The sequence below is a fragment of the Plasticicumulans acidivorans genome, from assembly GCF_003182095.1.
Lineage (GTDB): Bacteria > Pseudomonadota > Gammaproteobacteria > Competibacterales > Competibacteraceae > Plasticicumulans > Plasticicumulans acidivorans.
Window position 1 is genome coordinate 402,910 of record NZ_QGTJ01000001.1, and the last position, 55,372, is coordinate 458,281.

At 68.1% G+C, this 55,372-nt stretch carries 39 protein-coding genes and 1 tRNA gene (1 of these 40 cut by a window edge); 21 read left to right on the forward strand and 19 right to left on the reverse strand.

Features of this window, described 5'->3' with window-relative positions:
• Positions 1 to 295, reverse strand: partial view of an NUDIX hydrolase gene (locus tag C7443_RS01655; protein ID WP_110016837.1) — the 5' portion only. 269 nt of this gene lie to the left of the window's left edge; only the first 295 of its 564 coding nucleotides appear in the window; it begins with the start codon at positions 293 to 295; its stop codon lies off the left edge, out of view.
• Between the two features lie 438 nt (positions 296 to 733).
• Here C7443_RS01655 and C7443_RS01660 point away from each other — a divergent pair, with 438 nt between their 5' ends.
• Positions 734 to 1,651 carry a DMT family transporter gene (locus tag C7443_RS01660; RefSeq protein ID WP_110016838.1) on the forward strand — a complete coding sequence of 306 codons (918 nt, stop codon included), beginning with the start codon at positions 734 to 736 and terminating at the stop codon, positions 1,649 to 1,651.
• Here the strand turns inward: C7443_RS01660 and C7443_RS01665 are convergent.
• From C7443_RS01665 to C7443_RS01675, 3 genes are all read right to left on the reverse strand, one after another.
• Positions 1,648 to 1,950 carry a DUF1244 domain-containing protein gene (locus C7443_RS01665; RefSeq protein ID WP_110017018.1) on the reverse strand — a complete coding sequence of 101 codons (303 nt, stop codon included), beginning with the start codon at positions 1,948 to 1,950 and terminating at the stop codon, positions 1,648 to 1,650. The two genes, C7443_RS01660 and C7443_RS01665, sit on opposite strands and share 4 nt — an antisense overlap.
• Positions 1,951 to 2,026: 76 nt before the next feature.
• Positions 2,027 to 3,016: a M14 family metallopeptidase gene (locus tag C7443_RS01670; RefSeq protein ID WP_146213206.1), complete on the reverse strand. Its 990-nt coding sequence runs from the start codon at positions 3,014 to 3,016 to the stop codon at positions 2,027 to 2,029.
• Between the two features lie 19 nt (positions 3,017 to 3,035).
• Positions 3,036 to 3,986 (reverse strand): M14 family metallopeptidase, encoded by a 951-nt coding sequence (locus tag C7443_RS01675; RefSeq protein ID WP_110016840.1) that lies wholly within the window; start codon positions 3,984 to 3,986, stop codon positions 3,036 to 3,038.
• A 235-nt stretch (positions 3,987 to 4,221) separates the two neighbouring features.
• Between C7443_RS01675 and C7443_RS01680 the strand changes: the two genes are divergently transcribed.
• Both C7443_RS01680 and C7443_RS01685 read left to right on the forward strand, forming a co-directional pair.
• The gene (locus tag C7443_RS01680) at positions 4,222 to 4,620 is read left to right on the forward strand and encodes a phasin family protein (protein WP_170123444.1); all 399 of its coding nucleotides are present in this window, start codon (positions 4,222 to 4,224) and stop codon (positions 4,618 to 4,620) included.
• Positions 4,621 to 4,739: 119 nt separating this feature from the next.
• The gene (locus C7443_RS01685; RefSeq protein ID WP_110016842.1) at positions 4,740 to 5,513 is read left to right on the forward strand and encodes a class I SAM-dependent methyltransferase; all 774 of its coding nucleotides are present in this window, start codon (positions 4,740 to 4,742) and stop codon (positions 5,511 to 5,513) included.
• Here C7443_RS01685 and C7443_RS01690 read toward each other — a convergent pair.
• Both C7443_RS01690 and C7443_RS01695 read right to left on the reverse strand, forming a co-directional pair.
• The gene (locus C7443_RS01690; protein WP_246004496.1) at positions 5,495 to 6,166 is read right to left on the reverse strand and encodes a lysophospholipid acyltransferase family protein; all 672 of its coding nucleotides are present in this window, start codon (positions 6,164 to 6,166) and stop codon (positions 5,495 to 5,497) included. The genes C7443_RS01685 and C7443_RS01690 overlap by 19 nt on opposite strands.
• 110 nt (positions 6,167 to 6,276) lie before the next feature.
• Positions 6,277 to 7,041 carry a GNAT family N-acetyltransferase gene (locus C7443_RS01695; RefSeq protein WP_110016844.1) on the reverse strand — a complete coding sequence of 255 codons (765 nt, stop codon included), beginning with the start codon at positions 7,039 to 7,041 and terminating at the stop codon, positions 6,277 to 6,279.
• Between the two features lie 160 nt (positions 7,042 to 7,201).
• Here C7443_RS01695 and gspG point away from each other — a divergent pair, with 160 nt between their 5' ends.
• Positions 7,202 to 7,654 (forward strand): type II secretion system major pseudopilin GspG, encoded by a 453-nt coding sequence (gene gspG, locus C7443_RS01700; RefSeq protein WP_110017019.1) that lies wholly within the window; start codon positions 7,202 to 7,204, stop codon positions 7,652 to 7,654.
• Positions 7,655 to 7,789: 135 nt separating this feature from the next.
• Positions 7,790 to 9,064, forward strand: coding sequence for a lytic transglycosylase domain-containing protein (locus C7443_RS01705; protein WP_170123445.1), 1,275 nt, complete (start codon positions 7,790 to 7,792; stop codon positions 9,062 to 9,064).
• A 67-nt stretch (positions 9,065 to 9,131) separates the two neighbouring features.
• On the opposite strand, the gene yrfG is transcribed toward C7443_RS01705, so the two are convergent.
• Positions 9,132 to 9,809, reverse strand: a complete 678-nt coding sequence (gene yrfG, locus C7443_RS01710; protein WP_110016846.1) for a GMP/IMP nucleotidase — start codon at positions 9,807 to 9,809, stop codon at positions 9,132 to 9,134.
• 101 nt (positions 9,810 to 9,910) lie between these two features.
• On the opposite strand from yrfG, the gene nudE reads away from it, so the two are divergent.
• From nudE to C7443_RS01730, 4 genes are all read left to right on the forward strand, one after another.
• A complete protein-coding gene (gene nudE, locus C7443_RS01715) occupies positions 9,911 to 10,462 on the forward strand; it encodes an ADP compounds hydrolase NudE (protein WP_110016847.1) in 552 nt (183 codons plus the stop codon).
• Positions 10,459 to 11,277, forward strand: coding sequence for a 3'(2'),5'-bisphosphate nucleotidase CysQ (gene cysQ, locus C7443_RS01720; protein ID WP_110016848.1), 819 nt, complete (start codon positions 10,459 to 10,461; stop codon positions 11,275 to 11,277). Before nudE ends, cysQ begins: the two co-directional genes overlap by 4 nt.
• A 78-nt stretch (positions 11,278 to 11,355) precedes the next feature.
• The gene (gene zapE, locus C7443_RS01725) at positions 11,356 to 12,477 is read left to right on the forward strand and encodes a cell division protein ZapE (RefSeq protein WP_110016849.1); all 1,122 of its coding nucleotides are present in this window, start codon (positions 11,356 to 11,358) and stop codon (positions 12,475 to 12,477) included.
• Positions 12,478 to 12,601: 124 nt separating this feature from the next.
• The gene (locus C7443_RS01730; protein WP_110016850.1) at positions 12,602 to 13,273 is read left to right on the forward strand and encodes a Bax inhibitor-1/YccA family protein; all 672 of its coding nucleotides are present in this window, start codon (positions 12,602 to 12,604) and stop codon (positions 13,271 to 13,273) included.
• A 320-nt stretch (positions 13,274 to 13,593) separates the two neighbouring features.
• Here C7443_RS01730 and C7443_RS01735 read toward each other — a convergent pair whose 3' ends face one another.
• Both C7443_RS01735 and C7443_RS01740 read right to left on the reverse strand, forming a co-directional pair.
• Positions 13,594 to 14,946 carry an alanine/glycine:cation symporter family protein gene (locus C7443_RS01735; protein ID WP_110016851.1) on the reverse strand — a complete coding sequence of 451 codons (1,353 nt, stop codon included), beginning with the start codon at positions 14,944 to 14,946 and terminating at the stop codon, positions 13,594 to 13,596.
• A 284-nt stretch (positions 14,947 to 15,230) separates the two neighbouring features.
• Positions 15,231 to 15,626 carry a Rieske (2Fe-2S) protein gene (locus C7443_RS01740; protein WP_170123446.1) on the reverse strand — a complete coding sequence of 132 codons (396 nt, stop codon included), beginning with the start codon at positions 15,624 to 15,626 and terminating at the stop codon, positions 15,231 to 15,233.
• A 223-nt stretch (positions 15,627 to 15,849) separates the two neighbouring features.
• Between C7443_RS01740 and C7443_RS01745 the strand changes: the two genes are divergently transcribed.
• Positions 15,850 to 17,268, forward strand: a complete 1,419-nt coding sequence (locus tag C7443_RS01745) for an alanine/glycine:cation symporter family protein (protein WP_110016853.1) — start codon at positions 15,850 to 15,852, stop codon at positions 17,266 to 17,268.
• 186 nt (positions 17,269 to 17,454) lie between these two features.
• Here the strand turns inward: C7443_RS01745 and C7443_RS01750 are convergent.
• Positions 17,455 to 17,538 (reverse strand) — tRNA-Leu (locus tag C7443_RS01750).
• A 218-nt stretch (positions 17,539 to 17,756) separates the two neighbouring features.
• Between C7443_RS01750 and C7443_RS01755 the strand changes: the two genes are divergently transcribed.
• Positions 17,757 to 19,529 carry a phosphoenolpyruvate carboxykinase (GTP) gene (locus C7443_RS01755; protein ID WP_425467064.1) on the forward strand — a complete coding sequence of 591 codons (1,773 nt, stop codon included), beginning with the start codon at positions 17,757 to 17,759 and terminating at the stop codon, positions 19,527 to 19,529.
• A gap of 70 nt (positions 19,530 to 19,599) precedes the next feature.
• Here the strand turns inward: C7443_RS01755 and pyk are convergent, their stop codons facing one another.
• A complete protein-coding gene (pyk, locus tag C7443_RS01760) occupies positions 19,600 to 21,033 on the reverse strand; it encodes a pyruvate kinase (RefSeq protein WP_110016855.1) in 1,434 nt (477 codons plus the stop codon).
• Between the two features lie 239 nt (positions 21,034 to 21,272).
• Here pyk and C7443_RS01765 point away from each other — a divergent pair, with 239 nt between their 5' ends.
• Genes C7443_RS01765 through C7443_RS01780 form a run of 4 tightly spaced genes read left to right on the forward strand, consistent with a single transcriptional unit; the run spans position 21,273 to position 25,728 of the window.
• Positions 21,273 to 22,280 (forward strand): extracellular solute-binding protein, encoded by a 1,008-nt coding sequence (locus tag C7443_RS01765; protein ID WP_110016856.1) that lies wholly within the window; start codon positions 21,273 to 21,275, stop codon positions 22,278 to 22,280.
• A gap of 31 nt (positions 22,281 to 22,311) precedes the next feature.
• The gene (locus C7443_RS01770; RefSeq protein WP_110016857.1) at positions 22,312 to 23,967 is read left to right on the forward strand and encodes an ABC transporter permease; all 1,656 of its coding nucleotides are present in this window, start codon (positions 22,312 to 22,314) and stop codon (positions 23,965 to 23,967) included.
• Positions 23,968 to 23,978: 11 nt separating this feature from the next.
• Positions 23,979 to 25,034 carry an ABC transporter ATP-binding protein gene (locus tag C7443_RS01775; RefSeq protein ID WP_110017020.1) on the forward strand — a complete coding sequence of 352 codons (1,056 nt, stop codon included), beginning with the start codon at positions 23,979 to 23,981 and terminating at the stop codon, positions 25,032 to 25,034.
• A 58-nt stretch (positions 25,035 to 25,092) separates the two neighbouring features.
• Positions 25,093 to 25,728 carry a M50 family metallopeptidase gene (locus C7443_RS01780; RefSeq protein WP_110016858.1) on the forward strand — a complete coding sequence of 212 codons (636 nt, stop codon included), beginning with the start codon at positions 25,093 to 25,095 and terminating at the stop codon, positions 25,726 to 25,728.
• Positions 25,729 to 25,746: 18 nt separating this feature from the next.
• Here C7443_RS01780 and cueR read toward each other — a convergent pair whose 3' ends face one another.
• Both cueR and C7443_RS01790 read right to left on the reverse strand, forming a co-directional pair.
• Entirely contained in the window at positions 25,747 to 26,160 is a 414-nt protein-coding gene (gene cueR, locus C7443_RS01785; RefSeq protein WP_110016859.1) for a Cu(I)-responsive transcriptional regulator, read from the reverse strand.
• Positions 26,157 to 28,529 carry a heavy metal translocating P-type ATPase gene (locus C7443_RS01790; protein ID WP_110016860.1) on the reverse strand — a complete coding sequence of 791 codons (2,373 nt, stop codon included), beginning with the start codon at positions 28,527 to 28,529 and terminating at the stop codon, positions 26,157 to 26,159. Before C7443_RS01790 ends, cueR begins: the two co-directional genes overlap by 4 nt.
• A gap of 140 nt (positions 28,530 to 28,669) precedes the next feature.
• On the opposite strand from C7443_RS01790, the gene C7443_RS20235 reads away from it, so the two are divergent.
• Positions 28,670 to 31,390, forward strand: a complete 2,721-nt coding sequence (locus tag C7443_RS20235) for a patatin-like phospholipase family protein (protein WP_211346133.1) — start codon at positions 28,670 to 28,672, stop codon at positions 31,388 to 31,390.
• A gap of 22 nt (positions 31,391 to 31,412) precedes the next feature.
• On the opposite strand, the gene C7443_RS01800 is transcribed toward C7443_RS20235, so the two are convergent.
• Both C7443_RS01800 and C7443_RS01805 read right to left on the reverse strand, forming a co-directional pair.
• Positions 31,413 to 32,411, reverse strand: coding sequence for a response regulator (locus C7443_RS01800; protein WP_110016861.1), 999 nt, complete (start codon positions 32,409 to 32,411; stop codon positions 31,413 to 31,415).
• A 3-nt stretch (positions 32,412 to 32,414) separates the two neighbouring features.
• On the reverse strand, positions 32,415 to 36,110 hold the full coding sequence (locus C7443_RS01805) for a PAS domain S-box protein (RefSeq protein WP_110016862.1): 3,696 nt from the start codon (positions 36,108 to 36,110) through the stop codon (positions 32,415 to 32,417).
• 262 nt (positions 36,111 to 36,372) lie between these two features.
• Between C7443_RS01805 and C7443_RS01810 the strand changes: the two genes are divergently transcribed.
• Positions 36,373 to 37,659 carry a chloride channel protein gene (locus C7443_RS01810; protein ID WP_110016863.1) on the forward strand — a complete coding sequence of 429 codons (1,287 nt, stop codon included), beginning with the start codon at positions 36,373 to 36,375 and terminating at the stop codon, positions 37,657 to 37,659.
• Here C7443_RS01810 and C7443_RS01815 read toward each other — a convergent pair.
• Positions 37,635 to 37,988, reverse strand: coding sequence for a hypothetical protein (locus C7443_RS01815; protein ID WP_110016864.1), 354 nt, complete (start codon positions 37,986 to 37,988; stop codon positions 37,635 to 37,637). The two genes, C7443_RS01810 and C7443_RS01815, sit on opposite strands and share 25 nt — an antisense overlap.
• 445 nt (positions 37,989 to 38,433) lie before the next feature.
• Between C7443_RS01815 and C7443_RS01820 the strand changes: the two genes are divergently transcribed.
• On the forward strand, positions 38,434 to 39,036 hold the full coding sequence (locus C7443_RS01820) for a GNAT family N-acetyltransferase (RefSeq protein ID WP_110016865.1): 603 nt from the start codon (positions 38,434 to 38,436) through the stop codon (positions 39,034 to 39,036).
• On the opposite strand, the gene C7443_RS01825 is transcribed toward C7443_RS01820, so the two are convergent.
• The 3 genes from C7443_RS01825 to C7443_RS01835 are packed head-to-tail and all read right to left on the reverse strand — an operon-like array spanning position 38,958 to position 42,067.
• Complete coding sequence (locus tag C7443_RS01825; protein ID WP_110016866.1) at positions 38,958 to 39,932, reverse strand: amino acid ABC transporter permease; 975 nt, start codon at positions 39,930 to 39,932, stop codon at positions 38,958 to 38,960. The genes C7443_RS01820 and C7443_RS01825 overlap by 79 nt on opposite strands.
• Entirely contained in the window at positions 39,929 to 41,056 is a 1,128-nt protein-coding gene (locus C7443_RS01830) for an amino acid ABC transporter permease (RefSeq protein WP_110016867.1), read from the reverse strand. Before C7443_RS01830 ends, C7443_RS01825 begins: the two co-directional genes overlap by 4 nt.
• A 3-nt stretch (positions 41,057 to 41,059) precedes the next feature.
• A complete protein-coding gene (locus tag C7443_RS01835) occupies positions 41,060 to 42,067 on the reverse strand; it encodes an amino acid ABC transporter substrate-binding protein (RefSeq protein ID WP_110016868.1) in 1,008 nt (335 codons plus the stop codon).
• Positions 42,068 to 42,216: 149 nt separating this feature from the next.
• On the opposite strand from C7443_RS01835, the gene C7443_RS01840 reads away from it, so the two are divergent.
• The 3 genes from C7443_RS01840 to C7443_RS01850 all read left to right on the forward strand — a co-directional run.
• Positions 42,217 to 44,325, forward strand: a complete 2,109-nt coding sequence (locus C7443_RS01840) for a GNAT family N-acetyltransferase (protein ID WP_110016869.1) — start codon at positions 42,217 to 42,219, stop codon at positions 44,323 to 44,325.
• 208 nt (positions 44,326 to 44,533) lie between these two features.
• Complete coding sequence (locus C7443_RS01845; protein ID WP_110016870.1) at positions 44,534 to 46,591, forward strand: TonB-dependent copper receptor; 2,058 nt, start codon at positions 44,534 to 44,536, stop codon at positions 46,589 to 46,591.
• Between the two features lie 250 nt (positions 46,592 to 46,841).
• Positions 46,842 to 55,372 (forward strand): cadherin-like domain-containing protein (locus tag C7443_RS01850; RefSeq protein ID WP_170123447.1); only part of this gene is annotated, 8,531 nt, incomplete at its 3' end.

Below are 55,372 nucleotides of genomic sequence, written 5' to 3' on the forward strand. Positions count from 1 at the left end.
GGTCGATGATCTCGACACGGGCGTTGGCTTCTTCCAGCGTTTCTCGCATTGCCGCTTCGGTCGTGCTCTCGCCGTTTTCCATGAAGCCGGCCGGCAGCGTCCAGTGACCGCGGCGCGGTTCGATGGCCCTGCGGCAGAGCAGAACCCGCCCTTCCCACTCCGGAATGCAGCCGGCGACGATACGCGGATTCTGGTAATGGATCGTTCCACAGGCATCGCAGATGTGGCGCGGCAGATGGTCGCCGGGGGGCACGCGAAAGCTGAGCGGACCACCACACCGGCTACAAAATTTCATCACGACCTCCTCGAACCGCGTGCATTTGCATTATCCACAAACCCTGTGGAAAACAATGTGGATAAGTTTGCCGACAAGCGCCGGAAGCCGCGCCAATGCTGGGCTCGTGACGCTTTGGTGACATTTCCGCCAATTCCATATGTTGATAAAAATCAATAACTTATTGTAAGCCATTGATTCCATGTAGCAGTCCGACGCAGCATCAAACACTTAGCCGGTGTGAAATCAGGCTTGTGCATAAGTCAAGCCCCGCAGCTCTTTCGCTGCGCCATAGCTCAGCCTGACGCGGCCTGGCAAGCCTGTTTTCCCCTTCAGGAAGTCAAGCCGACGATACACCGGCATGCCAGGAATGACTTGGCACCCTCTGCAGACTCCTGCAGAATTGCTGCCCCTTTTTTTCGGGCCTCGCCCGCCTGCCCTCCGCGCCGACCTGCCACCATGCCCTCCCGAGTCCTCCGTGCCGACCTGTTGCTGCTGTTGACCGCAGCGATCTGGGGATCTGCCTTCGTTGCGCAGCGGCTCGGCATGGATGCCGTCGGTCCGATGCTCTACAACGGCCTGCGCTTCCTGCTGGGTGCACTGGTGGTACTGCCCCTCGCCCTGCGGCCTGAGCGTGGCGTTCCTCATGCCCATCCCCTGTCGGGTCGCCGCCTGGCGCTGCTGGCCACCGCTGCCGGCAGCGTGCTGTTCATCGGCGCCTCGCTGCAGCAGCTCGGCCTGCTCTACACCTCGGTCGCCAACGCCGGTTTCATCACCGGCCTGTATGTGATCCTGGTGCCGGTCTTCGGCTGGCTGCTGCTGCGCCACCGGATCATGGCCGGCACCTGGGGCGGCGCGGCGCTGGCGGTCGGCGGCATGTACCTGCTCAGCGTGCAGTCCGATTTCACCGTCGCCCCCGGCGACTGGCTGCAGCTGCTCGGCGCCTGCTTCTGGGCTGCCCACGTGCTGCTGATCGATGCCATCGCCCCACGCACACATGCCGTGCGCCTGGCCTGTATCCAGTTCTTCGTCTGCGCGGCGCTGAGTCTGCTGGCCGCGGTGATGTTCGAGCCGATCCGCTGGGCCGACATCGTCGCCGCAGCGCCGGCGGTCGCCTACGGCGGCGTGTGCTCGGTCGGCATCGCCTACACGCTGCAGGTGATTGCGCAGAAGGACGCCCCCGCAGCCCATGCCGCGATCCTGATGAGCCTGGAAGCCCTGTTCGCCGCGCTGACCGGCTGGTGGATTCTCGACGAAGGACTGACACCGCGCGCCATCGGCGGCTGCGCGCTGATGCTCGTCGGCACCCTCGTCGCCCAGCTCTCCCCGCTGCTACAGCGGCGGACGACGGTCGAGTGCCTCGGCACGCCGCGCTAATCGCGCTGCCCGGCCACCGCCTGCGTAAACGCCGCCTGCTGCTCGGCAGACGCTTCCTGCTGGTAGTTCGCTTTCCACTGCGCATAGGGCATGCCGTAGATGATTTCGCGGGCGCCCTCGTAGTCGAGCTCGACGCCACGCGCCTCGGCCGCGGCCCGGTACCATTTCGACAGGCAGTTGCGGCAGAAACCCGCGAGATTCATCAGATCGATGTTCTGCACGTCGTTGCGCTCGCGCAGATGCGCGACCAGCTGCCGGAAGGCAGCCGCTTCGATCTCGGTGCGGGTGCTTTCATCTATGTCGATCATGGCGTGATCTCCGATCCGAAAACGGCCACGACGGCAGCGCCGTGGCACCACGGGCAGCGCGCGGTCTTCACTGTCCCTGAGCGTGCAGCAGCGCCTCGGCATCGTTGCCGGAATCGTCCGGCGTCTGGATGCGCATCAGCAGATCGCCCTCGAACAGCAGCGGCTGACGCCGCACGCAGCTGATCAACCCGGGCACCGGCGAGATGACGTCGCATTTCAGGTCACCGCTGAAGCCATCATATATATGACCGACCAGATCGCCGGCCTGCACCCAGCGGCCGACCTCGACGCGGCAGACGAAGAATCCAGCCTGATTGGTCAGCAGCGCATAGGTCTGGCGCAAGCCGAAGTAGTGCAGATCTTCTTCTTCATCCGACAGCGTCAGGCCTTCGACGATGCCGGTACGGTCGAGAAACGCCACCAGCGAACGGAACAGCATTTCGCAGTGGCGCGTCTGCAGATCGCCGGCCATACCGGCCTGCAGCACGAAATTCTCTCCGCCGTGTGCGCGCCAGGCATGCGCCAGCGTCGTCGTGAACAGCTTGTTCTGCGGCCGCTCGATCACCGCCGGCAGACCGAACAGGCAGGCGGTCTCGCGCTCGTCGTCATTGGGTTCGTAGAGACGCACCTGCGGCAGCTCTTCGAGCTCGCCGTTGGAACTGTGGATGTCGACGCGGTAGTAGGCCGTGCGTGTCAGCGCCAGCAGGGCCGCGGCGATGCGCTGCGTGGTCTCGCCGCCCTCCAGGCCGGGGAAGGCACGATTGAGGTCGATCTTGTCGAACGGCCAGACACGCGACAGCAGGTTGACACCGAGCACGTTGACCGCCGGCACGATCAGCACGCGTTCGAGCAGACGCTGCCCCGGACGCTTACCCTCGTCGAGGTCGCGCAGAAACGCCGCAAGCCGGGCCAGCACGAACACGCCGTTGAGCTCGTTACCGTGCAGTCCGGCCACCAGGGCGATGCGCGGCGTCCGCTCCCTGGGACCGACATCGTGATAAGGAATGTCGAAGTCGTCGCGCAGGGGCGCGGTCATCCGTAATAGCGTCGGGTTCATCGATGGGAGTCCTTTGCGCTCAGGCGTGCGCCATGACACGGGCCATCAGGGAGCCCTCATAAACCAGCGGATACTCGCGCAGCGTGAACAGCACACCGTCGACCGGTGAACGCACTTCAGCCAGCGTCTGACCTTCCAGCGGCGAGACGATACGCCCCAGCAGCCCGTCCTTGCGCACCTCCATCCAGTGCGCGACGTTCGGCACGAACAGCCCCGAGGTGGCAGCGTTGAGGTAATAGACGTTGTCTTCATGCGCAAGCCGGGGGCGGCGCTGCACCGCCGGCAGCTCCAGGTCGGCGGCGAGCACCCCGAGCTGCTGCCAGGTATTGAGCAGACCGGCGAGCAGCTGCTCGGTGTACTCAGGTGTCAGGCGCATGCCGACGCCCATTTCGACCACCAGCGCCGGCACATCCTGCGCGTTCAGGCTGTGGGCGATCGAAGCTTCCAGCACCGTCACGGCGCCATGCAGCCAGATCACGTCGACATTCATGTTCTCGGCGAGCGGCAGCAGGCTGTCGGCAAACAGATGATTGATGCGCACCTGCGGAATTTCGCGCAGATAGATATTGCTGGCGTGCACGTCGACCACCAGCGCGCAGCCGGCCAGCGCCCGCATCGCACAATCAGCGATACGCTGCGGCATGACGCCGCCGGCGTGGCCGGGGAAAGTACGGTTCAGATCCACGCCGTACGGCGGCACCGTCCGCGCCAGCGTATCCAGCCCCAGGGGATTGAGCCCCGGATACAGTTCGATGGTGCCGAGCAGGCTTTGCGGGTGATTGGCTGCCAGCCAGTCGAGCCAGGCGGCGATGCGGTGGCACAGGTACAGGCCCTCCAGCTCATCACCGTGGATGCCCGAAACCACCGCGACCCGGGGCCCGCCCTGCCCCCGGTAGACACTGCGCACCACCTTCATCCGCTCCCGATATGGCATATCGAGGGAGAAGATGGTTTCCACATGTTTTTCCATGACGGGTTCTTCGCTGTGAGGCGGCGGTGAACTTCAGCCATTGGGGCGCGAGTTTGGCACAGGGGTACCGATGCTCCAACCATGCCGCTCCGCGGATCGCCGCGCATACCCGCAAAAGCCCCTTCTCAAGATCGCCGAAGAAATTGTTGCGACGCACAATTACCTTTGTTATGCTGCACCGCAACAGAAGCTGATCAACCATCCATCTCACGTAACGACCCAGGGGAAGACTGCCATGTACAACACTGAGCTGTTTGAAGAATTCGTCGCCAAGTCCTCGGCCTACACCGCTCCGCTGGTCAAGGCCAACAAGCTGTTCATCGCCAATCTGGAAAAGCTCGCCGCGTTCCAGATGAGCCTGCTGCACGCCTACAGCGATTTCGGCCTGGCCCGTCTGAAGGCTGCCACCGAGGTCTCCGACCTCGAATCCCTGAAGAGCTTCGGTGAAGCCCAGGTGGAAGCCGCGACCGTCCTGCGCCAGAAGCTGATCGACGACGGCAAGGCCCTGACCGCGCTGGTCGCCTCGTTCAAGGGTGAGTTCGAGACGCTGGCCGCCGAGAGCGGTGTCGCCCTGACCCCGAAGGCAGTCGTCGCTGCGCCGAAGAGCTCGCGCAAGACCGCCGCTGCGGCCTGATCCAGCGCCCGCAACGCACGCTCTGCATCAAACGCCCGGCCCCGTGCCGGGCGTTTTTTTATGCCCTTCATGCCACTTCGCTGGCGTGCCTGCACGCAGTCCGCTACGGTGCGCGCGCCATGAATCCGACTGCCATCCCCTTGTACTGCACCGCGCCCGAGCGCATCCCCGAAGCACAGGAAATTGCCCGGCGTTTCGCCCTACCCTGGCTGCTGCCGGATGCCACTGCCGACGCCCGCTTCACTCTGTGCATGGACGGGGAACGACTGGCCCTCATCGAACACGGCGCGGATGCACCCGGCCCGATTTATGTCGACTGGGTCGAGGGTCATGCCGCGCACCGGCGGCGCTTCGGTGGCGGGCGCGGCCAGCCGCTCGCCAAAGCGGTCGGTCTGAAGCAGGCGCAGACGCCCAGCGTGGTCGACGCCACGGCCGGGCTCGGGCGCGATGCCTTCGTGCTGGCCAGCCTCGGCTGCGCGGTCACGCTGCTCGAACGCCATCCCGCAATCGCGGCGCTGCTTGCCGACGGCCTGCAACGCGCGAGTGCCGATGCCGAAATCGGCGCTTATGTGCGTGAACGCATGCAGCTGGTGCACGCTGATGCCATCGCCTGGCTGCAGCAGCATCCGCAGGTGACGGACGTCGTCTACCTCGACCCGATGTACCCGCACCGCGACAAATCCGCGCTGGTGAAAAAAGAAATGCGCGCCTTCCAGGTGATCGTCGGCAGCGATACCGACGGCGCCGAACTGCTGCAGGCAGCGCTGCACGGCGCGCGCCGGCGGGTCGTCGTCAAGCGTCCGAAGCGGGCGCCGCCACTCGCCGAACGAGCGCCGGCCTTCAGCATCAGCAGCCCCAACACACGCTACGACGTCTATCTGCCGATGGCGTGAAGGCGGCCGAGCTCACGCTCACGGCTGCTGTCGAGTGCAGCGAGGATTTGCTCGTGGGCACTGCGCGCGAGTTCATCGCGCCCCAGAGATGGCGGCAGGGGCTCGCCGAAATGCATTTCGACGTCGATACGCCGCTCGCCAAGCAGGCGCCACAGGTGCGCGAGAAACTCGTCATCACCGACGAACGGCACACTCGGATGAATGCCCTCAGCATGCGGATAGCGCAGCGCCAGAGCCTGCACCGGGCAGCGCGCCAGCTGGGCGGCCTGGAACAGGCGCGGGAAAAAGCGGCGCACGTTCTGGCCGTCAGTCGAGGTGCCTTCCGGAAACACCAGCACACGCTCGCCGCGGCGCTTCAGCCGCCAGACCATTTCCTCGGCGGCGGCACGCGCGCCCCCCGTACTGCCACGGCGGATGAACGCCGTGCCGGCCCGCCGGCACAGCCAGCCGACCAGCGGCCAGTCGGCCACTTCGGCCTTGGCCAGGAAATGCGTCGGACAGACGGCGGCGATCGCCATGATGTCGAGCCACGAAATATGGTTGGCGACGAACAGTGCCCGCCCGCCGACCGGATCGCCGTAGACCGTCGTGCGCACGCCGAGGATGCGGCAGAAGATCCGGCACCAGAGCACCATCGGCCATGGCGACGGCACGCGGCCCGCCCCGTGTGGCAGACAGGCAGCGACCACGCAGCCCACGGCGATGTGCGCGACGACCAGCGGCAGACGCAGCACCCTGCGCAAAGTAGGTTGAAAGCTCGCCATTACTGCGGCCGACCGAGGAAGTGACGGGCGTAGCGCCGCTCCAGATTCACCGTATCGAGCAGGATGAACAGATCCGCACACTTGAAATCCGGATCGAGGCAGGGCTCGCCGCCGATGCGGGCGCCGACGCGCAGATACGCTTTCAGCAGCGGCGGCAGCTGGTAGTCACTGTGCGCCAGCAGATCCTGGCGCGGCAGCGCGAGCTTCGGCGTGACACGCAGCTGCGCCGGCGTCATGTACTTCTGCGACAGGTCCGAGAAGATGCGCTGGGCATCGCCGTCGGCCAGCGGCACGCTGGCGCAGCCGATCAGGTAATTGATGCCCTCGTCGGCGACGAACTCGGCGAGCCCGGACCACAGCGTGGCGATCGTCGCACCGCTGCGATAGTCGCGATGCACGCAGGTGCGGCCGATCTCCATGATGCGTCCGGGCAGGCGGCGGATCGCCTCGATGTCGAATTCACCCTCGGAGTAAAAACCGCCCGCCGCGCGCGCCGTGACATCGGTCAGGATGCGCGTCGAGCCGATCAGCTGGCCGCTGCCGGCATCGCGCACCAGCAGATGGCGGCAGTGTTCGTCGAGTGCGTCGTGATCATGTCCGGGGATGCGGTTGTGCAGCGTGGCGCCCATTTCATCGACGAAGATCTCGTAGCGCAGGCGCTGTGATTCCCGCAGTTCACGCTCGCTGCGCGCAAAGCTGATCTGCAGGCGGCTGACGTTACGCTGAACACGTTCTATAGGGGCGACGCTGGGTGTTGAACTCATGGCGGCAGACTCCGGAACCGATGCCCGATTTTTCGCGACGAGTCTGTGCACCCTCGATTGCGCCGCCTTTGCACCGCCATGACGTCAGCGTGACGCCGGCATCGCGCCGCAGGGCCTCTGCTATGATGCCGGCGCCTTGTTTGCCGAGCCGCTGCCCACGATGCCTGCCCTTCCCAACCGCCGCCACGGCGGCTTCACCCTCATCGAATACTTCGCCGTCCTGGTGATCCTGCTGATCGCGGCGGCGCTGATCATTCCGCGGGTCATGGAGCGACCGGACGAAAAACGCCAGCGCACCGCCCGCATCGAGATCCGCCAGTTCGAAGACGCGCTCAACCGCTACAAGCATGACAACGGCCGCTACCCGACCACGGCCCAGGGGCTCGACGCCCTGGTGCACCTGCCCACCGAGGCACCGGAAGCGACCAACTGGCGTGGTCCGTATGAACCGTTCCGCGAGCGGATTCCGAAGGATCCGTGGGGGCGCACCTACCTGTATGCCAATCCCGGCCAGCACGGACCGATCGATATTTTTTCGCTCGGCGCCGACGGCCATCCCGGGGGCGAGGGCGTCGATGCCGACCTCGGCAACTGGAATCTCGGTGAACCCTGATAAGCGCGACCGGACGCTTGCCGCAAGCTCTGCAAAGCGCCTATAAGGTCTCAATCAAAACAAGATGATCCGCAGTGCTTGCCGGCACCGCCACCGGTCTGCAGCCGACCGATTTTTTTCCAGGGAGTCACCGAATTGAAGTCCATCCGCGCCCTGTCCGGCCGCCTGTCGGCGGCTGTCCTGCTGGCTGCTCTGGCAGCCTGCGCCAGTGTCGACGATGGCCATCGCCGCCCCGACACCGGCCCGTACGTCCAGTCCGGCCCGTTCCCTGCGCCACCGACGCTGCGCCCGCAGGTGGAGTTCTGGGAAAAGGTCTACTCGCAGTGGGGGCTTGGCCAGTACGCGCTGCACGACGATCGCTACCTCGACCTGGTCTATGAAGTCGTCGACCTGCCGCAGCCGACCGGAGAAGGTCTGCGCAACGATCAGCGCACCTACCTGCGCGCGCGCAAAGACACACTGGAAAGCCAGCTGCGTGAGCTGGAACGCAAAGTCGTGAGCGGCGAATCGCTCACGGCGGATGAAAAAGCCCTGCGGGCCAAGATCGTCGCCAGCAGTGCCGGCACCACGGGTGTCAGCGGTGCCGCCGACCGCCTGCGCGCGCAGCGCGGCATTCGCGAGCGCTTCACGCGCGGCATCGCCATCAGCGGGCGCTACGACAATCAGTTCCGCCAGATCTTCCGTCAGGCCGGGGTGCCGGAAGACCTCGCCTATCTGCCACACGTCGAGTCCTCGTTCCAGGCCAGCGCCCGCTCCTCGGTCGGTGCCGCCGGTATCTGGCAGTTCATGCCGGCAACCGCCCGCGACTACATGGTGCTGCACCCGGCCACCGACGAACGCCTCGACCCGATCATTTCCGCCAAAGCCGCGGCCCGCTACCTGTCCGGTGCGTATTCACGGCTCGGTGACTGGTCACTGGCGATCACCTCGTACAATCACGGCATCGGCGGCATGGCCAAGGCAAAGAGCCAGTACGGCACCGACTTCGGCCAGATCGTCGCTTCTTATGACGGTTCGAGCTTCGGCTTCGCCTCACGCAACTTCTATGCGCAGTTCCTCGCCGCGCGTGAAGTGGCGCGCAACCCGCGCCGCTTCCTCGGTCATGACGTCGCCCGCGAAGCGCCGCTGCCGGCCGAATCGTTCACGCTGGACCACCCGACCTCGGCGCCGCATCTGGCCAGTTACTACGGTACCTCTGTCGACCGGCTGGCCGGCATGAACCAGGCCTGGTCGTCGTCTGCCGTCAATGGCAACGCCATGCTGCCGGCTGGCGCAACGGTCTGGGTACCGGCGGGTACCTTGAATCGCCTCGCGGCCAACGGCCAGCCGACGACGCCGCCGGAACTGCTCGCGATGGTCGATACGCCGCGCCCTGTCGCACCGCGCTCACGCCGCGGACGCACGCGCTGAGCACACTGCGCAGCGCCGTTCCGCCCGCAAAAACGTGATGCTCCGGCATCACGTTTTTTTATGCCGCTCACTCACTGCTCGGCAGTACCGGCAGCAATTCGTCGAGATGGCGAACGGCCAGGAACTCACCGCTGGGGCGGACACCCTGCGAGCTGTCCGGATGCAGCACCGACACCAGATGGGTGATGTGACCGTAGTCGCGCGCGGCGCGCAGGATCTTCAGGCTGTCATCGGCAAACAGCGTGCGCGCCGGGTCGTATCCCAGCCGCTCGTGAAAGGCAGACCAGAACGCCGGATGTTCCTTCGGTGCGCCGAAATCGTGTGAGCTGAGCAGCTCGTCGAAATGGCCGCCAAGTCCGGTCTTTTCAGCCTTGAGCGCGAGGCTGTACGGGTGTGCGTTGGTCGCCAGCACGACCCGCTTGCCAGCCGCCCGCAGCGCATCGAGAAAATCCAGTGCACCCGGCAGAAAGCGGATCAGATGATCCACTTCCCGCTTGAGCTCGGGCACATCGAGGCCCAGCTCCTGCCCCCAGTGATCGATGCAGTACCACGCCAGCGTGCCCTCGGCGGCACGGTAGCGCGCGAGCACGTCGCTGCGTGCCTGTTCGGGATCGAGCCCTTTCAGCTCGGCATAGCGGCGCGGCAGGTGTTCCAGCCAGAAATGATTATCGAAATGCAGGTCGAGCAGCGTGCCGTCCATATCCAGCAGGACGGTATCGATACGGCTCCATGGCAACGGCGTCATCGACGTTTTCTCCCGGTTCGAGATGTGAATTATTGCGCAGGCATCACTTCACCTGCGTCTCGTGCTTGTTCACGGCCGTCCTTCCCGACGACAATCCGCCCATGCGCAAACTACCCGAAATTCTCTCCAGTACCGTCGTTGCCAGCAGTCGACTGTTCCGTGTCGAGCGTGTCGGCCTGCGTTTTTCCAATGGTCATGAGGTCGAATACGAACGCGTGCCCGGCGGCGGCCGCGGCGCGGTGCTGATCGTGCCGATGCTCGATGCCGACACCCTGCTGCTGGTGCGCGAATACGCCGCCGGCACGCACAGTTACGAACTCGGCTTTCCCAAGGGCGTGATCGAGGCCGGCGAAGATGCTCTCGCCGCCGCCAACCGCGAGATCATGGAAGAGGTCGGCCACGGCGCCGAAAAACTCACGCTGCTGCGCACGACGACGATCGCACCCGGCTATTTCGCCTATCAGACGCATCTGGTGCTGGCCGAATCGCTGTATCCGGAGCGTCGCCCCGGTGACGAGCCGGAAGAACTCGAAGTCGTTCCCTGGAAGCTGTCGCAGCTCGATGCCCTCCTCGCCTGCGGTGATTTCACCGAGGCACGCTCGATTGCCGCGCTGTTCCTCGCGCGCGAGTACCTGTCCGCGCAGCAGACATGAATATCGAGCTCTCCGCGCTCGTGCCGCCCGTGCACGCAATTGCGCAACGTGCCGCGCAAGCCATCCTGGCGGTCTACCGGGGAGCCTTCACCATCGAGGAGAAAGCCGATCACACGCCGGTGACGACGGCCGATCTCGCGGCCCACAACGTCATCGTGCCGGCGCTGCGCGCACTGACGCCGCAGGTGCCTGTCCTCTCCGAAGAATCGATCCACATTTCGTGCGCCGAGCGCATTGCCTGGAACCGGCTGTGGCTGGTCGATCCACTCGACGGCACCCGCGAATTCATCGCCCGCAGTGACCAGTTCTCCATCAACATCGCGCTGATCGAAGATCATGCACCGATCTTCGGCCTGATCATGATCCCGGTCAGCGGCGTGACCTATTTCGCCTGGCGCGGTGGCGGTGCCTGGAAGCACGTACCGCAATCGCCACCGCGGCGCATCGCCTGCCAGCCGCTCGGCGACGGCCCGGTACGGGTGATCGGTTCGCGCACGCATACCACGCACCCGCTGCAGACCTACCTCGAACATCTGGGCAAGCACGACTATCTGGGGGTGGGCAGTGCACTGAAAGCCTGCCTGATCGCCGAAGGGCAGGCCGATCTCTACGCGCGCTTCGGCCCGACCAGCGAATGGGACACCGCCGCCTCGCAGATCCTGCTCGAAGAAGCCGGCGGCGGCCTGACCGACGTCGCTCTGCTGCCACTGCGCTACAACGCGCGCCCGACGCTGGGCAATCCCGACTTTTTCGCCTTCGGCGATCCCCGCCATGACTGGACGCGCTACCTGCCGCGGCGCAAGCCGCGCGTCTGAGGCGCCTTGCCGCACACCCTGTGGCGCCGCACAATCCGTTGCTTCGAGCCCGTTTCGCCCGTCACGCAGATCACGTTCATGCCGCTTGCCCATTACCGCCAGGATCTCGCCCGCCCCGGTTTCATCCACGACCCCGCGCAGGAAAACGCCATTCGCCATCTGCAGCGCCTGCGCGATGAGATCGTCGCCACGCCGGTCGCCGCGCCGGTGCCGCACAAAAGTTCGGGCGGCTTGTTCGGACGCCTGCTCGGACGCACGCATGACACGGACAGCCCGCGCCAGCAGATCAAGGGGCTGTATTTCTGGGGAGGTGTCGGCCGCGGCAAGACCTATCTGGTGGACACGTTCTTCGAGGCGCTGCCGATCCAGGAAAAGCAGCGCCTGCACTTTCACCGCTTCATGCAGATGGTGCATGCGCGCCTGAAGGACGTGAAACATCAGCAGGACCCGCTGAAGATCGTCGCCGAGCAGCTGGCAGCCAACACCCGCGTACTGTGCCTGGATGAATTCTTCGTCTCCGATATCACCGACGCGATGCTGCTCTACGGCCTGCTGGCCGCCCTGTTCGAGCGCGGCGTGGTGCTGGTGACGACGACCAACATTCCGCCGGATGATCTGTACAAGAACGGCCTGCAGCGCGCCCGCTTCCTGCCGGCGATCGAGCTGCTCAAGGACCACTGCGAAATCCTCAACGTCGATGGCGGCACCGACTACCGCCTGCGCTACCTCGAACGGGCGCGGACCTACCACACGCCCCTCGATGCCGCGGCGGAACAGGCCCTGGCCGAGTCCTTCACGATGCTGGCCCCCGAAGCCGGCAAGCCCAATGCCCGCCTGGAAGTGGAAGGCCGGCTGATCCGCACGCGCCTGCTCGCCGACGGTGTCGTCTGGTTCGATTTTCCGGAAATCTGTGACGGCCCGCGCAGTCAGAACGACTACATCGAGATCGCGCGCCAGTTCCACACCGTGCTGATCAGCCGTGTGCCGGTGCTCGACTGGACCCTGGACAATCAGGCCCGGCGCTTCCTCAATCTGGTCGATGAGTTCTACGACCGCAGCGTCAACCTGTTCATCTCCGCTGAAGCGCCCTGCGAGACCCTCTACCGCGGCGAAAAACTCAAGTTCGAGTATCAGCGCACGGTCTCCCGTCTTGAGGAAATGCAGTCCAAGGAGTACCTCGCTGCGCCGCATCTGCCCTGAGTATCCAGGCAGATTGCCAAAAGGCGATATCTCACCTGTAATATCAGACACACAAGGGATTGAACCTTGTCCGCGCGGACGGCTCAAACCGTCCATTCTGATTCATGAAGGAGGACGCCTCACGATGATCGCCCGCAATGAAACCGTGCTGAGCGGTGCGCAAAGCAGCGTACTGTCTACGCACAAGGTCCTGCGCAACACCTATATGTTGCTGTCGATGACGCTGCTGTTCAGCGGCGCGACCGCAGCCTATGCCGTCGTCACCAATGCCCCGCCGATGCACTGGCTGGTGATGCTGGTCGGCATGTTCGGTCTGCTGTTCCTGACCAGCCGCCTGCGCAACAGTGCCTGGGGCCTGGTTTCGGTCTTTGCCTTTACCGGCTTCATGGGCTACACGCTCGGCCCGATCCTGTCGCTGTACCTGAAGCTGCCGAACGGCGCCGAAACGGTAATGACGGCGATGGCGGCAACCGGCGGCATCTTCCTGGCGCTGTCGGCTTACGTGCTCACGTCGCGCAAGGACTTCAGCTTCATGGGCGGCTTCCTGTTCGTCGGCCTGATCGTCGCGGTACTGGCCGGATTGGGAGCGACGCTGTTCAACATCCCGTCGCTCAGCCTGGGCGTCTCGGCGATGATCGTGCTGCTGATGTCGGGCTACATCCTCTATGACACCAGCGCCATCCTCCACGGCGGCGAAACCAACTACATCATGGCGACGGTGTCGCTCTATCTCGACATCTTCAATCTGTTCGTCAACCTGCTACAGCTGCTCGGCGTGCTCGGCGGTGACGACTGAGCCTGACGCTGCGCCGGCCGTGCCGGCGACCGCCTGACGAGCACAAGCCTCCACCGCGACCGGTGGAGGTTTTTTTTGGCTGGCAGCTGCCTTACGCCTCCCCGAGGTCCGCCGGAACGGCCCTTCTCATTCATCGACATGCCGCATCCCCGATTTGGACGCGAGCGGCAACGTCCCGAGCCCACAGCACTGCGCACCGCCTGATCGCGGGCACACGCTGCAGCGCCCTGCTCCAAAAAAGAAGGCCGCCCTCACGGGCGGCCCGATCAAACTCCCGATGTCATCAGGAGCGGGAGTAGTCCACAGCTGTTTGTGACCACTCAGGCACGGGCAAGTTTCTCCCCGGCGAAATATTCACGGCTGAGGCTGACGACGACCGGACTAAGCAACAGCAGCGAGAGCAGGTTCGGGATGGCCATGAAGGCGTTCAGCGTGTCGGCCACCAGCCAGATGAAGTCGAGCTGGGCAATGGCACCGAAAAACACGGCAATCGTCCACAGCCAGCGGAACGGCCACTCGCTGCGCGTGCCGAGCAGGTATTCCCAGCATTTCTCGCTGTAATAGCACCAGCCGAAGATCGTCGTCAGCGCAAACACCGCAAGTTCGATGGCCAGCAGATATTTGCCGAAGCCCGGCATGGCCGCTTCGAAAGCCGATGAGGACAGCACCGCCCCGGAGTCACCGGAACTCCACACGCCCGAGGCGATGATCGCCAGTCCGGTCAGCGTGCAGACGATGAGCGTATCGATGAAGGTGCCCATCATGCCGATCAGGCCCGAACGCACGGCGCTGCGCGTGCTGCCGGCGGCCTGCGCAATGCCGGCGGTGCCGAGGCCGGCCTCGTTGGAAAACACCCCGCGTGCCACGCCATAACGCATCGCCGCCCAGACGGCGGCACCGGCAAAACCGCCACCGGCGGCGACCGGCGTGAACGCATGCGTGAACACCAGCCCCAGCGCCTCGGGCAAACGCTCGGCGAATACCACCAGCACGATCAGCGCACAGACGATATAGCTGATGCACATGAACGGCACCAGCGCCTCGGCCGCGGCGCCGATGCGGCGAATACCACCGAGAACCACCGCGCCGGTCAACAGAGCCAGACCGACGCCACAGGCCCATTCCGGCACGCCGAAGGCCGTATTCATCACGCTGGAAATACCGTTGGCCTGCACCATGTTGCCGATGCCGAAGCCAGCCAGACCGCCGAAGACGGCAAACGCGGTCCCCAGCCAGCGCCAGCGGCTGGACAGCCCGTTCTTGATGGCATACATCGGCCCGCCGATGTGTTCACCGTGATCGTCGACCTCGCGGTAATGCACCGCCAGCAGCACCTCAGCGTATTTGGTCGCCATGCCGACCAGCGCGGTACACCACATCCAGAACAGGGCGCCGGGGCCGCCGAGGGCGATCGCCGTGGCGACGCCGGCGATGTTGCCCGTGCCGACGGTCGCCGCCAGTGCGGTCATCAACGCCGCGAACGCGCTGATTTCACCGTCGCCGTCACGGCTACGGCCACGCCAGACCAGCGCGAACCCGTGGCCGATCCTGCGGATCGGCATCGCACCGAGCCGCAGCTGCAAAAACAAACCGGTGCCGAGAATCAGCACCAGCATCGGCGGTCCCCAGACGATTCCATTAACGGTGTTGACCAGATTTTCGAGAAACTCCATCGGTCATGATCTCCTGCAGCAAGTCAGGGCATGCCGCAGCTCACCGCCCGGTGACAGGCCCCGGATGCCCGGTGGAAAAAGCAGTCGCCGACGCGGCTGGCGCACGTCATGCGCCGCGTGCGCATGAGGCTGTCGAATAACGGTACGGCGCAGACGCCCGTCGGAGTCGACGATGGTAAACATTGCCCGCCCCCCACCACAGCGGGCGACGACGGCAAACGTAGCGCAGCAGTAACACCCGCCCGTGGGCCAGCGGCAGCCGAGTCGGTTATACCGCCGGGGCATCAGGCGTCCCCCTGAGTCGCGCCGGCCAGTCCTTTCACCCGGCCATCGACCAGCCATATTCCATCGGCGTCCTCCAGCACTTTGAAAGCGGTGAGCTTCATTCCCTCGCACAGGGGGCTGACGACGACACCGCTCAACGGCTCGTAGGTCACGCCATGCGTCGAGCAGCGCAGCAGGCGACCGCTGTCGTCGAACAGCTCGTAGGTATCGCAGTCCAGCGGCAGAGCCTGATGCACACAGCGATTGCGGTATGCACGGCATTGCCCCTGATAACGCAACACCACCAGTGGCACGACGGCCCGCTTGCCGAGGATGACGTCGATACGCCGGTAGTGACCTTCCACGAGCTCATCACTGCGGCAGATATGCAGGCGGGGTTTCGATTCATCGGACACGTTGGATTCCCTCATTCACGAGCCGTGGCGGACACCGGTCCGCAAGCGGAGCACGACCGTGGCATGGCGGCCCGCTGACTCGTTAAGCCCTTGGTTCTGATGCGGAAATCAGAAATGCCACGCGCCACGCTCAGCGCGCTGCTACTAACTTGCGACATAAAGCATCACTCCGCATCATCGAAATGCTTCATTTCAACGGCGAGACACGGGAGATCGAACGTCAGTGGACGCAATCATCGATTTTCTCAACACGATATTTTGGGGCTACGTCCTGATTTACGGACTGATCGCCGTCGGTATTTTCTTCACGCTGCGCCTGGCCTTCGTCCAGGTCGTGCACTTCCCCGAAATGCTGCGCACCATCGTCGGTTCGCGCGGCGGTGACAAATCCGGTATCACCCCGTTCCAGGCGCTGTGTACCAGCCTTGCCTCGCGTGTCGGCACCGGCAACCTCGCCGGCGTGGCTGTAGCCCTCTACCTCGGCGGGCCGGGGGCGATTTTCTGGATGTGGGTGGTCGCCTTCGTCGGCATGGCCACCGCCTATTCCGAAAGCACCCTGGCGCAGCTTTACAAGATCCGCAACGAGGACGGCGAATTCCGCGGCGGACCGGCTTTCTACATCGCCCGCGGTCTGCGCGCGCCCTGGGCCGCCGTGATTTTCTCCATTTGTCTGATTCTCACCTTCGGCCTGATCTTCAACGCCGTGCAGGCCAACTCGATTTCCAGCGCGATGGAAGCCGCCTTCGGCGTGCCGAAACTCGCCGTCGGCGTGGCCATCGCGGCCCTCGCCGCTATCGTCATCTTCGGCGGTATCCGCGGCATCGCCCGCTTCGCCGAATGGGTCGTGCCGTTCATGGCCGGTGCCTACGTGCTGGTTGCGCTCTATGTCGTCGTCGTTAACTTCTCCGAGGTGCCGGGCGTCCTCGCGCTGATCGTCAAATCCGCCTTTGGCATCGAGGAAGCCGCCGGCGGCGTCGCCGGATCGATCACCGCGGCGATGCTCAACGGCGTCAAACGCGGCCTGTTCTCCAACGAAGCCGGCATGGGCAGTGCGCCGAACGCCGCCGCAACCGCCACACCCGACCCGCATCACCCCTCCTCTCAGGGGTTCGTGCAGGCCTTCGGCGTGTTCATCGACACCATCGTGATCTGCAGTGCGACCGCCATCATGATCCTGCTCTCAGGCGTACTGGCACCGGGCTCCGGTGTCACCGGCACCGAGCTGACGCAGGCGGCCCTGGACGTCCACCTCGGCGGCTTTGGCACCTACTTCGTCGCGCTGGCGATCTTTTTCTTCGCCTTCACTTCGATCGTGGCCAATTACGCCTATGCCGAAAACGCGATGACCTACCTCGGCATCGGCAACAAAGCCGGGCTGTACACGCTGCGCGTCGGCACGCTGGGGATGGTCGTATGGGGCGCGATGCAGAGCGTGTCGACGGTGTTCAATGCCGCCGATGCCTCGATGGGACTGATGGCCACGATCAATCTCGTCGCCATCGTGCTGATGTCGGGCACCGTCATCAAACTCACACGCGATTACTTCGAACAGCGCAAGCAGGGCGTCGTGCCGCATTTCCACAGCGCCAGATACCCCGAGCTGGCCGGAGAGATCGACCCGGACATCTGGCGCGAACGCTGAGCGAACCAGGGCGCGGCGCGGCATGCAGAACGGCGGCGTGTGCTGGCTGCGCCCCCCGATGCGGTGGCACCCCGAGGCCAACCACGGTACGGCGCGCGCCGGCGGCATCTGCCTAGCCGTGTGCCCCCACCGGCAGCGGGCAAATAAAAAGGGCTTGCCATTGCTGGTAAGCCCTTGATAAATAACTGGTGCCGGTGAAGGGACTCGAACCCCCACGGTGTTACCCGGCTGATTTTGAGTCAGCTGCGTCTACCATTCCGCCACACCGGCGACGGGGGGCGGAGTATCGTGGATTTGGGGCCACTGGACAAGGGGCTGTAACACTTCACTGCTGAAACAACGCTACGCCCGACGGGTGGACCACCGTCGGGTTCCGTGTCATTTTCCGCCGGACGCCAACCTTTAGCGCAACGACACGGGCTCTGGCGTTCCTCGCCCGCGCGTCACGTCTCTATATCAACTAGTCGAATCTAGCGACCCCTGAGGAGCTGCAGCTGATGACCACGAAGAACGAAGCCCTCCAGGCTTGGGTGGAAGAAGTAGCCCAACTGACCAAGCCGGATCGCATCCACTGGTGCGACGGCTCGGACGCCGAATACAAGGAACTGCTCCAGATTGCGCTGGCGACCGGCGATCTGATCGAGCTGAACAAGGAGACCCACCCCAGCTGCTACCTGCATCGCTCGCATCCGACGGACGTGGCCCGCACCGAACACCTGACCTTCATCTGCACGCAGAATCGCGACGACGCCGGCCCCAACAACAACTGGATCTCGCCGGCCGAAGGCCATGACAAGATCGATTCACTGTTCGACGGCTGCATGCAGGGACGCACGATGTACGTGCTGCCCTACTGCATGGGGCCGATCGATTCACCGCTGGCCCGCTGCGGCGTCGAGATCACCGACAGCCTGTATGTCGTGCTCAGCATGCGCGTCATGACGCGCATGGGCAAAGCGGCGCTGGCGCGCATCGAGCGCGACGGCAACTTCGTGCGCGGCCTGCACTCGACCGGCGACCTGAGTCCCGAGCGCCGCTTCATCATGCACTTCCCGGAAGAGCTGATGATCAAGTCGATCGGCTCCGGCTACGGCGGCAACGCGCTGCTCGGCAAGAAGTGCCACGCGCTGCGCATCGCCAGCTGGCAGGCGAAGTCCGAAGGCTGGCTGGCCGAGCACATGCTGATCGTCGGCATCCAGAATCCCGAAGGACTGACCCGCTACGTCGCCGCCGCCTTCCCCTCGGCCTGCGGCAAGACCAATCTGGCGATGCTGATCCCGCCGGCGACGATGCCGGGCTGGAAGGTCTGGACCGTTGGCGACGACATCGCCTGGCTGCACCTCGGTGAGGACGGCCAGCTGTGGGCGATCAACCCGGAAGCGGGCTTCTTCGGTGTCGCCCCCGGCACCGGCCCGAAGACCAACCCGACCGCGCTGAACATGCTCGATCACGACACCATTTTCACCAACGTCGGTGTCACCGCCGACAAGCAGCCCTGGTGGGAAGGCAAGAACAAGAGCGAAGTGCCGGTCATCGACTGGAAGGGCAATCCCTTCGATCCGGCTGGCGGCCCGGCGGCCCATCCGAATTCGCGCTTCACCGTCGCCGCACGCCAGTGCGCCAGCGCCTCGGAGCGCATGGAAGACCCGGCCGGCGTACCGATCTCCGCGATCGTCTTCGGCGGCCGTCGCGCCGAACTGGCGCCGCTGGTGTTCGAAGCGCGTGACTGGAAACACGGCGTGCTGGTCGGCGCCGCAGTCGCCTCGGAAACCACCGCAGCCGCCACCGGCGCGGTCGGCGTCGTGCGCCGCGACCCGATGGCGATGCAGCCGTTCTGCGGCTACAACTTTGCCGACTACTGGACGCACTGGCTGGGCTTCGCCGAGAAATCCAGCAAGCTGCCGAAGGTGTTCCACGTCAACTGGTTCCGCCAGGACGGCAACGGCAACTTCATCTGGCCGGGTTTTGGTGAAAACCTGCGCGTGATCGAGTGGATCCTCGGCCGCTGCGAGGGCACCGCCAACGCCGTCGAAACCCCGATCGGCTACATGCCGGCGCCGAGTGACCTCGACACCAAGAACCTCGACATCGAAGCCGACACCATCGAGGCACTGCTGTCGATCGATCCGGCCGCCTGGCAGAAGGAACTCGACGACATCCGCGACTACTTCAACAAGTACGGCGAACACATGCCGCGGGCCTTGTGGGACGAACTCGAAACCACGCGGGAAGCGCTGGAAGCCAAGCTCGCCGCCGCCTGAGCGACGGCGCAGTCTTGTTCGAACCGGGGCGCCACCACACGGTGGCGCCTTTTTTCTGCCCGCGACGTGCTCAGCAGAGCACTTCGCCGCGCTCGATATGCGCCAGATGCAGCAGATTGGTCGTGCCCGGCCGCGCGAACGGGATGCCGGCGACGATCGCCAGGCGGTCGCCGCCACGGGCAAAGCCGTTGCAGACCGCCGCATACTTGGCGTGCTCGATCATGTCGGAAACACCGTGGATATCCGCACTGAGCAGCGGATACACGCCCCAGGCGAGCGTCAGCCGGCGAGCGACGTGCAGGTGCGGCGTCAGGCCGAGGATCGGGGTTTCCGGGCGCTCGCGAGCGGCGCGCAGGCTGGTGTAGCCGGAGCTGGTGTAGGTCACCGTCGCGGCGATGCCGAGCACGCGCGTGACCTCGCGCAGCGCGGCGCACACCGCATCGGCCGAGGTCTTCTGCGGCTGCGGCTGGCTGGCTTCCATCATCCGCCGGTAATACGGATCGCCTTCGACCTCGCGGATGATGCGATCCATCATCGTCACCGCCTCGACCGGGTATTCGCCCGAGGCCGACTCGGCCGACAGCATCACCGCGTCGGCACCGTCATAGACCGCCGTGGCCACGTCCGAAGCCTCGGCGCGCGTCGGCACCGGCGCGTGCACCATCGAATCGAGCATGTGCGTGGCGACGATCACCGGCCGTCCCGCGTCGCGGCAGCACTGGATGATGCGCTTCTGGATGCCGGGCACGCGCTCCGGCGGCAGTTCGACGCCGAGGTCGCCGCGGGCGACCATGATCGCGTCGGAATGCTCGACGATCGCCTTCAGATCCTCGATCGCCGAGGGTTTTTCCAGCTTGGCGAGAATCGCCGCGCGGTTGCCGACCAGCGAGCGCAGCTCCGCCATGTCCTTGGCCCGCTGCACGAACGACAGCGCCACCCAGTCGACGCCGAGCTCCAGCCCGAAGGCGAGGTCGGCGCGATCTTTTTCGGTCAGCGGTGAGATCGGCAGCACCACCGAGGGCACGTTGACGCCCTTGCGGTTGGATACCTCGCCGCCGTTGACGACGCGCGTCTCGGCGAAATCGGCGCCGCAGTCGACGACTTCGAGGTGCACGCGGCCATCGTCGATCAGCAGCGCGGCCCCGGGCCTGAGCGCGGCGAAGATTTCCGGATGCAGCAGCGGCGCCCGCGTCGCATCGCCCGGCGTGGCGTCCAGATCGAGCCGGAAATGCGCGCCGCTCTCCAGCGTCACCACCCCCTCGGCAAAAGTGCCGACGCGCAGCTTCGGCCCCTGCAGGTCCATCAGCACGCCGAGCGGACGACCGACTTCCTTTTCGACAGCGCGGACGATGTCGAAACGGGCACGGTGATCGGCATGGCTGCCGTGGCTGAAATTGAAGCGGAACAGATCAGCCCCGGCCTCGACGAGCGCGCGGATCACTTGCGCGCTGGAACTGGCCGGGCCAAGCGTGGCGACCACCTTGGCGTTGCGTTCACGGTGCATGGGACGACTCCGCGGCGATGGATCGGTGTGAAGGCGTTTTAACCCGTCGCCATGTCTCTTGCACGACATGCGCGTGCTCATCTGCACAACGGCACCGCCTGCTGTACGAGCAGGCGTCCAGCGCCTGAGTGCATGTCCGGCCGCGTGAGGCATTACAGGTAATGCTTGCCTGTTTTTTGATAATCATTATCATTCGATGCTGATTCGCCGTTCGCTCACTCCGCCCCGAGGTCTGCCGCATGCATCCGTTCCGCACCCCTTCCGCCCTGGCCGCCACCCTGCTCGCCCTCGGCCTGCTGCAGACGGCGACGGCGGCCGAACTGGTGGTTTATTCCTCGCGCAACGAGCAGCTGATCAAGCCCGCCTTCGACGCCTACACCGCGAAGACCGGCACCACGATCCGCTTCGTCAGCGACAAGGAAGGTGCGCTGATCGAGCGGCTGAAAGCCGAAGGCGACAAGACGCCGGCCGATCTGCTGATCACCGTCGACGCCGGCAATCTCTGGCAGGCGACAAGCGAAGGCGTGCTGGCGAAGATCGATTCGCCGGCGCTGACAGCGAACGTGCCGGCGCATCTGCGCGATCCTGACGGCCGCTGGTACGGCCTGACCATCCGCGCCCGCACCATCGTCTACAACCCGCAGACCGTGAAGCCCGCGCAGCTTTCGAGCTACGAAGACCTCGCCGACCCCAAGTGGAAAGGCAAGCTGTGCCTGCGCACCTCGAAGAAGGTCTACAACCAGTCGCTGGTCGCCACGATGATCGCCCGCCTCGGCGCCGAAAAGACCGAGCAGGTGGTCAAGGGCTGGGTCGCCAACCTGGCGACCGATCCGTTCTCCAGCGACAACCAGGCGATCGAGGCCGTCGCCGCCGGCCAGTGCGACGTCACCATCGTCAACACCTACTACTTCGCCAACCTCAAGACCAAAAATCCGGCGCTGTCGGCCGAACTGTTCTGGGCCAATCAGGGCAGCAGCGGCGTGCACGTCAACGTCTCCGGCGCCGGCATCACCCGCCACGCGCCGCACCGGGCCGAGGCGCAGCGCTTCCTCGAATGGCTCTCCGGCGATGAAGCACAGACGCTGTTCGCCAATCTCAACTTCGAATTCCCGACCAAGGCCGGCATAGCGGCCGCTGCGCTGCCGCTGTCCTGGGGACCGTTCAAGCAGGACGACGTCAACCTCGCCGAAGCCGGCCGGTTGCAGGCCGAAGCGGTCAAGCTGATGGACCGCGCCGGCTACCGGTGATGCCGAGGCCACACCCAGCGCACCCCGGCCGATGAACGCACTCGCCCTGCCGGCACCGGCCGGCGCCGATGCCGCGAGCAGCCACGGCCGGCGCTGGACGCTGCTCGCCGTCGCCCTCGCCGTACCGGTGGCGCTGCCGCTGCTGGTGATCGCCGGCGGCTGGCTGCAGCACGACCCGGCGACCTGGGCGCACCTGCTCGATACGGTGCTCGCCGAGCTGCTGCTCAACACCGCCTTTCTGCTGCTCAGTGTCGGCACCGCGGTCACCGTGCTCGGTGCCGGGCTGGCCTGGCTGAGCGCCGCCTGCGAATTCCCCGGCCGCCGCCACTTCGACTGGCTGCTGATGCTGCCGCTGGCGCTGCCGGCCTACGTGCTGGCCTTCGTCGCCATCGATCTGCTCGATTTCGCCGGGCCGGTGCAGAGCACGCTGCGCGCCTGGTTCGGCCCCGGCCGCTGGCTGCCGCCGATCCGCTCGCGCGGCGGCATCGTGCTGGTGATGAGCCTGGCGCTCTATCCCTACGTCTACCTGCTGGCGCGCAGCGCTTTTCTGGCGCAGGGCGCGCGCGCGCTCGAAGCCGCACGCAGCCTCGGCTGCGGCCCGTGGCGGGCATTCCTGCGAGCGGCGGTGCCGGTCGCGCGGCCGGCGATCATCGCCGGCACCACGCTGGCGCTGATGGAAACCCTGGCCGACTTCGGCACGGTCGCGGTGTTCAACTTCGACACCTTCACCACGGCGATCTACAAGACCTGGTTCGGCCTGTTCAGCCTGCCGGCGGCGACGCAGCTCGCCTCGCTGCTGCTGCTGAGCGTGGTGCTGGCGCTCGGCGCCGAACGCGCGCTGCGTGGTCGCGCCCGCTACGCCGCCGCGGGCCGGGCGCAGGGCGGTGAGCGCATCGTGCTGCGCGGTGTCCGTGGCTGGCTGGCCAGCGGCCTGTGCAGCGGCGTGCTTGCGCTCGGCTTCGTGCTGCCACTGAGCCGGCTGCTGTACTGGGCGCTCGAACGCGGCCTCGCCGATCTCGACGCCCGCTACCTCGAACGCCTGCTCAACACCCTCGGCCTCGGTGCGCTGGCCGCGCTGCTCACCGTCGGCGCCGCGCTGCTGCTGGCGCTCGCCGTACGCCGCCAGCCGAGCCTGACGGTACGCCTGGCGGTGCGCCTGGCCACGCTCGGCTACGCGCTGCCCGGCTCGGTGCTCGCCGTCGGCCTGATGATCACGCTGACCTGGGTCGACCGGCGCCTCGGTGAACTCGGCGACTGGCTCGGCCTGCCGCTCGACGCCGTGCTGCGCGGCAGTGTCTGGGCGCTGCTGATCGCCTACGGCGTGCGCTTCACCGCCGCCGCCTGGGGGCCGGTCGACGCCGCCTGCGAGCGGGTGCGGCCGAGCCTGATCGAAGCCGCGCGCGGCCTCGGCGTGCATGGCAGCGGTCTGCTGCGCCGCGTCTACCTGCCGCTGCTGCGCCCGGGCCTGCTCGCCGCCGCGCTGCTGGTATTGGTCGACGTGGTGAAGGAAATGCCGGCGACCTTGCTGCTGCGGCCGTTCGGCTTCGACACGCTGGCAATCCGCATCTACGAAATGACCGCCGAAGGCGACTGGGCCGGCGCCGCGCTGCCGGCGCTGACGCTGGTGCTGGCCGGCCTGCTGCCGGTGATCCTGCTGGTGTGCCGCTCGGCGGCCAGCCCCCACTGAAAGACGAGCCGATGCCTGCCGAAGCCCCCGCCGCCCTGCTCGAACTGCAGGATATCGCCTGCGCCCACGCCGGCCGCCGCGTCGTCGACGGCCTGAGCCTGCGCCTGCAGCCCGGCGAGATCGGCTGCCTGCTCGGTGCCAGCGGCTGCGGCAAGACCACCACGCTGCGCGCGATCGCCGGCTTCCATCCGCTTGCCGCCGGCAGCATCCGCCTGCGCGGCCAGAGCATCGCCAGCGCCGCCGGCGGCCTGCCGCCGGAAGCGCGCGGCATCGGCCTGGTGTTTCAGGACTACGCGCTGTTCCCGCACCTCGACGCCGGCGACAACGTCGCCTTCGGCCTGCACCGACTGCCGCGCCGCGAGCGTCGTGCCCGCGCGCAGACGTTGCTCGAAGTGGTCGGCCTCGGCGACTGTGCCGCGCGCTACCCGCACGAGCTCTCCGGCGGCCAGCAGCAGCGCATCGCGCTGGCCCGCGCACTGGCGCCCGAACCGGCGCTGGTGCTGCTCGACGAGCCGTTCTCCAGCCTCGACCCGGAGCTGCGCGAGCGTCTGGCCGGCGAGGTGCGCGACATCCTGCGCCGCCGCCACACCGCCGCGCTGCTGGTCACCCACGACCAGCACGAGGCTTTCGCCCTCGCCGACCGCATCGGCGTCATGCACGGCGGCCGCCTGCTGCAATGGGACAGCGGCCCGGCGCTGTACCGCACGCCGGCGAGCGCCGCGGTCGCCGGCTTTATCGGCGACGGCCGCCTGCTGCCCGGCGAACGCCGCAGCGACGGGCGCATCGCCACCGCGCTCGGCGAGCTGCGCGGCCGCAGCGACGGCCCGCCCGGCCAGCACGTGCAGGTGCTGCTGCGGCCCGAGCACCTGCTGCACGATCCCGCCGGGCCGCTGCACGCGCAGGTGCTGAGCCGCGCCTTCCGCGGCGCCGAGACGCTGTACACGCTGACGCTGCCGAGCGGCGCCGAAGTGCTGGCGCGCATCGCCAGTGCCTGCGACTACCCACCCGGCGCCAGCGTGAGCCTGCGCTACGCCGGCACGCCGGTGTGCGTCTATCCACCGGCGTGACGCTGTCACCGGCGCCGGCGATGATGCGCACATCGCACCGAGGATCGGGAGATCGCGCATGGCCGTCGGCCGCTTCCTGCTGTTGCTGCTGCTCGCGCTGGTACTGGCGCGACTGCCGCTGATCGGACTGCCGCTCGACTGGGCGGAAACCTTCTTCCACGAACTGAGCCACGGCCTAGTCGCGCTGTTCACCGGCGGTCAGGTCGAAAGCCTGCGCCTGCACCTCGACGGCTCCGGCCTGTGCACCTTCCGCGGCGGCTGGCCCTTTGCCGCTGCCTTCGCCGGCTACGCCGGCGCGCCACTGTGGGGCCTGGCGATCTTCCGCCTCGCCGGCGGCGGCCGCATCCTCGCCGGCGCGCTCGCCGTCGGCGTACTGCTGGTGATGCTGTTCTGGGTGCGCGACCCGATCACGCTGCTGATCGCCGGTGTGCTGCTCACCCTGTTCGCCCTACCGCTGCGCTGGCGCCCCGGCGGCTGGCTGCGCAGCGCCTGCGAAGTCCTCGGCCTCGCCGTCATGCTCAACGCCCTGCGCGCGCCCACCGCGCTGTTCGGCAACGGCATCGGCGACGCCGCCGAACTGGCCCGCATGAGCTGGATACCGGCCAGCGTCTGGATCGTGCTGTGGCTGGCGATCGCACTGGGCTGTTTGTGGAGCGCGTGGCGGCATGCGCGCACGCTGCCGGCCGTACGCTGAAGCGGCCGCGCCGGACGTTCACGGTCGCTCGACGATCGCCGCCCCCTCCCCCGCCAGGTCCGCCAGAATCGGGCAGTCCGGTCGCTGGTCGCCGCAGCAGGCGTCGGCGAGTGTGGCCAGGGCGTCGCGCATCGCCGTCAGTTCGGCGATTTTCTGATCGAGTTCGGCGACGTGTTCGCTGGCGACACGTTTGACTTCGGCGCTGGCGCGCGAGCGGTCCTGCCACAGCGCCAGCAGGCGGGCGATCTGCGGCATCGAGAAGCCGAGGTCGCGGGCGCGGCGCACGAAGCGCAACAGGTGGATATCGGCGGCGCTGAACACGCGATAACCCGCCTCGGTGCGCGCCGCCGGGCGCAGCAGGCCGATGTGCTCGTAGTGGCGGATCATCTTCGCCGAGACGCCGGAGGCGCGGGCCGCTTCACCGATATTCATGCATCCTCCCGCGGTCGCCAGTGGCGCAGACGCAGGGCGTTGCTGACCACGCTGACGCTGGAAAACGCCATCGCCGCGCCGGCGATCACCGGCGACAGATAGCCGAGCGCGGCCAGCGGGATGCCGATGACGTTGTAGGCGAAGGCCCAGAACAGGTTCTGGCGGATCTTGGCCAGTGTCGCCCGCGAGATGTCGATGGCATCGGCAACCAGCCGCGGATCGCCGCGCATCAGCGTGACGCCGGCGGCCTGCATCGCCACGTCGGTACCGGTGGCCATGGCGAAGCCGACATCGGCGGCCGCCAGCGCCGGCGCGTCATTGAGGCCGTCGCCGACCATCGCCACCGGCGTGCCCGGTGCGCGCAGCTCGCCGACGACGCGCGCCTTGTCCTCGGGCAGCACTTCGGCGCGCACGTCATCGATGCCGAGCACGCTGGCGACGGCGCTGACCGCGGCGTGGCGGTCGCCGCTCAGCAGCACGGTGCGGATGCCGAGCGCGTGCAGGCGGGCAATCGCCGCCGGCGCACTCGGCTTGAGCGCATCGCCGAAGGCGAACCAGCCGAGCACGCGCGCGGCGCTGCCGGTTTCCACCAGCCAGGCCAGCGTGCGCCCCTGTGTCTCCTCGGCGGCGGCCGTGGCGGCCAGCGCGGCGACGTCGGCGCCGAGTTCATCGACCAGCCGACGACTGCCGAGCGCCAGCGTGCGCTCGCCGACACGGCCGGCGATGCCGCGCCCGGGCAGCGCGCGCAGTTCGCTTGCCGTCGGCCAGGTCTGGCCGGCGGCGGCGCTCAGCACCGCGTGCGCCAGCGGGTGTTCGGAACCGGACTGCAGCGCCGCGGCGAGGCGCAGCAGCGTGTCGCGGTCAGCGTCGACGGCGGCGCTCGCCAGCAGCGTCGGCCGGCCTTCGGTCAGCGTGCCGGTCTTGTCGAAGGCGACGCAGCGCAGCGCCTGCGCGTGCTCCAGTGCCTCGGCGTCGCGGATCAGCATGCCGTGGCGCGCGGCGACGCCGGTGCCGACCATGATCGCCGTCGGCGTCGCCAGACCGAGCGCACACGGACAGGCGATGACCAGCACGGCGACGGCGTTGACCAGGGCCGCCTCGTAGCCGGCGCCGGCAAACAGCCAGCCGATGGCGGTGAGCAGCGCGACGCCGACCACCACCGGCACGAACACCGCGGCGACGGCATCGACCAGCCGCTGCACCGGCGCCTTGGCGCCCTGCGCCTGCTCGACCAGGCGGATGATGCGTGCCAGCCGTGATTCAGCGCCGATGGCGGTGGTTTCGACCAGCAGCAGCCCCTCGCCGTTGATCGCACCGCCGGTCACCGCATCGCCCGGCGCTTTCGCCACCGCGGCGGCTTCCCCGGTGAGCAGCGATTCATCGGCCTGACTGTCGCCCTCGCGCACCAGACCATCGACCGGGATGCGCTCACCGGGGCGCACGCTGACCAGATCGCCGACACGCACCTGCGCCAGCGGCAGCTCCAGCTCGACGCCGTCGCGGCGCACGCGGGCGGTGTCCGGGCGCAGGCGTTCGAGCGCGCGGATCGCATCGGAGGTGCGCCGCCGCGCGCGCAGCTCCAGCTCCTTGCCGAGCAGCACCAGCGCGACCACCACCGCGGCAGCCTCGAAGTACAGGTGCGTGTGGCCCTGCGTCCACAGGTACAGCGACAGGCCGTAGGCGGCGCTGGTGCCGAGCGCCACCAGCAGATCCATCGTGCCGCTGCCGGCGCGCAGCGCGTGCCAGGCACCGCGGTAGAAACGCGCACCGAGCCAGAACTGCACCGGCGTCGCCAGCGCCCACTGCAGCCAGGCCGGCAGCATCCACTGCACACCGAATGGCAGCAGCAGCATCGGCGCCACCAGCGGCGCGGCGAGCAGCAGTGCCAGCGCCGCCGGCCACCACGCCGGCAAACCGCCGGCGGGCTCGGCCGGGCGTTCGGCCTGCGCCGGGCGCGCGCCGTAGCCGGCGCGCTCGACGGCGGCGATCAGCGCACTCAGTTCGGGCGCGCCGAGGGTATCGATGCTGGCGCTTTCGCTGGCGAGGTTGACGCGGGCGGCGACGACGCCGGGATGGCGCTGCAGGACTTTTTCGACGCGACCGACGCAGCTGGCGCAGGTCATGCCGCTGATCTGCAGCTGCGTGGTGGTCAGCGGCACGCCGAAGCCGGCTTTTTCCACCGCCGCGCGCAGCGCCGCGACGTCGAGCGTCGGTTCGGCTTCGAGCTGGGCGCTCTCGGTCGACAGGTTGACCTGCGCGGCATCGACGCCCGGCACGCGCGTCAGCACTTTCTCCACCCGGCGCACGCAGGCGGCGCAGCTCATGCCGGAAATCGGGATCTGCAGGCGTATCGCCGTATGCGTGCTCATCGTCCGTACTCCTTGTCATCGACCATGCCGGCAGCTTGGACCTTGACATCATGGGAATGTCAATGGCTGTCCATATCGGCTCACCGTCGGCCGCGCAGCGACTAAGTTCAATCACAGCAGGCGCTTGGGGAGGACGGGCAATGGCGAGCTTATGGCAACGGGTCTATCCACCTGCATTGAGCGAGGCCGAGGCCGAACTGATGCAGGCGCGGCGGAAGACCGCCTACGACGCGGCGACCGCCCCCGCGGACACGGCACCGGCGTTCGGCGTCGCCCTCTCCGGCGGCGGCATCCGCAGCGCCACCTTCTGCCTCGGCGTGCTGCAGGCCCTGGCCCGGCACGGCCTGCTGCGCCGTGTCGACCTGCTGTCGACGGTCTCCGGCGGCGGCTACATCGGCGCCGCGCTCGGTCGGCTGTATACGCGCTTCGGCGCTGCGCCGAAGCCACGCGCCAGCGCCGCCCGCCCGGCCGAACGGCCGGCGCCCGATGCCGCGCCGGCGGCCGACGCCGAAGTCGCCGCCGCCAGCACGCCGGGGGCGCCGACGGCGGCACAGGTCGAGGCGCTGCTGTGCGGCCGCGACGCGCCCGGAGCGCCGAACGACTGGCTCGGCCGGCTGCGCGACAATGGCCGCTACCTGGCACCGAACGGCAGCAACGACTGGCTGACCGCGCTCGGCGTGTTCCTGCGCAACGCCGTCGCCGTGCACATCGTCGTCGGCGTGCTGCTGTTCGCGCTGGCCTGCGCACTCGGCCTGTGGGCCTACCTCGGCCATGCCCTCGCCTCGATGCAGCCGACGCGGCTGTTCGGCGTGATCGAATCCTGGCTGCAGGCCGGCGGCCTGCAGGCCAGCGCGGCCGGCCTGCAGTGGAGCCCGGCCTTTGCCGTGCTGACGCTGCTGTTCGCCGGCGCCGTCGCGCCGCTCGGCTGGGCCTACTGGCTGCTGTACGCGCCGCCCGGCGAGCGCATGGGCGTCAATCCGCGCCAGCTGCTGATCGTGCCGCCGGTGACCTTCGGGCTGGTCGCCTGGGCCCATAGCGCGCAGCGGCCTTTCGTCGAGTCGCTGGCGGTGCTGTTCGCCTGCGCCGGCGTGCTGGCCTGGGCCTATGCCGAAGCCACGCTGCTGCAGGCACGGCTGTGCTGCGCCAAGCGCCAGGCCAGCGACGTGCGTGCCTTCAACGAATACTGCCGCCATCGCGTCTCGGCGGCGCTCGGCATCGCCCTCGGCGTGTTCGCCGCCTGCGCCGCGCTGGCGCTGCTCGATACGCTGGCGATCGCGCTGAAAGGCCTGTGGCAGGACGGCACCACCGCGGCGCTGATGGCGGCGCTGGCGACGCTGGCGCAACTGCCGCGCAAGCTGCTGGCGCTGCTGCCGCAAAAGCTGCGCAGCGACGAGCAGATCAGCCGCTGGCAGCGCATCGCCATGCATGCGCTCGGCGGCAGCATGGCGCTGGTCGGTTACGCGCTGTTCGCCATTGAATGCATCGCGCTGTGCGTGCTGGTGCATCACCTGTTCGACGGCAGCGGCAGCGCCCTGGTGCGGCCGGGACCGACGCTGCTGGCGCTGCTCGCCGCGCTGCTGATCGCGCGCTGGCTCGGCAACGACGCCACCCTCGCCTTCGTCAACGGCACCACCCTCGACAACCTCTATACCGCGCGGCTGATCCGCGCCTACCTCGGGGCCTCCAATCCGCAGCGCACCGGCGCGCAGGCCGGCGTCACCCGCGTCGTCGACGGCGACGATCTGGCGCCCGACGACTACGCCGCCGCGCCGCGCCGCTGCGGCGCGCCGCTGCACCTGATCAACACCACGCTCAACGAAACCGTCGACGGCCGCTCGCAGCTGACGCAGCGCGACCGCCGCGGCCTCAACTGCACGCTCGGCCCGCTGGCACTGAGCGTCGGCGCCACGCATCACGCGCTGCACGTCGCCGGCCTGCATGCCGCCGGCGGGCAGCCGCTGCAGGTGTTTCCGCAGCACGACGGTTATCAGGTGTTCGACCCGACGCGGATGATGAGCTCGCCCCGCGAGCCGCTGTGGCGTCCGCAGCCGCTGACGCTCGGCGGCTGGATCGGCCTGTCCGGCGCGGCGTTTTCCACCGGGCTCGGCCAGCAGGGCTCGCTTGGCCTGAGCCTGCTCACCGGCATGGCCAATGCCCGCCTCGGCCGCTGGTGGGACAGCCGCATGGCCTGCACCGACGGCCGCCTGGCGCGCTGGCTGCCGGCACAGGATTACCTGCTGGCGGAATGGACCAGCCGCTTCCCCGGCACCGCCCGCCGCTACTGGTTCCTCACCGACGGCGGTCACTTCGAGAACCTCGGCCTCTACGAGCTGGTGCGCCGGCGCCTGCCGCTGATGCTGGTCGTCGACGCCGCGCAGGACGCCGGTTACCGCCACGCCGACCTGCGCGCGGCGATCCGCAAGCTGCGCATCGATTTCGGTGCCGATCTGCACTTCCTCGATCCGGCCACGGCCGCAGGCTGGCCGGCACTGCTGGCCGACGGCACGCGGCGCCAGCGCCTGTTCGGCACGCTGGAAGCCATCGGCGCCGCCGGTGCAGCCGGGCGCGCCGCGGCGCTGGCGCGCATCGACTACGCCGATGGCGAAAGCAAGCCTTCGCTGCTGCTGTACCTGAAGGCGGCGCTGCCGGCGCAGCTGCCACCGGACCTCGAACAGTACCTGGCGCAGAGCCGCGAGCTCGACGCCACGCCGTTTCCGCAGCAGTCGACCGCCGATCAGTTCTTTGACGAGGCGCAATGGGAGAGCTATCGCAAGCTCGGCGAGCTGCTCGGCAGCGAGCTGTTCGCCGGCCTGCTCGACGCGACCGACGGCGGCGACCTGCCGACAGCGCTGTGCCAATGACGCAGACGGCGGGCTGAGGTTTTCAGGCCGCCCCCTGTTCCGACCAGCGCTCGCGGATCGCCAGGATCTGCGGCAGCCGGCCGATGAACAGGGGGACCAGCTGCGGATCGAAATGCTGCCCGCTCTCGCGGCGCAGCAGTGCCACCGCATCCTCGACCGACCAGGCCGGTTTGTACGGCCGCACGCTGGTCAGCGCATCGAAGACGTCGGCAACGGCGATGATGCGTGCCTCGATCGGGATCGCCCCGCCGGCCAGACCATGGGGATAACCGCTGCCGTTCCATTTTTCGTGGTGTGCCAGCGCGATGCAGCGCGCGGTGGTCAGCACCGGATCGTCATGCACGCCGATGATCTCGGCGCCGATCTCGGTGTGGCGGCGCATCACCGCCCATTCCCCGGCATCGAGCGACCCGGTCTTGCGCAGGATCGCATCCGGAATGCCGATCTTGCCGACGTCGTGCATCGGTGCGGCATTGAGGATGATGTCCGCAGCGTGCTCGCCCAGCCCGGCGGCCAGCGCCAGCACGCGCGCGTAGTGGCTCATGCGGATCACGTGCAGGCCGGTTTCGTTGTCGCGGTACTCGGCGGCCCGCCCCAGACGCTGGACGATCTGCAGCCGGCTTTCGCGCAGGGCCTCGACGCTGACCAGCGACAGGTGCGTGCGCACGCGCGCATGCACGATCGGCGCACGCACCGGCTTGGTGATGTAGTCGACGGCACCGATCTCGAAACCGTGTGCCTCATCCTGGGTGTCGGCCAGCGCGGTGACGAAGATCACCGGGATCGCAGCGGTCGCCGGATCGGCCTTCAGCCGGTTGCAGACCTCGTAGCCGCTGAGCCCCGGCATCATCGCGTCGAGCAGGATCAGCGCCGGGCGCTCCTGCTTCGCCAGTTCCAGGGCACGGGCACCGTCACGGGCAAACAGCAGACGGTAGTCGGCCTGCAGGATATGGCGCAGCACCTGCAGATTGATCGGCTCATCGTCCACCAGCAGCAGTCGCGGTCGATGCTGGTTATCCATTGCTCAGGCACCCTCCGGCAAGGGGCCCAGCCGGGCGCGCCAATCGCGCAGGCATTGCTGAGCCCTTTCAAAATCAAACTCATCGATCGCTGCCAGTGCCTCACACCCCAGCGGCGCGCAGACTTCACGCAGGGTGCTCAGTGCCGTCTCGTCGAGCTCGCCGCCTGGCAGCACGTCGAGCAGCCTGTCGACGGCCGGCAGGATGCGTGCAGACGCATCCGTCGCCACCGGCGCCGCGGCCGGCATCGGCTGCGGGCTCCGGCCGAGGGCGGCGGCCACCTCATCGAAGGCCTGCTGCAGCGCGGCCAGCCACCCGGCAGCCGCGACACAGCCGCCGCGCAGCGCCTCTTCGAGAGCGGCCGCGCGCTGCTGCACCACGCCCAGCGCGAGATTGCCGGCAGTACCGCGCAGGCGATGGGCGATGGCGCGGGCGGCTTCGATATCGTCTGCGGCACAGGCCGCCTGCAGCTGCTGCAGCGCCTGCGCCGCGCCGGCGAGAAAGCGTTCGATGCCATCAACGAGCGGCGCACGATCCCCCCACAGGTGACTGCCCTGCGCCCAGTCGATCACCGCACGCATCGCCGGTGGCTCCGCCGGCTGCGCCGCGGCCTGAGCCTCGTCGGCAATCAGCACGCGCGCGATTTCCGCATCGAGCTGCGCCAGCTCCACCGGCTTGCTGACGAAGCCGTTCATGCCGGCGGCGCGGGCGGCCAGCCGGTCTTCGGCCAGCACGCTGGCGGTCAGCGCGATGATCGGCACGGCGGCACGCCCCTGCTCGCGCTCGGCGCGGCGGATGCGCCGGGTCGCCTCCAGGCCGTCGACACCGGGCATGTGCACGTCCATCAGCACCAGGTCGAAGGGCTCGCTGGCGCAGGCCTGCACGGCCTGTTCACCATCGTGCCTGATGCTCACCCGGTGCCCGGCGCGCGACAACGCGAGCTGCAGCAGTTCGGTGTTCTGGGAAACGTCATCGACCACCAGCACCTGCAGCGGCGGCAGCTCGGTGCGTCGGACCTGCGATGCGCCCTGCGGCGGCTGCCCCGGTGCCAGCGGCAGGCTGACCGTAAAGACACTGCCGACCCCCACCGTGCTGTCGACATCGAGCCGCCCGCCCATCAGCTCGACCAGCTGCCGCGCGATGGTGGTGCCGAGCCCGGTGCCGCCGAAGCGCCGGGTGACCGAGGCATCGGCCTGTGCGAACGGATCGAAAATCGCGGCGATGCGCTCGGCCTCGATACCGATGCCGGTATCGATCACCGCCAGCTCGATGCCGTCGTCGCGGCGGCGCACGCGCAGCGTGACCCCGCCGCGCTCGGTGAACTTCAGCGCGTTGCCGAGCAGATTGAGCAGGACCTGCTGCAAGCGCAGCGCATCACCGCGGAAGAACTCCGCCAGCGCCGGCGGGTAATCGAGCGCCAGGCTCAGGGCTTTGGCCTGTGCACTGACGCGCAGCGAAGCGAGCACCTGCGAGCACAGCTCGCGCAGCGAGAAATCGGCGATCTCCAGCTCGACCGCGCCCCGCTCCAGCTTCGCCGTGTCGAGGATGTCGTTGAGCAGACGCAGCAGCGACTGCGCCGACTGCCGCACCGTGCCGAGGTAGCGGCGCTGCGTCGGCTCACGGGTGTCATCGAGCAGCAGCTCGGTGAAACCGAGGATCGCGTTCATCGGCGTGCGGATCTCATGGCTCATGTTGGCGAGGAAGGTGCTCTTCGCCGCCGCCGCCTGTTCGGCACGCTCCTTGGCTTCGCGCAGCGCGATTTCCATCGCATAGCGCGCGGTCAGATCGGCGGCGAACGCCAGCACCTTGACCGGCTTGCCGAGCTCATCGAGCACCGGGCTGTACCAGACGCGCACCCACAGCTCGCGGCCATCACGGCCGCGGCGCGGGTATTCGCCCGAACGGAACTCGCCACGGCGCAGCGCCGCCCACAACTCGGCGTAGGCACCGCTGCGCACATATTCGGGCGGGCACAGCGTGAAGTGCGGCCGGCCGAGCAGTTCGACCTCGCTGAAGCCGGTCATGTCGAGCATGCGCCCGTTGACCCGCTGGATACGGCCGTCCATGTCGGTCTCGCAGACCGCCAGAATGCCGTCGAAGGCCTGCACCAGCCCGCTCAGCTCGGTGCTGCGGCGCTTGTTCTCGGTGACGTCGATGAGCACGCCGTCGATCCACAGCAACTGCCCCTGCTCGCCGCGCACGCCGCGCGCCGTCGCCGTGACCCAGCGTTCGCGGCCGTCACGGCAGAGGATGCGGTACTCCAGACCGTCGTAAGGCTGATTCAGCATGAGCGCCTCGTCGACGACGGCACGGATGCGCATCAGGTCGTGCGGATGGATCAGGGCGGCGATGTGGATGTCACCGCGCACGAAGGCCGACGCCGGCCAGCCGCACAGCGCCTCGATGGCGTCGCTGATGAACAGCATCGACCAGTCCGCGTCACCGCGGCAGCGAAACGCCACCCCCGGCAGGTTGGCGATCAGCGTGCGGTACTGCCGTTCGCTGTCACGCAATGCCTGCTCCATCGCCCGCCGCTCGCTGAGGTCGATGACGAAGCCGACGAACAGAGGCTCATGCGGCGTCTGCGCGCGGCCGACGGCGAGCCGGATCGGCACCCGGCGGCCATCACGCCGCAGCCCCTCGACTTCGCGGCCGATGCCGATGACCTTCGCTTCGCCGCTGCGCAGATAGTTCGTCAGATAACTATCGTGAACGCTGCGATGCGGCTCCGGCATCAGCATCGAGATGTTGCGCCCGAGCACCTCGGCCTCGCGCCAGCCGAACAGGCGCTCCGCGGCCTGGTTGAAGGAGCGGATCAGGCCGCGGCCATCGATGGTGATGATGCCGTCGACCGCGGTATCGACGATCGTCCGCAGCCGCGCCTCGCGCTGGCGGATTTCCTGCAGCATCCAGCGATAGCGCAGCAGGGTGAGCGCGATCGCCGCCAGCACGCCGGCGAACACCGTGACCAGCGCGACGCTCAATGCCAGCGACGGTGTGCGCTCCGCATTGCCGCCCGGCAGCGGCACATCGCCCTGCAGATAGGTGCCGCCCAGCGCGATGTAATGCATCGCGACAGTCGCGCCGCCGAGGAGCGCCCCGCTCAGCAGCCGGCATGCAGACTTCGGCAATCCGTGCCGGCGCAGCAGGCGACCGTGCAGTTCGAGCGCCATGGCGGCCAGCGCCATGCCCGCAATGAGCGCCAAGCCGACATAAGTCGCAGAAAAATGCAGCGCGCTGCCGACCGGCATCGCCGCCATGCCGCTGAAGTGCATCGCGCCGACCCCGACGCCGATCAGCGCGCCACCGACGATCCCCGCCCGCCGCTGCAACCGGCCGCGTGCCAGCAGCTGCAGGGCCACCCAGGAGGTGCACAGGCCGGGCAGCAGCGACAGCGCGCTCAGCCACGGCTCGAAGGCCATCCGCGAGCAGAATTCGAAGGCGAGCATGCCGATGAAGTGCATCGACCAGATGCTGACACCGAGCACGAAGGCGGCGATGAGCGTCGCCACCCGCGCGTAGCGGGCCTCATCGGACTGCTGGCGCGCGATGTCGACGAGATACAGGGCGGCGCAACCGCCCCCCCAGGCGATCAGCAGCGACAGCAGCACCAGCCAGGGCTCATAAATCCCGCCGAGCAGCGAAGTCAGCTTCGCCGCGTCCGCAGGTACGTCGAACCAGACATGCAGAAAACTGGACACGGGAGAACGGCCAACGATAACGGTGGGAGGATTGGTCCGGGAACCGCAGAAATCACGCAGGTCAGCCGCTGCAATGGCAACGCTACCAAACAGGCATCCGTGCACGGTACGTCATAACGCCGCAGCGCATCCATTGCCCCAAGGGATTAGCTGACACTCCGGGGCAGCGGCGATCCGCGCCTGTCGTGGCGCAGGTGGCGGGCTATGACTGGAAAGCGCGTCCGTTTAAGGTCGAGCTTTTCACCCTGCGCCGCGCCCGCCGATGTCCGACGACTACGACCTGCCCCGCCCGCGCAATCCGCGCGTGCTGTTTCTCGCCGCCGGCTGCGGCCTGCTGGCCGGGCTGGCGATGGTGCTGTTCCGGCTGACGGTCGGCTTCGGGCAGACACTGATCCTCGGCAGCGGCCATGCCGATCACTTCGAGCAGCTGTCGCCGCTGGGGCGGCTGGCACTGGCCAGCGGCGGCGGGCTGGCGCTCGGCATCCTGTTCACGCTGCTGCCGCTCGGCATGCGCGCCACCGGCGTGGCGCATGTGCTCGAACGCATCGCCTGGCACGGTGCACGCCTGCCTTTCGCCAATGCCGCGGTGCAGTTCATCGGCGCCGCCACCTGCCTGATCTGCGGCCATTCGGTCGGCCGCGAGGGCCTGGCGATCCACATCGGCGCGAGCTTCGGCAGTCTGATCGCCGAACACAGCGCGCTGGTGCTGGCCGAGCGCCAGCTGCTGATCGCCTGCGGCACCGCCGGCGCCATCGCCGCCGCCTTCAACACGCCGCTGGCCGGCGTCGCGCTGGCGCTGGAGGTAATGCTCGGCGAGCGCAAGCTGCCCAATCTGACGCCGGTGCTGCTCGCCGCGATCAGCGCCACGGCGGTCAGCCAGGCGGCCTTCGGCGACATCGCGGTGCTGTCGCCGCGGCATCTGGCGGATTTCGTGCCGCTGCAGCACGTGCCGGGCCTGCTCGCGCTCGGTGCCGGCGCCGGCCTGGTGGCGGTGGCGTTCATCCGCCTGCTGCTGCGCACCTCGGCGCTCAGCGCGGCGCTGCCGGTACTGCCGCGGCTGACGCTCGGCGGCGTGCTCTGCGGTCTGATCGGCATGCTCTGTCCGCAGGTGATGGGGCTCGGCTATCACACGCTGCTCGACGTCATCAACGGTGAATACGCCGCGGCGGCGATGGCACTGATGCTGCTGGCCAAGCTGCTGGCGACGGCGCTCGGCCTCGGCTGCGGCCTGCCCGGCGGCCTGATCGGCCCGAGCCTGCTGCTCGGCGCGCTGGTCGGCGGCATCGGCGGCCAGCTGCTGCCCGGCGCGCTGCCCGGGCTGTACGCGGTGATCGGCATGGGAGCGACGATGGGGGCGACACTGAACGCGCCGCTGGCGGCACTGACGGCGCTGCTCGAAATCGTGCGCGACCCGCGCATCATCCTGCCGGCGATGCTGGCGATCGCCGCCGCCGACGTCATCAGTCACCGCCTGTTCGGGCTGCCCTCGGCATTCATCTGCCTGCTGCGCGCCCGCGGCATCGACTATCCGCCGCCCGGGCGCGGCTGAGACGGCGTGTTGAAGTGGCCGAGCGCGCGCAACTGCGCACAGGCATCCCAGTGCGGCGCCGGCAGCGTCTTGCCCTGGGCCTTGGCGCGCGCGTTCATCTGCCGGCGGTGTTCGGCCTGATAGGCGCGACATTCGTTCAGTGAATGCAGTGAGCGCATGTGCTCGCGCAGCGCGATGCGCTCATCGAGCGACATCAGCGCATAGCCGTAGGTGTTGTCGTACTTCTCCTTCCACGGCCGGGCACTGGCCGGCAGGCTGACACAGGCCAGCAGCAGGGCCGCGCACAGCAGCCGCGGGGCAAAAACGTTCGAGCGGTAACCTTCGCTCATCGGGCTGGGATCTCCGGACTCCATGACGGAGCGCTGATGACAAGGGGGGACAGCGGACAGCGATCCGCCGGCGCCACGGTATACCTGCCGCCGCGCGCGCTGGCGAGCGGCCACCGCCGTACAAGCCGCCGCTGCGACACAAAACCTGACAAACAAGGCCGCTTCCGCGGCAGACATATCTGCATGCCAGAGCGTTCAGGGCGCATAACCGCTGATCAAGCAGTTACGGCCGTTTCAGCGCCAATGTAAGCGCCCTGTAAGCAATAACGATCAAACAGTTAACGGAAGTCGACGACTCTTTCGGAAAGGTATCGGTCTGAGCACACTTTTTTTCATAAAACGAGAAAAACAATTCATGCTTACTGCATTGCTCACGATTCGCGGGGATGTTGCAATGCAACAAAGGGCTGCACCGCCGCAGCCGATCGATACTCAGGAGTCCCCGATGGACGCACCCCGCTTGATGCATACCGCACGCGATGGCGTCGCCCTGCGCGCGCATTTGCTCCACCTGTCGCGTGAAGACCGCCACACCCGCTTCGGCCACTACGCCACCGACGACACCATCGGCCGCTACGTCGACCGCCTGGTCGAGCGCGGCGATACCGTGCTGCTGCACGACGATCCGGCGCAGCCCGGCCGCGTCATCGCCGCCCTGCATCTGGCCGTGCTCGACGACGGCATCGCCGAGATCGGCATCAGTGTCGAACGCGAGTTCCGTGGCCACAGCTACGCCCGCCGCCTGATCGATGCCGCCGGCGTCCTCGCCTTCTGCATCGGCATCAAACGGCTGCGGGTGGTCGTCGATCCCAACAACCGGCCGATGATCGCGCTCGCCGAACGCTGCGGCTTCGTGCTGGCGCACAGCGACATCGGCGAGCTCAGCGGCGACCGGCCGCTGCACGCCGCCAGCGCGTTCACCGCCGGCTGGGTGTGGTGGCTGTCGCGGCTGTGGTCGGCCGACGGGCTTCAGCGCTTTTCCAGCTGGCGGCCGGCCAACGACAGCGACCACGACAGCACGCCGTACACCAGCGCCGCGAACAGGTAGGCTTCCAGCGAAAAGCCGAGCCAGCGCGGATCGCCGAGCGCCGCGCGGGTGGCGGTCATCAGGTCGAACAGGCCGATGATCACCACCAGCGAGGTGTCTTTGAAGGTGCCGATGGCGATGCCGGTCAGCGCCGGCAGGGCGATACGCAGCGCCTGCGGCAGGATCACCGTCGCCAGCGCCGTGCCGTGGCGCATGCCGAGTGCGGCGGCGGCTTCGTACTGGCCGTAGGCAATCGCCTGCAGGCCGCCGCGGATCGCCTCGGCCAGATACGCCGCGACGAACAGCGCCAGCGCCAGCTGGGTGCTCAGCAGCTTGCCGAGCACCCAGCCGGGCGGCAGCAGCAGCGGAAACATCACCGCCGCCATGAACAGCACGCTGACCAGCGGCACGCCGCGGATCAGCTCGATGTAGCCGCCTGCCAGCAGGCGCAGCAGCGGCAGCCGCGAGCGCCGGCCGAGCGCCAGCAGCAATGCCAGCGGCAGGCCGCCGCCGACACCGCTGACGGTGAGCAGCAGCGTCAGCGGCAAACCGCCCCACTGCGCCACCGGCACCGCGCTCAGGCCGAGAAAACCGCCGGCGAGCAGCGCGTAATCGAGGGCCAGCAGCCCGAGCCAGCCGAGCGGCCAGGCGCGGCGCCAGCGCACGCAGGCGGCGACGAAGGCAACGCTCAGCAGCACTGCCAGTGCCGCGCGCCACTGCTCGGCCGGTGGATACAGGCCGAACAGCATCAGCCGCCATTTCTCGCCGATGAAGGCCCAGCAGGCACCGCCGGCCGCGCGGCAGGCGGCGGCGTCGCCGGCCCACACCGCCTCGCGCACCGCCCAGCCCCACAGCGCCCAGCCGGCGGCGGCCAGCAGCAGCAGCGCCAGCACATCGAACGGCCGCGGCCGCCTCATGCCTCGCCCCGCTGCAGCAGCCGCCGGTTCCACCAGGCCATCAGTGCGGCGACGACCAGGCTGACACTCAAATAAGCGAGCATGATCAGCAAGATGCCGCTGATAGCCTGGCCGGTCTGGTTGATCGCGGTATTGGCGATCGAGACCAGGTCCGGATAACCGATGGCGACCGCCAGCGAGCTGTTCTTGATCAGGCTCAGGTACTGCCCGGCAAGCGGCGGCAGCATCACGCGCAGCGCCTGCGGCAGCACGATCAGGCGCATCAGCTCGGCGCGGCGCAGGCCGAGCGCCAGCCCCGCCTCGCGCTGGCCGGCGGGCACGGCGTCGATGCCGCCGCGCACGATCTCGGCAATGTAGCTCGCCGAATAAAACGCCAGCCCGCAGCCGAGCGCGGCGAACTCCGGCGACAGCAGCAGACCGCCATGAAAATTGAAGCCGCCCAGCACCGGCAGGCTCCACAGCGGCGGCGCCCCGAGCGCCCACCAGCTGCCCACGGCCGCGAGCGGCGGCAGCGGCAGCAGCACGGGCAGCGGCCAGCGTCGCCGGTACAGCGCCCAGGCCAGCCCGACGGCGAGCAACGCCGCGCCGGCCAGCCACAGCCAGCGCAGGTCCGCCAGCGGCGCCGGCAGCAGCAGGCCACGTCCGCTGAGGAACACCCCGGGCAGCAGTTGCGGCGCCTGACGCGGTGGCGGCAGCGCGCTGAACACGCCGTACCAGACGAACAACTGCAGCAGCAGCGGCACGTTGCGCAGGCTCTCGACGTAGCCGCGGGCGAGCCGCCGCCACAGCCGCGACTGCGCACCAAGGGCGATGCCGACGGCAACACCGAGCGCGCTGGCCAGCAGCAGCGCCGGCAGCGACACCTTCAGCGTATTGAGCAGGCCGATGCCCAGCGCGCGCAGATAGGTATCGGCCGGCGACCAGGCAATCGGCGTTTCGGCGATGGCGAAGCCTGCCTCGCGCTGCAGAAAGCCAAAGCCGCTGCTCACCCCCTGCGCCGCCAGACGCAGGCTGGCGTTGTGCCAGCACCAGGCGAGCAGCGCCAGCAGCGCCAGCAGCACGCCGCCCTGCAGCAGCAGCGCGCGCCCGCGCGACAGCCGCCAGGGATAGCTGCGCGCCTGCACGCCTCAGCGCGCCGGGATCGCGTACAGCAACCCGCCCTGCGTCCACAGCGCGTTGAGGCCGCGGTCGAGGCCGAGCGGACCGAGGTTGCGCTGATAGACCTCGCCGTAGTTGCCGACCTGGCGGATCGCCTGGAAGGCCCAGTCCTGCGGCAGGCCGAGCGCCTGACCGAGATCCGGCGTCCTGCCGAGCAGGCGGCCGAGCGCCGGATCAGCGCTGTCGCGCTTCTCGGCGACGTTGGCGGAGGTCACACCCAGCTCCTCAGCCTCGATCAGCACCATCACCGACCAGCGCACGACATCGGCCCAGTCCTGATCGCCGTGACGCACCGCCGGCGCCAGCGGCTCCTTGGAGATCATGTCGGGCAGGATCAGGTAATCGTCGGGCTTGCCCGACATCGTCATGCGGATCGAGGCCAGGCCGGAGCGGTCGGTGGTGTAGACATCGCAGCGACCGGCAAAGAAGGCTTTGTTCAGCTCGTCGAAATTGTCCATCACCACCGGCCTGAAGCTCATGCCGCGGGCGCGAAACCAGTCGCTGACCGACTGCTCGGTGCTGGTGCCGCTCTGCACGCAGACGCTGGCGCCGTCGAGCTGCCCGGCGCGGCTGACGCCGAGTGCCTTCGCCACCATGAAGCCCTGACCATCGAAGAACACCACCGGGCCGAAGTCGAGCTTGAGCTCGGCATCGCGCGTCAGTGTCCAGGTGGTGTTGCGCGAGAGCATGTCGATCTCACCCGACTGCAGCGCGGCGAAGCGCTGCTGGGCGTTGAGCGGCACGAATTCGACCTTGCCGGCATCGCCGAACACCGCCGCGGCCACCGCCCGGCAGACGTCGACATCGAGCCCCTGCCAGTGGCCCTGGCTGTCCGGGCTGGAAAAACCCGGGACGCTGACGTTGACGCCGCAACGCAGCGCGCCGCGCTGCTTGACAGCATCGAAGGTGGTACCGGCCAGAGCCGGGGCGACGAAACCGCCGAGCGCGGCGGCAAGAACGAAAGGCAGCGGCGACATGCGCGACTCCTGATGGATGCGGAGCAAAGCGGAATGCGGCCGACTCTAACAATGAACGCGCCGGCAATGAACGCGCCGGCGCCGCAGCCCCGCGCTTGACCCGGTCATCGCTGCGACCGGACGATGGCGCGCTGACCAGAGATCGCACCATGCCCCGTCGTGAACCTCCTCCTGCTGCGCTGCCCCCGCGCCGCTGCGTGCTGCTCGAAGGCACGGCCGCGGCCGGCCGTGCCGCCGCGTCGATGCTGCTTGCGGAGTTCGCCGCGCCGCGCTGCCTGTGGCTCGGTGCCGAGCCGCCGGCCGGCTTCGACCGCGGGCCGGCGGCGGCGGTGCTCGGTCAGGAATTCGACGCGCTGGTGCTCGATGCCCATGCCGGCTTCGATCCGGACGCCTGCGGCCAGGCCGCCGGCACGCTGCGTGCCGGCGGCGTGCTGCTGCTGCTGACGCCGCCGCTCGCCGACTGGCCGCGCTTCGCCGACCCGGAACACCAGCGCATCGCCGTGCATCCGCTGTCCGCTGCCGAGGTCAGCGGCCGTTTTCTCGGCCGTCTCGCCCGCCTGCTCGCCGCCGATTCGCGCGTCGAGCGCCGCCACGCCGACGCTCCGGGTGCCGCCCTGCGCCCGCCGGCGCCGCGTCCGGCAGCGTCGCCGGCGCTGTGTGCAACGGCGGATCAGGCCAGTGCGGTCGCCGCCCTGGTACGCACCGCCCGCGGCCGTGCGCGGCGCCCGCTGGTGCTCGCCGCCGACCGCGGCCGCGGCAAATCGGCGGCGCTCGGCCTGGCCGCGGCGGTGCTGCTGGCCAGTGGCAAGACGCGCATCGTCGTCAGCGGCCCGCGCCTCGACGCCACGCAGGCGGTGTTCACCCATGCCGCCGCTGCGCTGCCGGCGGCGCAGGCCACACGCGGACGCCTCGAACTCGACGGCCGCGTGCTCGAATTCATCGCCCCGGATGCGCTGGCCGAGGCGACGCAGCCGGCGGATTTCGTCATGGTCGACGAGGCCGCGGCATTGCCGCTGGCGCTGCTCGAACGCCTGCTCGCACGCTGGCCGCGACTCGCGTTCGCCTCGACGGTGCACGGCTACGAAGGCTCCGGGCGCGGTTTTGCACTGCGCTTTCGGCGCACGCTCGATGCCCGCACGCCGGAGTGGCGGGCACTGACGCTGGAAACCCCGGTGCGCTGGGCCGCCGGCGATCCGCTGGAGGCGCTGCTGGCGCGGCTGCTGCTGCTCGATGCCGAGCCGGTCGACGCCGCCCTGATCGCCGAGGCGCAGCCGGCGGCGCTCGCCATCCAGCGCCTCGATCGCGCGGATCTGGCCGCCGACGACGCGCTGCTCGATGAAGTCTTCGGCCTGCTGGTACTGGCGCACTACCGCACCACGCCGCTCGACCTGCGCCATCTGCTCGACGGCCCGAACCTCGCGGTGTGGGTGGCACGCCATGATGGCCACGTCGTCGCCGTGGCGCTGGCAGCGCGCGAAGGCGGTTTCAGCCCGCAGCTCGCTGCCGCGGTGCAGGCCGGCCAGCGGCGGCCGCGCGGCCATCTGCTGCCGCAGTCGCTGGCCTACCACCTCGCCCGCCCGGAGGCCACCTGCCTGCGCGCCGAGCGCATCGTGCGCATCGCCGTGCACCCGGCCGCGCGCGGACGCGGCATCGGCCGCGCGCTGCTCGCGCACATCGCCGCGGCGGCGCAGGCCGACGGCGTCGATCTGTTCGGATCGAGCTTCGCCGCCGATCCGCCGCTGCTGGCGTTCTGGCGCGGCGCCGGTCTGCTGCCGGTGCGAGCCGGCTTCACCCGCGAGACGGCGAGCGGTGCACAGGCGGTGCTGGTGCTGGCGGCGCTGTCGGCCGCCGGCACCGCCAGCTGCGCGGCGGCGCGCGCACGCTTTTGCCAATCCCTGCCCTATCAGCTCAGCGACCCGCTGCGCGAGCTCGACCCGGCGCTGGCGCTGGCGCTGCTGTGCGATCCCGAGCAGCCGACGCCGGCGCTCGAAGCCGCCCGGCGCGCCGAGATCGAGGCCTATGTCGCCGGTCAGCGCGACTACGGCAGCAGCGTCGCCGTGCTCTGGCCGGCCTGCGCCCAGGCGCTGGCCAGCCAGGCGGCGACCCGACTCGACGCCGCGCAGGCGCAGCTGCTGCTGCGCAAAGTGCTCGCCCGCGACGACTGGGCCGAGCTGGTACGCCGCTGCGCGCTGCCGGGCCGTGCCACCGCCGAGCAGGCGCTGCGCAGCGCGGTCGGCCGGCTGTTCGCGAGCACCTGAGACTCGTGCGCGCAACCACTGGCTGACACCGCGCCAGCGCGGCATTTCCCACGCCACGGCCAGGGCATTTCACGCTGCACTGCGGCATATGCCATGCCGCCATCGTGATCAGCGCCGGCCAATCGGCTGATTTAAAAAAAATTTCATACTGGCATGAAGTTCGCCATGGGCCGCAAATCCACAACACCCACATGGAGTTCCGCGCCCGATGCGTCCTCAGCCGCTCGCCGCCGCCCTGACGGCGGCCCTCGCCCTGCCTGCCTACGCCACCGACGCGGTCACCGATCCCGACGTCATCACCATCCTCATCCGCAAGCCGCGGCAGCTGCTGACGGCGCCGGATCAGACGCAGTTCTCCCCGGCCAAGCTGGAGGGCATCAGCAACGACGGCGGCGAGATGCTGCGTGACCTGCCCGGCGTCTCCGGCTCGCGCATGGGCGGTGTCGGCATCGATCCGGTGATCCGCGGCCAGAGCCAGACCCGCCTGAACGTGCTGCTCGACGGTGCCTATATCCACGGCGGCTGCCCCAACCGCATGGACCCGCCGACCAGCTACGTCAGCCCGCTGGCCTACGATCAGGTCACCGTGCTGCGCGGTGTGCAGAGCGTGCTCTACGGCGGTGGCGGCAGCGGCGGCACGGTGCTGTTCGAGCGGACCACGCCGCGCTTCGCCGAGGACGAGGCACCGCGCCTGCGTTTCGATACTGGCTATCTCGGCAATGCCGATGCGCGCAACGCCGATCTCGACCTGTCGATCGGCACGCCGGATGCGTTCGCCCGCTTCGGCGGCAGCTGGCAGAAGTCCGGCAATTATCAGGACGGCAGCGGCCGCACCGTGCGCAGTGCCTTCGACGCCCGCGGCGGGCGCTTCACCTTCGGTCTGACGCCGGACGCCGACACCCGGCTGGAGTTCGACATCGACCGCGCCGAGCGCCGTGACGTGCTGTTCGCCGGCGCCGGCATGGACTCGCCGGAAGACAACGCGACGACGCTGCGCATCGGCGGCGAGAAAACCGGCCTCGGTGGCGCCGTCAGTGCCGTGCGCGGCGAGTTCTACCGCGCGCAGGTCGATCATCTGATGGACAACTATTCGCTGCGGCCGCTGGCGGCCGGGGCGATGAAGATGAGCGTGCCGACCACCTCCGACACCACCGGCGGACGCTTCAGCTTCGATGTGCCGATGGGCGACGGCACCTGGACCTTCGGTGCCGACTTCCAGCGCAACGAGCGCATGGCGGTGCGCTACGCCGGGCCGACGCTGGCGATGACGCAGTCGATCCTGTGGCCGGACGTCGACATCGAGCAGTGGGGCGTGTTCGCCGAACTCGCACAGCCGCTCGGCGACGGCCGCAAGCTCAAGGCCGGTCTGCGCGCCGACTTCGTCGATCCGAGCGCCGGCGCCGCCGACCGCAAGTCGACCACCGGCACGCCGAACCAGCTCTACCAGCGCTACTACGGCTATGACGCCGGCGAAGCCGACAACGAAACCAACATCGGCGGCCTGCTGCGTCTGGAGCAGCGCCTCGACGAGTCGCTGACGGCGTTTGCCGGCGTCAGCCGCAGCCTGCGCACCGCCGATGCCACCGAGCGCTTCCTCGCCGGCGGCAGTCCGACGCCGACCAGCGTCTGGGTCGGCAATCCGGGCCTCGACCCGGAGGACCACCGCCAGATCGACCTCGGCCTGAACTGGCAGGGCAGCGCGGCCGATGCGCAGATCTCGCTGTTCTACGACTGGGCGCACGACTTCATCCTGCGCGATCGCGCCGCCGGCCAGAGCGGCATTCTCAAGAGCGACGGCGCGACCATCTACCGCAACGTCGACGCCCGCCTCTACGGCGCCGAACTGACGTTCGGAGCCAAGTTCACGCCGCAGCTCGCCGCCCGCGGCGAGCTCTCTTACGTGCGCGGCCGCAACATCGACGACGATCGCAACATCGCGCAGATCCCGCCGCTGTCAGGCCGCGTCAGCCTCGACTGGGACGCCGAGCGCTGGAGTGCCGGTGCGCAGATGCGCTTCGCCGCGCGGCAGGAGAACATCGACCTCGCCTCCGGCCTCGATCTGCGCGAGACACCGGCCTGGGCAGTGCTCGATCTTTACGGTGCCACCGAACTGCGCCGCGGCGTGCGTCTGAGCCTCGGCGTCGACAACGTTTTTGACCGCGAATACGCCTACGCGCTGAATCGCGCCTCGGCCTTCGATCCGACCGTCACACAGGTCAACGAGCCCGGTCGCAGCGCCTGGCTGAAGCTCGCCGTCGATCTGTAAAACCCGTGGGCGGCGAGGCGGTTGGCATTACATAACTTAACTTTAATCGCCGCTCATTTAAAAATTTCCAGAAATTTAACTTTTTTAAAAACTTAAAAAACTTTGTTACAGACTCGAATGCTCTATCGATATTCTTTGCACCCATACCGCGGTTATGTCTCAATGAACAAAAGCACATAAAACCTGCGGTTCGCTTCATTCGTACTGCCAAAAGTGGCGATCCGCATTGTCCATGGAAGGGTCGCTTACTATGCAGATCTCCCCGCACCGCGCAGACGCTGCGCCGGCCAATGCTTCGGCTGTCGACCTCGTCGGTTCCGCCCCCTCGATACAGCTGGCGCTGGAACCGCGTTTCGTCCTCGACGGAGCGGCGGCGGCCACGGCCGCCGGCGCTGACAGCAAGCCGCACGACCATCAGGACAGTGCCAGCGACGGTGACGGCAGCGATGCCGCACAGGTCACCGGCCACGACGCGGCAGCCATCGCCAACGCATCCGCTACGGTCGAAGCATCGTCCGACGGTGCGAGTGCGGTGTCCGGACGCACCATCGCGCTGATCGACACGCGCATCGCCGATTACGGCGTGATCGCCGCCAGTCAGTCCGCGGATACCGAGATCATCTACGTCGACGCCGGCAGCGACGGCCTGGCGCTGCTCAGTGCCGCCATCAGCGATGGCAGCGGCACGGTCACGAGCGTCGAGATCTACGCACACGGCGGCAGCGACGAACTCGTGCTCGGCAGCCGCACGCTCGACAGCACGACGATCGGCACCGCCGAAGGCGAACTCGCCAGCTGGCGCGACGGGCTGAGCGCCGACGCCGACATACTGATCTACACCTGCGATCTGGCCGCCACTGACAGCGGCCGCAGTCTGGTCGACAGCATTGCCGCCGCCACCGGCGCCGATGTCGCCGCTTCGACCGATGCCACTGGCGCCGCCACCGCCGGCGGCGACTGGACACTCGAATACAGCACCGGCGTGATCGAGCACGCTGGAGTGGCGCCGAGCGCGTTCGCCGGCCTGCTCGCCGCCACCGCGATCAGCGACACCGCCAGCGCGGAGCCCCGCGAGACCGACGAAGACAGCGCACTGACGATCACCGGCCTGTCGCTCAGCGACGGCGACGACCCGGCGGCGATGACGCTGCGCATCCAGAGCGATGGCGGCACGGCACTGGTCACGCTGGCCGGCACGGCGACGATCAGCAGCGGCAGCAATGGTTCGGCGGACTTCACCCTGAGTGGCTCGCTGGCCGATCTGAACGCGACGATCGCCAGCTTCACCTTCACGCCGACGGCCGACCAGAACAACACGCTCAGCGGCTACGACCCGCAGATCACACTGACCGCCCGCGACGTCAGCAACAACGACAGCGCCGTCAGCTATACGCTGGACAACATCACGGTCAAACCGATCAATGACGCCCCGGCCATCGATGCCAGCACGGTAACGCCGCCGAACGTCTACGAGGGTGGCTCGGTCAGTTTCACTGCCGCGACCACGCTCAGCGGCACGCCGGGCTTTACCGCCAGCAGCATCGGTCTGACCGACATCGACAACACCGCCAACCAGGTGATCATCAAGATCGCCGAGCTGCCGAGCAGCGGCCAGCTCACGCTCGATGGCAACGCACTGTCGGTCGGCTCGACCTTCGCCGTCAGCCAGCTGGCGCAACTGACCTACACCCATGACGGCAGCCAGGTGCTGGCGGCAAGTACCGACAGCTTCAAGATCACCATCGACGACGGTGCCGGCGGCCTGCTGCTCGACCAGAACGTCACGGTCAATCTGCTGCCGGCCAACCAGGCGCCGGCGATCAGCGGCAGCGTGACCGTCATCGAAGGCGAACAGGACGTCAGCCTGAGTGCCAACGGCGCCCTGCCGGTCCCCGGTTCGCCGGAGCGCGGCGCGATCAGCGCCAGCGACCCGGACGACAGCAGCTTCAGCTACGCGATCGTCGGCCTGCCCAGCCACGGCACGCTGAAATACGACGGTGTGGTGATCAGCAGCGCCAGCGCCGGCTCGCCTTACGTCATCAGCGATCTGAGCCTGCTCACCTACAGCCACGACGGCAGCGAATCCCCCGCGACCGACAGCTTCCAGATCCGCATCACCGATGCCGGCGGCGGCACCGGCACACCGGCGACGACGGTGTCGACGATCGACATCGGCATCCTCGACAACAACGACGATCCGGTGCTGACCACCAACGCCTCGCCGACGCTCGGCAGCGGCTCGTCGATCACCATCACCAGCAGCATGCTGCAGGTCACCGATGTCGACTCTCCGAGCACGACGCTGACCTACACGCTGACCGCGATCCCCGACCCTGCCGATGGCTATTTCCTGCGCGACGGCACGGTGCTGCAGGTCGGATCGAGCTTCACGCAGGCCGACATCGATGCCGGTCTGATCACCTACGTGACGCGCTCGGACACGGCGCGCACCGACAGCATCAGCTTCACGGTCAAGGACGGCGAGCAGCGGCTGTATCCGTACCCGCGCGATGGCGGCATCTACGTCAGCGGCACCGACACGCTGGCGGTCAACACCTTCAACGTCATCGTCAGCGACACGGTCACCGCCGACACCGATCCGCTGCCCTCGCCGACGCCGGTCAGTGCCGCCCCCAGCACCGGCGGCAGCAACACGGCGAGTCTGGATGAAGGTGCGACGGTCACGCTCGACAGCACCATGCTCGCGGCCAGCGACAGCGACAATTCAGCTGCCGAGATCGTCTATCGCCTGTTGCAACTGCCGAGCAGCGGCACGATCAAGCTCAACGGTGTCGCGCTGAGCTACTACGGCAGTTTCACGCAGGCCGACGTCGACGCCGGGCTGGTGAGCTTCGTCCACGCCGGTGGCGAAGACTTCATCGACAGCTTCACCTACACCGTCTCCGACGGCACCAGCACCACCGCGGTGGCGACCTTCGATCTCAGCATCACGCCGCAGAACGACACGCCGACGGCCAGCCTCGGCACGCCACTGACCGGCACGGAAGGCGGCACGATCACCATTGATGCCAGCTACATCGTGCTCGCCGACGCCGACAACTCGACGTCGGACCTGGTCCCTGAAACCGGCTACGCCATCGACAACGTCCTCAGTTTCCGCATCACCGGCGACGTCAGCCACGGCACGCTGAAACTCGACGGTGCCATCGTCGGCATCGGCAGCGTCATCAGCGCCGCCGATCTCGCCGCCGGCAAGCTCACCTACACCCACGACGGCACCGAGAACTACAGCGACAGCTTCACGCTGGTCCCGCTCGACAATCAGGGCGTCACCACCGCCACCGCGACCAACCAGCTCAGCCAGGGCAGCGAACTGACGGTGCCGATCGCGTTGACGATGGTCAACGATGCCCCCGTGTTCGTCAGCAAGTCCGAGGCCGTCAGCGGCGAGGCCGGCCCCATCAGCGAAGGCGGCACACTGGTCATCCTCGGCGCGACCGGCTACAGCAATGCCGACGGCTCCGGCACGCCGACGGCGCAGCCGGACAGCATCGCGCATCTGGTCTACAGCGACAGCGACAACACCACCGAGCAGCGCCAGTACCGCATCACCGCCGCGCCGAGTTCCGGCACGCTGTACCTGAATGGCGTGGCGCTGGCGGTAGGCTCGGTGTTCACGCAGGCCGACCTCGACGCCGGCCGCGTCAGCTACAAGCACAACGGTTCGGACAGCACCAGCGACTACTTCGACTATGTGGTCAGCGATGGTGACTACGTCGTCAATGACAGCACCCCCTTCACGCAAGGCAGTGCGACGACTTCCTCGCGCTTCAACATCAGCATCCTTTCCGATGCCAACGACAAACCGACCGTCAGCGCCGCGCAATCCTCGGTGGACGTGACGGCCACGGCCGGCACCGCTGTCAGCGTGCCCGGTCTTTCGGTCAGCGATCAGGATCTCGGCAGCATCAGCAGCGGCGAAACCGATTTCCTGCGTGTGGAAATCTCGGTGATCGACAGCACCGAGACCCCCGTCAGCGACGCCACGCTCAGCTATACCGCCGCCGACCCCAGCACCAGCCCCAGCAACGCGCTGGTCAGCGGCAAGGGCACGAACACGCTGATCGTGCAGGGCACGAAGGCCGAAATCGACGCCATCCTCGCGACGCTGACGGTCACCTACAGCACCGACGCCGACCGGGCCGACACCCTGCGCGTCACCGTCGACGACCGGCTCTACGATGCCAGCGGCACGCTGACCGGCGGCGCTAACGGCGGCACCAGTAATGAAGACCACACACCGATCGACGCGACCAACAACCGCGACAGCGTCGACATCACGCTGTATGCCTCGACGACCAACGATGTGCCGGTGCTGACCAACCCGAGCACCTACTCCGCTAACGAGGATGTCGCACTGACCCTCAGCGGCTTCACGCTGAGCGATGCCGACAGCTTCGACAAGGACGTCACCGTCACCGTCGAGCTGTATGCCGACGCCGCCCACACCACGCTGGCGAGCACGACCCAGGGCACGCTGACGATCAACGACACCACCGGCCTGAGCGCCTGGAGCGGCAACGGCAGCAACACGGTGACGCTGACCGGCACGGTGGCGGAAGTACAGGCGGCGCTGAATGCCCTGAGCTTCCAGACCGGCCTCGACTACAACAATGGTCCGCTGTATCTGCACACCACGTTCACCGACTGGGGGCATGCCGACAATACCGGCGGCAATACGGTGACGGTGGACAACATCATCAATCTGGTCCCGGTCAACGATGCGCCGGTACTGACGGTGCCCGGCACGCAGACGCTGGGCAGCGACAGCTATATCGACATCGGCGGCATCAGCTTCCAGGACAGCAAGGACACCGCTCAGGGGGCCAGCGACGACAACTACACCGTCACCATCGTCGCGCCGACCGCAGGCGATCAGCTGGCAGTAACCGCCAGCGGCAGTGTCGTCGTCGCCGGCTCCGGTACCGGCACGCTGACGCTGAGCGGCACACGTGCCGATATCAACGCCACACTGGCCAACAACCTGCGCTACACGCCGATCGACCCCAATGGCGACAACACCTACACGCTGACGGTGACCGTCGACGACCGCAACGCCGGCGTCGGCAACGGCACCGAAGGCAGCGGCATCGATGGCAACAACACCACCAGTGCGACCATCGATGTCCGCGTCTCCAATACCAACGAAGCGCCAACGCTGACGGTACCGGCGCAGTCCCCCAGCATCAGCGAAGACAGCACGGCGAACGCCATCACCGGTATCACGCTGAGTGACTCCGACGATTTCGGCGGTATCGAGCAGATCACGCTGACAGTGACGCACGGCAGCATCGACCTGCCCACGCATGCGGGTTTGACCGTCACCGCCGGCGCCTACGGTTCGTCGACGGTCACCGTGCAGGGCACCAAGGCCGACCTCAACGCCGCGCTGGCCACGCTCACCTACACGCCAACGGCCGACTACCACGGCAGCGCGACGCTGACAGTCACAGCCAATGATCTCGGCAACCTCGGCAGCGGCGGTGCCAAGACGGCTTCGCAGGACGTCACCATCACCGTCAACCCGGTCAACGATTCACCTAGCCTGTCAGGGACGACGGGCTTCTCTACCAGCGAAGACAGTGCCAGCGCGCCGCGCAGCGCCGCTGACATCGCTGGCAGCCTGAGCTACAGCGATGCGACCGACAACCAGAGCGGTAATGGCGGCGGTGACACCGCCACGGCACAAACTGCGCTGGCCATCGTTGGCAATACGGCAAGCGCTGCCCAGGGCACCTGGCAGTACACGCTCGATGGCGGCACCACCTGGAACAACGTGTCGACCAGTGTCAGCAACAGCAGCGCCATCGTCCTCGATATTGCCAACAGCGATCACCAGATCCGCTTCGTGCCAGCCGCCGATTTCAACGGCACACCGGGCACGCTGAGCCTGCGCGCCGCCGACGGCACCTGGAACGCCATCACCGGCGTGCAGAACATCAGCAGTGCGGTCGGCGGCAGCGGCAGCTGGTCGGCATCGACGGCCACGCTGACGGCCTCGGTCAGCCCGCTCAACGACGCGCCGAGCCTGACGCAGACCGCCACCTCCCCCACCGCGACCGAGAACACCAGCACCGGCAGCGGCGTATCCATCGACCCGGTCGCGCTGCTCAGCGCCGGCACGGTCATCGACGTCGATCTGGCGACCACGACGGGCCTCAGTGCCAGCGTGTTCGGCGCCGGCACGCTGACCGTCACACTGACCGACGGTGTCGCTGGCGACGAGCTGGTGCTGGCCAGCGGCTACACCCTGCCGAGCGGCGTCATCATGAGCGGCGGCACCGCGGACACGCCGCTGACCTTCACTTTCGATACCGACACCACGCTGACCGAACTCAACGCCCTGCTGGCAGCGCTGAGCTATCGCAACACCAGCGATAACCCGACGTTCGACGGCAGCGACACCACGCGCACCTATACGATCGTGCTCAACGACGGCAATAACCTGCAGAGCGGCGGCAACGCCGGCGGCCCTGCAGCACTCGCCGCCAGCACCATCACCGGCACGATCACCCTGGTCGCCACCAACGATCCGCCGACCGCAGTCAACGACAGCAACGCCATCACCGAGGACGCCGTCGACAATACCGTCAGCGGCAACGTCAAGCCCGGCACCCCGGGCCAGGACAGCGACCCGGACAACAGCAACGCCGAGCTGACGGTCTCGGCGGTCCGCACCGGCGCGGAAAGCGGCTCCGGTACCGCCGGCACGCCGGGCGCGCCGCTCGACGGCCAGTACGGCACGCTGACCCTCAACCCCGACGGCAGCTACAGCTACACGCTCGACAACAGCAACGCCGACGTCAACGCGCTGAAAGACGGCGACAGCCTCACCGAGACCTTCACCTACACCCTCAGCGATGGCGACGGCGGCAGCGACACCGCCGAGCTGACGATCACCATTCACGGCCACACCGACGGCGCGCCGGCCATCACACCGGTCGACGGCAATGCCGGTGCCAGCGGCGAGGCCAGCGTCTACGAGCGCGGTCTGGTCGAGGCCGACGGCAGCGACGCCACCAACGGCAGCATCCGCCTGAGCACGCCGGACGGACTGGCCTCGATCACCGTCGGCGGCACCACGGTGACGCTGGCGCAGCTGCAGGCGCTGGGCACCACGCCGATCGACATCGACACCGGCGAAGGCACGCTGCGCCTCGACAGCTTCACGGTGAACACCGACATCGGCGGCGTGCCGACCGATGCCAGCCTCGGCTACCACTACACGCTGAAAACCCGGCTCGATCAGCCCGGCGCCAGCGAGTCACTCGACACCATTGCCCTTGTCGTCACTGACGCTGGCAATGGCAGTGCCAATGGCACGCTGCGCGTGCAGATCGTCGACGACACACCGACGGCCCAGGCCGACAGCAACACGGTCGCCGAGGAAGGCACCACCGTGACCACCGGCAACGTCGTCGGCAGCGGCAGCAGCGGTGACGTCGCCGACCGCCTCGGCGCCGACCTGCCCGCCAACCCCGTCACCCAGGTCGGCGCCGGCAGCGGCACGCCGGGCACGGCGGTGGCCGCCGGCACCGACAGCAGCAGCGGCAGCAGTGTCGTCGGCAGCTTCGGCACGCTCACCCTCGGCGCCGACGGCAGCTACCGCTACGTCCTCGACACCAGCAACGCCGTCATCAACGCGCTGGGCACGGGCGATACGCAAACCGACACCTTCAGCTACACGATCACCGATGCCGACGGTGACAGCAGCACGACGACGCTGACCATCACCATCAACGGCGTCAACGACGCGCCGACCGCAGTCAACGACAGCAACGCCATCACCGAGGACGCCGTCGACAATACCGTCAGCGGCAACGTCAAGCCCGGCACCCCGGGCCAGGACAGCGACCCGGACAACAGCAACGCCGAGCTGACGGTCTCGGCGGTCCGCACCGGCGCGGAAAGCGGCTCCGGTACCGCCGGCACGCCGGGCGCGCCGCTCGACGGCCAGTACGGCACGCTGACCCTCAACCCCGACGGCAGCTACAGCTACACGCTCGACAACAGCAACGCCGACGTCAACGCGCTGAAAGACGGCGACAGCCTCACCGAGACCTTCACCTACACCCTCAGCGATGGCGACGGCGGCAGCGACACCGCCGAGCTGACGATCACCATCCACGGCCACACCGACGGCGCGCCGGCCATCACACCGGTCGACGGCAATGCCGGTGCCAGCGGCGAGGCCAGCGTCTACGAGCGCGGTCTGGTCGAGGCCGACGGCAGCGACGCCACCAACGGCAGCATCCGCCTGAGCACGCCGGACGGACTGGCCTCGATCACCGTCGGCGGCACCACGGTGACGCTGGCGCAGCTGCAGGCGCTGGGCACCACGCCGATCGACATCGACACCGGCGAAGGCACGCTGCGCCTCGACAGCTTCACGGTGAACACCGACATCGGCGGCGTGCCGACCGACGCCAGCCTCGGCTACCACTACACGCTGAAAACCCGGCTCGATCAGCCCGGCGCCAGCGAGTCACTCGACACCATTGCCCTTGTCGTCACTGACGCTGGCAATGGCAGTGCCAATGGCACGCTGCGCCTGCAGATCGTCAACGACACGCCGACGGCCTACGCCGACCGCAACACGGTCGCCGAGGAAGGCACCACCGTGACCACCGGCAACGTCGTCGGCAGCGGCAGCAGCGGTGACGTCGCCGACCGCCTCGGCGCCGACCTGCCCGCCAACCCCGTCACCCAGGTCGGCGCCGGCAGCGGCACGCCGGGCACGGCGGTGGCCGCCGGCACCGA

Coding starts and splice junctions, on each gene's coding strand:
- C7443_RS01695 (WP_110016844.1), bottom strand. CDS start 7,041: ATGAGTTCAACACCCAGCGTCGCCCCTATAGAACGTGTTCAGCGTAAC.
- cueR (WP_110016859.1), bottom strand. CDS start 26,160: ATGAATATCGGTGAAGCGGCCCGCGCCTCCGGCGTCTCGGCGAAGATG.
- C7443_RS01815 (WP_110016864.1), bottom strand. CDS start 37,988: ATGAGCGAAGGTTACCGCTCGAACGTTTTTGCCCCGCGGCTGCTGTGC.
- C7443_RS01770 (WP_110016857.1), top strand. CDS start 22,312: ATGAACGCACTCGCCCTGCCGGCACCGGCCGGCGCCGATGCCGCGAGC.
- C7443_RS01675 (WP_110016840.1), bottom strand. CDS start 3,986: ATGGAAAAACATGTGGAAACCATCTTCTCCCTCGATATGCCATATCGG.
- C7443_RS01825 (WP_110016866.1), bottom strand. CDS start 39,932: ATGAGGCGGCCGCGGCCGTTCGATGTGCTGGCGCTGCTGCTGCTGGCC.
- C7443_RS01660 (WP_110016838.1), top strand. CDS start 734: ATGCCCTCCCGAGTCCTCCGTGCCGACCTGTTGCTGCTGTTGACCGCA.
- pyk (WP_110016855.1), bottom strand. CDS start 21,033: ATGCACCGTGAACGCAACGCCAAGGTGGTCGCCACGCTTGGCCCGGCC.
- nudE (WP_110016847.1), top strand. CDS start 9,911: ATGCGCAAACTACCCGAAATTCTCTCCAGTACCGTCGTTGCCAGCAGT.
- C7443_RS01800 (WP_110016861.1), bottom strand. CDS start 32,411: ATGGATAACCAGCATCGACCGCGACTGCTGCTGGTGGACGATGAGCCG.
- C7443_RS01730 (WP_110016850.1), top strand. CDS start 12,602: ATGATCGCCCGCAATGAAACCGTGCTGAGCGGTGCGCAAAGCAGCGTA.
- C7443_RS01810 (WP_110016863.1), top strand. CDS start 36,373: ATGTCCGACGACTACGACCTGCCCCGCCCGCGCAATCCGCGCGTGCTG.
- C7443_RS01820 (WP_110016865.1), top strand. CDS start 38,434: ATGGACGCACCCCGCTTGATGCATACCGCACGCGATGGCGTCGCCCTG.
- C7443_RS01790 (WP_110016860.1), bottom strand. CDS start 28,529: ATGAGCACGCATACGGCGATACGCCTGCAGATCCCGATTTCCGGCATG.
- C7443_RS01845 (WP_110016870.1), top strand. CDS start 44,534: ATGCGTCCTCAGCCGCTCGCCGCCGCCCTGACGGCGGCCCTCGCCCTG.
- C7443_RS01765 (WP_110016856.1), top strand. CDS start 21,273: ATGCATCCGTTCCGCACCCCTTCCGCCCTGGCCGCCACCCTGCTCGCC.
- cysQ (WP_110016848.1), top strand. CDS start 10,459: ATGAATATCGAGCTCTCCGCGCTCGTGCCGCCCGTGCACGCAATTGCG.
- gspG (WP_110017019.1), top strand. CDS start 7,202: ATGCCTGCCCTTCCCAACCGCCGCCACGGCGGCTTCACCCTCATCGAA.
- yrfG (WP_110016846.1), bottom strand. CDS start 9,809: ATGACGCCGTTGCCATGGAGCCGTATCGATACCGTCCTGCTGGATATG.
- C7443_RS20235 (WP_211346133.1), top strand. CDS start 28,670: ATGGCGAGCTTATGGCAACGGGTCTATCCACCTGCATTGAGCGAGGCC.
- C7443_RS01685 (WP_110016842.1), top strand. CDS start 4,740: ATGAATCCGACTGCCATCCCCTTGTACTGCACCGCGCCCGAGCGCATC.
- C7443_RS01835 (WP_110016868.1), bottom strand. CDS start 42,067: ATGTCGCCGCTGCCTTTCGTTCTTGCCGCCGCGCTCGGCGGTTTCGTC.
- C7443_RS01670 (WP_146213206.1), bottom strand. CDS start 3,016: ATGAACCCGACGCTATTACGGATGACCGCGCCCCTGCGCGACGACTTC.
- zapE (WP_110016849.1), top strand. CDS start 11,356: ATGCCGCTTGCCCATTACCGCCAGGATCTCGCCCGCCCCGGTTTCATC.
- C7443_RS01680 (WP_170123444.1), top strand. CDS start 4,222: ATGTACAACACTGAGCTGTTTGAAGAATTCGTCGCCAAGTCCTCGGCC.
- C7443_RS01775 (WP_110017020.1), top strand. CDS start 23,979: ATGCCTGCCGAAGCCCCCGCCGCCCTGCTCGAACTGCAGGATATCGCC.
- C7443_RS01780 (WP_110016858.1), top strand. CDS start 25,093: ATGGCCGTCGGCCGCTTCCTGCTGTTGCTGCTGCTCGCGCTGGTACTG.
- C7443_RS01735 (WP_110016851.1), bottom strand. CDS start 14,946: ATGGAGTTTCTCGAAAATCTGGTCAACACCGTTAATGGAATCGTCTGG.
- C7443_RS01840 (WP_110016869.1), top strand. CDS start 42,217: ATGCCCCGTCGTGAACCTCCTCCTGCTGCGCTGCCCCCGCGCCGCTGC.